53 protein-coding genes and 1 pseudogene (1 of these 54 running past the window's edge) are annotated in these 57,488 nt (G+C 66.4%); 40 read left to right on the top strand and 14 right to left on the bottom strand.

All coding sequences use genetic code 11. From position 1 onward, the window contains the following. From P7F68_RS12850 to P7F68_RS12875, 6 genes and pseudogenes are all read left to right on the top strand, one after another. Nucleotides 1-121, top strand: a pseudogene (locus tag P7F68_RS12850) (IS5/IS1182 family transposase); the annotation flags it as partial. Nucleotides 122-403: 282 nt separating this feature from the next. Beyond that, entirely contained in the window at nt 404-736 is a 333-nt protein-coding gene (locus P7F68_RS12855) for an H-NS histone family protein (protein ID WP_277833656.1), read from the top strand. 64 nt (nt 737-800) lie between these two features. Further along, nucleotides 801-2,192 carry an undecaprenyl-phosphate glucose phosphotransferase gene (locus P7F68_RS12860; protein WP_277833658.1) on the top strand — a complete coding sequence of 464 codons (1,392 nt, stop codon included), beginning with the start codon at nt 801-803 and terminating at the stop codon, nt 2,190-2,192. Nucleotides 2,193-2,413: 221 nt separating this feature from the next. Continuing rightward, entirely contained in the window at nt 2,414-2,668 is a 255-nt protein-coding gene (locus P7F68_RS12865; protein ID WP_277833660.1) for a type II toxin-antitoxin system CcdA family antitoxin, read from the top strand. After that, nucleotides 2,656-2,946 carry a CcdB family protein gene (locus P7F68_RS12870; RefSeq protein ID WP_277833662.1) on the top strand — a complete coding sequence of 97 codons (291 nt, stop codon included), beginning with the start codon at nt 2,656-2,658 and terminating at the stop codon, nt 2,944-2,946. The genes P7F68_RS12865 and P7F68_RS12870 overlap by 13 nt, the downstream gene beginning before the upstream one ends. Nucleotides 2,947-3,051: 105 nt before the next feature. Then, nucleotides 3,052-4,521: an IS4 family transposase gene (locus P7F68_RS12875; protein WP_277833664.1), complete on the top strand. Its 1,470-nt coding sequence runs from the start codon at nt 3,052-3,054 to the stop codon at nt 4,519-4,521. Between the two features lie 101 nt (nt 4,522-4,622). Here P7F68_RS12875 and P7F68_RS12880 read toward each other — a convergent pair whose 3' ends face one another. From P7F68_RS12880 to polA, 4 genes are all read right to left on the bottom strand, one after another. After that, a complete protein-coding gene (locus P7F68_RS12880) occupies nt 4,623-5,192 on the bottom strand; it encodes a Uma2 family endonuclease (protein WP_277833666.1) in 570 nt (189 codons plus the stop codon). A gap of 110 nt (nt 5,193-5,302) precedes the next feature. Further along, nucleotides 5,303-7,135 carry a lipid A export permease/ATP-binding protein MsbA gene (gene msbA / locus P7F68_RS12885; protein WP_277833669.1) on the bottom strand — a complete coding sequence of 611 codons (1,833 nt, stop codon included), beginning with the start codon at nt 7,133-7,135 and terminating at the stop codon, nt 5,303-5,305. 41 nt (nt 7,136-7,176) lie between these two features. Next, nucleotides 7,177-7,977 (bottom strand): BUD32 family EKC/KEOPS complex subunit, encoded by an 801-nt coding sequence (locus P7F68_RS12890; protein ID WP_277833671.1) that lies wholly within the window; start codon nt 7,975-7,977, stop codon nt 7,177-7,179. After that, nucleotides 7,977-10,874 carry a DNA polymerase I gene (gene polA / locus P7F68_RS12895; protein ID WP_277833673.1) on the bottom strand — a complete coding sequence of 966 codons (2,898 nt, stop codon included), beginning with the start codon at nt 10,872-10,874 and terminating at the stop codon, nt 7,977-7,979. The genes P7F68_RS12890 and polA overlap by 1 nt, the downstream gene beginning before the upstream one ends. A 115-nt stretch (nt 10,875-10,989) precedes the next feature. Here polA and P7F68_RS12900 point away from each other — a divergent pair, with 115 nt between their 5' ends. The 19 genes from P7F68_RS12900 to P7F68_RS12990 all read left to right on the top strand — a co-directional run bounded on the left by P7F68_RS12900 (nt 10,990) and on the right by P7F68_RS12990 (nt 26,063). After that, a complete protein-coding gene (locus P7F68_RS12900) occupies nt 10,990-11,715 on the top strand; it encodes an LOG family protein (RefSeq protein WP_002933163.1) in 726 nt (241 codons plus the stop codon). Between the two features lie 76 nt (nt 11,716-11,791). Beyond that, nucleotides 11,792-12,115 carry a DUF2782 domain-containing protein gene (locus P7F68_RS12905; protein ID WP_002933162.1) on the top strand — a complete coding sequence of 108 codons (324 nt, stop codon included), beginning with the start codon at nt 11,792-11,794 and terminating at the stop codon, nt 12,113-12,115. Nucleotides 12,116-12,243: 128 nt separating this feature from the next. Further along, nucleotides 12,244-12,762 carry a DNA-deoxyinosine glycosylase gene (locus P7F68_RS12910; RefSeq protein ID WP_277833678.1) on the top strand — a complete coding sequence of 173 codons (519 nt, stop codon included), beginning with the start codon at nt 12,244-12,246 and terminating at the stop codon, nt 12,760-12,762. A gap of 38 nt (nt 12,763-12,800) precedes the next feature. After that, complete coding sequence (locus P7F68_RS12915; RefSeq protein ID WP_277833680.1) at nt 12,801-13,757, top strand: homoserine kinase; 957 nt, start codon at nt 12,801-12,803, stop codon at nt 13,755-13,757. Beyond that, nucleotides 13,754-14,563, top strand: coding sequence for a BPSS1780 family membrane protein (locus tag P7F68_RS12920; RefSeq protein WP_002942571.1), 810 nt, complete (start codon nt 13,754-13,756; stop codon nt 14,561-14,563). Before P7F68_RS12915 ends, P7F68_RS12920 begins: the two co-directional genes overlap by 4 nt. A 19-nt stretch (nt 14,564-14,582) precedes the next feature. After that, nucleotides 14,583-15,371, top strand: a complete 789-nt coding sequence (locus tag P7F68_RS12925) for a BPSS1780 family membrane protein (RefSeq protein WP_277833683.1) — start codon at nt 14,583-14,585, stop codon at nt 15,369-15,371. Then, nucleotides 15,361-16,059, top strand: coding sequence for a nicotinate-nucleotide adenylyltransferase (gene nadD / locus P7F68_RS12930; protein WP_277833685.1), 699 nt, complete (start codon nt 15,361-15,363; stop codon nt 16,057-16,059). The genes P7F68_RS12925 and nadD overlap by 11 nt, the downstream gene beginning before the upstream one ends. A 73-nt stretch (nt 16,060-16,132) precedes the next feature. Continuing rightward, nucleotides 16,133-16,486 (top strand): ribosome silencing factor, encoded by a 354-nt coding sequence (gene rsfS / locus P7F68_RS12935; RefSeq protein WP_002933138.1) that lies wholly within the window; start codon nt 16,133-16,135, stop codon nt 16,484-16,486. Nucleotides 16,487-16,504: 18 nt separating this feature from the next. Next, nucleotides 16,505-16,975: a 23S rRNA (pseudouridine(1915)-N(3))-methyltransferase RlmH gene (rlmH, locus tag P7F68_RS12940; RefSeq protein WP_002944983.1), complete on the top strand. Its 471-nt coding sequence runs from the start codon at nt 16,505-16,507 to the stop codon at nt 16,973-16,975. 7 nt (nt 16,976-16,982) lie between these two features. Then, the gene (locus tag P7F68_RS12945; protein ID WP_002933133.1) at nt 16,983-17,609 is read left to right on the top strand and encodes a Maf family protein; all 627 of its coding nucleotides are present in this window, start codon (nt 16,983-16,985) and stop codon (nt 17,607-17,609) included. Beyond that, on the top strand, nt 17,606-19,060 hold the full coding sequence (gene rng / locus P7F68_RS12950; RefSeq protein WP_002944981.1) for a ribonuclease G: 1,455 nt from the start codon (nt 17,606-17,608) through the stop codon (nt 19,058-19,060). Before P7F68_RS12945 ends, rng begins: the two co-directional genes overlap by 4 nt. After that, complete coding sequence (locus P7F68_RS12955) at nt 19,057-20,007, top strand: prenyltransferase (RefSeq protein WP_277833690.1); 951 nt, start codon at nt 19,057-19,059, stop codon at nt 20,005-20,007. The genes rng and P7F68_RS12955 overlap by 4 nt, the downstream gene beginning before the upstream one ends. 104 nt (nt 20,008-20,111) lie before the next feature. After that, nucleotides 20,112-20,522, top strand: a complete 411-nt coding sequence (locus P7F68_RS12960) for an XRE family transcriptional regulator (RefSeq protein WP_277833692.1) — start codon at nt 20,112-20,114, stop codon at nt 20,520-20,522. Between the two features lie 142 nt (nt 20,523-20,664). Further along, on the top strand, nt 20,665-22,890 hold the full coding sequence (locus P7F68_RS12965; protein WP_277833694.1) for a TonB-dependent receptor plug domain-containing protein: 2,226 nt from the start codon (nt 20,665-20,667) through the stop codon (nt 22,888-22,890). Nucleotides 22,891-22,915: 25 nt separating this feature from the next. Next, entirely contained in the window at nt 22,916-23,698 is a 783-nt protein-coding gene (locus tag P7F68_RS12970; RefSeq protein WP_277833697.1) for a PepSY domain-containing protein, read from the top strand. Continuing rightward, nucleotides 23,695-23,952 carry a hypothetical protein gene (locus tag P7F68_RS12975; RefSeq protein ID WP_277833699.1) on the top strand — a complete coding sequence of 86 codons (258 nt, stop codon included), beginning with the start codon at nt 23,695-23,697 and terminating at the stop codon, nt 23,950-23,952. Before P7F68_RS12970 ends, P7F68_RS12975 begins: the two co-directional genes overlap by 4 nt. A gap of 63 nt (nt 23,953-24,015) precedes the next feature. Continuing rightward, on the top strand, nt 24,016-24,615 hold the full coding sequence (ruvA, locus tag P7F68_RS12980) for a Holliday junction branch migration protein RuvA (protein WP_002944968.1): 600 nt from the start codon (nt 24,016-24,018) through the stop codon (nt 24,613-24,615). Between the two features lie 20 nt (nt 24,616-24,635). After that, entirely contained in the window at nt 24,636-25,694 is a 1,059-nt protein-coding gene (gene ruvB / locus P7F68_RS12985; RefSeq protein WP_002944964.1) for a Holliday junction branch migration DNA helicase RuvB, read from the top strand. A 12-nt stretch (nt 25,695-25,706) separates the two neighbouring features. Beyond that, entirely contained in the window at nt 25,707-26,063 is a 357-nt protein-coding gene (locus P7F68_RS12990) for a hypothetical protein (RefSeq protein WP_277833704.1), read from the top strand. On the opposite strand, the gene P7F68_RS12995 is transcribed toward P7F68_RS12990, so the two are convergent. The 6 genes from P7F68_RS12995 to P7F68_RS13020 form a co-directional block, all read right to left on the bottom strand. Beyond that, nucleotides 26,064-26,627: a helix-turn-helix domain-containing protein gene (locus tag P7F68_RS12995; protein ID WP_277833706.1), complete on the bottom strand. Its 564-nt coding sequence runs from the start codon at nt 26,625-26,627 to the stop codon at nt 26,064-26,066. A 159-nt stretch (nt 26,628-26,786) separates the two neighbouring features. Then, nucleotides 26,787-27,689, bottom strand: a complete 903-nt coding sequence (locus P7F68_RS13000; RefSeq protein WP_277833857.1) for a tyrosine-type recombinase/integrase — start codon at nt 27,687-27,689, stop codon at nt 26,787-26,789. Nucleotides 27,690-27,759: 70 nt separating this feature from the next. Next, the gene (locus P7F68_RS13005) at nt 27,760-28,404 is read right to left on the bottom strand and encodes a DUF484 family protein (protein WP_002933105.1); all 645 of its coding nucleotides are present in this window, start codon (nt 28,402-28,404) and stop codon (nt 27,760-27,762) included. A 93-nt stretch (nt 28,405-28,497) separates the two neighbouring features. After that, entirely contained in the window at nt 28,498-29,331 is an 834-nt protein-coding gene (gene dapF / locus P7F68_RS13010; protein WP_002933102.1) for a diaminopimelate epimerase, read from the bottom strand. A 352-nt stretch (nt 29,332-29,683) separates the two neighbouring features. After that, entirely contained in the window at nt 29,684-30,556 is an 873-nt protein-coding gene (locus P7F68_RS13015; protein ID WP_002944953.1) for a lysophospholipid acyltransferase family protein, read from the bottom strand. Further along, the gene (locus P7F68_RS13020; RefSeq protein WP_277833713.1) at nt 30,553-31,485 is read right to left on the bottom strand and encodes a lysophospholipid acyltransferase family protein; all 933 of its coding nucleotides are present in this window, start codon (nt 31,483-31,485) and stop codon (nt 30,553-30,555) included. The genes P7F68_RS13015 and P7F68_RS13020 overlap by 4 nt, the downstream gene beginning before the upstream one ends. 263 nt (nt 31,486-31,748) lie before the next feature. Here P7F68_RS13020 and metK point away from each other — a divergent pair, with 263 nt between their 5' ends. The 8 genes from metK (at nt 31,749) to P7F68_RS13060 (ending at nt 43,117) form a co-directional block, all read left to right on the top strand. After that, nucleotides 31,749-32,912 carry a methionine adenosyltransferase gene (gene metK / locus P7F68_RS13025; protein ID WP_002944946.1) on the top strand — a complete coding sequence of 388 codons (1,164 nt, stop codon included), beginning with the start codon at nt 31,749-31,751 and terminating at the stop codon, nt 32,910-32,912. Between the two features lie 169 nt (nt 32,913-33,081). After that, nucleotides 33,082-34,158: a calcium/sodium antiporter gene (locus P7F68_RS13030; RefSeq protein ID WP_002932620.1), complete on the top strand. Its 1,077-nt coding sequence runs from the start codon at nt 33,082-33,084 to the stop codon at nt 34,156-34,158. Between the two features lie 223 nt (nt 34,159-34,381). Next, the gene (gene ahcY / locus P7F68_RS13035) at nt 34,382-35,797 is read left to right on the top strand and encodes an adenosylhomocysteinase (RefSeq protein ID WP_277833716.1); all 1,416 of its coding nucleotides are present in this window, start codon (nt 34,382-34,384) and stop codon (nt 35,795-35,797) included. A 79-nt stretch (nt 35,798-35,876) separates the two neighbouring features. Further along, nucleotides 35,877-36,722 carry a TlyA family RNA methyltransferase gene (locus P7F68_RS13040; RefSeq protein WP_277833718.1) on the top strand — a complete coding sequence of 282 codons (846 nt, stop codon included), beginning with the start codon at nt 35,877-35,879 and terminating at the stop codon, nt 36,720-36,722. 6 nt (nt 36,723-36,728) lie between these two features. Then, nucleotides 36,729-37,571 carry a methylenetetrahydrofolate reductase [NAD(P)H] gene (gene metF, locus P7F68_RS13045; RefSeq protein ID WP_002932617.1) on the top strand — a complete coding sequence of 281 codons (843 nt, stop codon included), beginning with the start codon at nt 36,729-36,731 and terminating at the stop codon, nt 37,569-37,571. Nucleotides 37,572-37,691: 120 nt separating this feature from the next. Further along, nucleotides 37,692-39,767 carry a TonB-dependent receptor plug domain-containing protein gene (locus P7F68_RS13050; RefSeq protein WP_277833720.1) on the top strand — a complete coding sequence of 692 codons (2,076 nt, stop codon included), beginning with the start codon at nt 37,692-37,694 and terminating at the stop codon, nt 39,765-39,767. 9 nt (nt 39,768-39,776) lie between these two features. Next, a complete protein-coding gene (locus P7F68_RS13055) occupies nt 39,777-40,352 on the top strand; it encodes a YfiR family protein (RefSeq protein ID WP_002932615.1) in 576 nt (191 codons plus the stop codon). After that, nucleotides 40,349-43,117: a hybrid sensor histidine kinase/response regulator gene (locus tag P7F68_RS13060; protein ID WP_277833724.1), complete on the top strand. Its 2,769-nt coding sequence runs from the start codon at nt 40,349-40,351 to the stop codon at nt 43,115-43,117. Before P7F68_RS13055 ends, P7F68_RS13060 begins: the two co-directional genes overlap by 4 nt. 18 nt (nt 43,118-43,135) lie before the next feature. Here P7F68_RS13060 and P7F68_RS13065 read toward each other — a convergent pair whose 3' ends face one another. Continuing rightward, nucleotides 43,136-43,654 carry a YfiR family protein gene (locus P7F68_RS13065; RefSeq protein ID WP_002932611.1) on the bottom strand — a complete coding sequence of 173 codons (519 nt, stop codon included), beginning with the start codon at nt 43,652-43,654 and terminating at the stop codon, nt 43,136-43,138. Continuing rightward, a complete protein-coding gene (locus tag P7F68_RS13070) occupies nt 43,651-45,699 on the bottom strand; it encodes a TonB-dependent receptor plug domain-containing protein (protein WP_277833726.1) in 2,049 nt (682 codons plus the stop codon). Before P7F68_RS13070 ends, P7F68_RS13065 begins: the two co-directional genes overlap by 4 nt. A 93-nt stretch (nt 45,700-45,792) precedes the next feature. Between P7F68_RS13070 and P7F68_RS13075 the strand changes: the two genes are divergently transcribed. Beyond that, nucleotides 45,793-47,694 carry a GGDEF domain-containing response regulator gene (locus P7F68_RS13075; RefSeq protein WP_277833728.1) on the top strand — a complete coding sequence of 634 codons (1,902 nt, stop codon included), beginning with the start codon at nt 45,793-45,795 and terminating at the stop codon, nt 47,692-47,694. Here the strand turns inward: P7F68_RS13075 and P7F68_RS13080 are convergent. Then, the gene (locus P7F68_RS13080) at nt 47,660-49,969 is read right to left on the bottom strand and encodes a putative bifunctional diguanylate cyclase/phosphodiesterase (RefSeq protein WP_277833730.1); all 2,310 of its coding nucleotides are present in this window, start codon (nt 49,967-49,969) and stop codon (nt 47,660-47,662) included. The two genes, P7F68_RS13075 and P7F68_RS13080, sit on opposite strands and share 35 nt — an antisense overlap. 160 nt (nt 49,970-50,129) lie before the next feature. Here P7F68_RS13080 and P7F68_RS13085 point away from each other — a divergent pair, with 160 nt between their 5' ends. Beyond that, entirely contained in the window at nt 50,130-52,022 is a 1,893-nt protein-coding gene (locus P7F68_RS13085) for a diguanylate cyclase (protein ID WP_277833732.1), read from the top strand. 21 nt (nt 52,023-52,043) lie between these two features. Here P7F68_RS13085 and P7F68_RS13090 read toward each other — a convergent pair whose 3' ends face one another. Next, nucleotides 52,044-53,564: a helicase HerA-like C-terminal domain-containing protein gene (locus tag P7F68_RS13090; RefSeq protein ID WP_002945238.1), complete on the bottom strand. Its 1,521-nt coding sequence runs from the start codon at nt 53,562-53,564 to the stop codon at nt 52,044-52,046. A 130-nt stretch (nt 53,565-53,694) separates the two neighbouring features. Here P7F68_RS13090 and P7F68_RS13095 point away from each other — a divergent pair, with 130 nt between their 5' ends. The 5 genes from P7F68_RS13095 to P7F68_RS13115 all read left to right on the top strand — a co-directional run. Beyond that, a complete protein-coding gene (locus tag P7F68_RS13095) occupies nt 53,695-54,420 on the top strand; it encodes a YebC/PmpR family DNA-binding transcriptional regulator (RefSeq protein WP_277833736.1) in 726 nt (241 codons plus the stop codon). Between the two features lie 166 nt (nt 54,421-54,586). Next, the gene (locus P7F68_RS13100; RefSeq protein WP_277833738.1) at nt 54,587-55,468 is read left to right on the top strand and encodes a DMT family transporter; all 882 of its coding nucleotides are present in this window, start codon (nt 54,587-54,589) and stop codon (nt 55,466-55,468) included. A gap of 31 nt (nt 55,469-55,499) precedes the next feature. Further along, complete coding sequence (ruvC, locus tag P7F68_RS13105; RefSeq protein ID WP_004248801.1) at nt 55,500-56,048, top strand: crossover junction endodeoxyribonuclease RuvC; 549 nt, start codon at nt 55,500-55,502, stop codon at nt 56,046-56,048. 87 nt (nt 56,049-56,135) lie between these two features. After that, nucleotides 56,136-57,242 (top strand): FIST signal transduction protein, encoded by a 1,107-nt coding sequence (locus tag P7F68_RS13110; RefSeq protein ID WP_277833740.1) that lies wholly within the window; start codon nt 56,136-56,138, stop codon nt 57,240-57,242. 22 nt (nt 57,243-57,264) lie between these two features. Further along, nucleotides 57,265-57,488, top strand: partial view of an ATP-binding protein gene (locus tag P7F68_RS13115; RefSeq protein WP_277833742.1) — the 5' portion only. Its footprint extends 1,420 nt past the window's final position; 224 of the gene's 1,644 nt are visible here — the first part of the coding sequence; the start codon lies at nt 57,265-57,267; its stop codon lies beyond the right edge, outside the window.

The following is a 57,488-nucleotide window of genomic DNA, read 5'->3' on the forward strand; positions in this document are numbered from 1 at the left end:
CGGATTGCGAAAGACCCGTTTCATCGGCCAGGCGAAGACCCAGATGGCGGCCTTCATTTCCGGTGCTGCATACAACCTGCTCCGAATCGCGAAATTGAGCGTTTCGGAGGTGAAGGCATGAGCACAGCAGCGCAAATGAACCTTCGTGGTCGCCTTTGCGGCCACGAAGACAACTCGAACGCGGTGCGAAGGCGATTCCGGAAAACGATGTCACGATGAAATTCGACCTGAACCTCAGTGCTGGCGCGGTACCGCCGGCTTTTGCATCACGCTGCTAGGGTGACAGACAACATCCGATAGGCCATACCTGACCTGTGAGTTCCTTAATGTACGGGGGCTTCACTCGAGGAATGGGCAACCACGTTGCTGCAATAAACTAAGCTGACTCTTGAAAGGTAAAAACATGCCGACCTATGTCGAGTTGATGGCGCAGATCGAAGCGCTGCAGAAACAGGCCGAGGAAGTACGCCAGGCGGAGCTAGCGGGCGTAATTGCCGAGATCCGGCAGAAGATTCAGGACTACGACCTGACAGCGGCCGACCTGGGTTTTGCGAGCGTCCCACCGGTGAAAACCGGGTCCGTTGGCACCAGCGACAAGCGTGCGGCGGTCAAGCCGAAGTACCGCGATCCGTCATCGGGCAAGACTTGGACCGGGCGCGGGGTGATGCCCAAGTGGATGAAGACGGCCGTGGAGGTCGGGCGCAGCCGTGAAGAATTTCTGATCCAAAGCGAATGAGAGCTCAAGAGTTACGAGACGCATCGACACGCACCCTCATCGGGAACACAAGGATTTTAGAAAAGTGCTGAGAGCTGCACGACCGCTTCACGGATTCCAGGCCTACACAAGCACCCTGACTCGACTCGCTGATGTCCTCTGCATGGTCGGAGCGGGTTGGATCGCATATTGGCTGCGCTTTGGAAGGGCAGAGATCGAGTCTCCTGGTTACACGAGCGCACTGATCGTCGGCGGCCTGCTTGTCCTCGTCATTCACCCGGTTTTCGGCATCTATAAGTCTTGGCGTGGGCGACTACGCCTTGGGCTTGTCGCAAAGCTGGTTGCGGCGTACATGATGGTGGGTGCAGCAATCACGGCATTGCTGTTCTTCACGAAGTTGGGGGCCAGCTTTTCACGCCTCTGGCTGATGTACTGGATTGGCGGCGCAGCGGTGGCATCGATCACCATTCGCTTGCTCGCCTATCCGCTGCTCAACCGTATTCGCAGACAAGGCCGAAATCGGCGGCACGTGTTGCTGGTGGGGGATGCCCACTCCTGCGCAACGGCAATTAGCCACCTTAGAAAAGAGCAGACGGCCGGCTTCGACCCCGGTCGGGTGATCATTGTTGGAGACGATCCTGGGCAGGAACTGGAAGGGATCGCCTATGAGCCGTATGCACACGAAGAACCGATCGATCATGACGAAGATGAGGTCTGGATCTGCCTGCCGCTGTCCCAGGGTGAGACGGTAAAGGAGATCCAGGCGACGCTAAGCCTGTCGACCGCGAACGTGCGCTACATGCCGGACATGCGGGACTTCCGCCTGATCAACCATGCGGTTTCGGATGTGGCGGGTCTGTATCTGCTCGACTTGAGCTGCACGCCGATGACGGGAATCAATGCCTTCATCAAGGCCGTAGAAGACCGCGTGATCGCCGCACTGATCCTGGTCTTGATCAGTCCGATCATGATTTTCGTCGCCGTCGGTGTGCGACTGAGCTCGCCTGGGCCCATCTTCTACCGGCAAGAGCGAGTGAGCTGGAACGGCAGGCCGTTCATGATGCTGAAGTTCCGCTCGATGCCGGTGGATGTCGAGAAGAACGGAGTGCAATGGGGCGGCGCCGGCGGTGCCAAGAAGGCAACGCCCTTCGGCGCCTTCATCCGGCGGACAAGCCTGGACGAGCTGCCGCAGTTCATCAACGTGCTCAAGGGCGACATGTCCATCGTCGGCCCGCGTCCGGAGCGTACGGTGTTCGTGGATCAGTTCAAACACGAGATTCCGGGCTACATGCAGAAGCACATGGTCAAGGCCGGCATCACTGGCTGGGCCCAGATCAACGGCTGGCGCGGCGACACAGACCTTCAGCAGCGTATCGAGTGCGACCTCTGGTACATCGAGAACTGGTCGCTGTGGCTGGACCTGAAAATCATCTTCCTGACGGTGTTCAAGGGGTTCGTGAATCCGAACGCCTACTGAGGATGTAAGCCTTGCGTGAGCGTTTGGAGCTGATCGAAGTGGCCAACGCCTGGCAGGCGGTGCGCAAAAGACTTGCTCGGCAGCACCGGTAGCGTAATCCCCAAGTTCGCCGAGCAGATCGCCCGCCGGGGTTCGACACTTCACCCCGATTTCTCTACCACATCTCGTTGGCTCTCGATCTTGCGGTATATTGATCCGGCACTTCGAGTAGGAGCCCAGCCATGGTATCCGCCATCAAACGCAAAACCTCCCTGACGCTTGACGCCGAGGTCCTTGACTCCGCCAGGGCACTGGAGATTAACGTATCGGCCGTGGCCGAAGCGGCGCTCAAGAGGGCGGTGGCCGAAGCCCGCCGCAAGCAGTGGCTGAATGACAATGCAGACAACTTTGCTGCACAAGCTGCCTGGCACGAACGCAACGGGCACACTCTGGCCGAGATCATGTGTGCTCCAGGGAGCGCTTCGTGGAACGCCTGAACCGCTACAGCGTGGCGGAATACAAGGGCGTGGCGATGGTCGTGGTCGAAAGCGACCTTTTGCCGCCCGACCCCGCGGTGGTGGTCATTCCGTTGCTGCCCGACTACCCGGCCGTCAATGGCTTGAACCCCGAAATTCTTTTTGACGGCAAGCGGTTGATTCTTGCCACCCGCCTCATCGCGGCAGTGCGACGAGCCAATGTGCGTTACGTCGGGAGCGTGGCAGATCAGGGTGACAGCATCAATCGAGCGGTCGACATTCTGATGTCAGGTGTTTAGTGGCGGATGCGCACGAAATCGGAGTCAGACCCGAATGGCACTAAGTTAAGCCATCGTAGCACGTTTGGCGTAACATGCCATTGGCGTATCGTGAGATAATCTGGCATGACAAATGCCACGCTCTTTCTGCCCGGTTTCCACCTTGCCACCCTGCGTCGGAGACCGCGTTCGGCGGCCCGGCGACTGGCCGAAGAGAAGGCCCGGATTCGTCAGCACTCGATCAGCGAGCTCGGTGATTGTTTCGGGCATTTCATACCGACAAAGACGCTGGAGAACGGGCCGGATGGCGCCTTCAGCCGGCGCCGACTGTTCAGCAAGGAGAACACGTTCTGGGCTTTTTTCTCGCAAGTTCTCGACGCTGACGGCGGTTGCCAGGAAGTGGTTCGCAAGGTTCAAGCCCTTGCCGCGACGCGATCAATGCCGGTGCCGTCGGCATCGACGTCGGCGTATTGCCAGGCACGCAGAAAACTTGATCCGGTTGAACTGGAAAAGATCCTGGCGCACACCGCCGACGAGTTGCAGCAGCAAGGCCGAAGCCGTTGGTGGAAAGATCGTCGTGTAGTCGTGGTCGACGGCACGGGTGTCAGCATGCCTGATACACACGCCAACCAACAAGACTGGCCTCAACCAAACAGCCAGAAACCCGGCTGCGGCTTCCCACAGGCACGAATTTGCGCCTGCTTCTGCCTGCAAACGGGCGCCTTGCTGAGTTACCGCATGGGCCACCATAAGAGCGCCGAATTGCCCTTGTTGCGACAGCAATGGGACAGTTTCAGCAGCGGCGACATCTTTCTCGGCGACAAGGGATTTTGCAGCTATTACGACGTCTGGCAGTTCAACAAGCGCGGCGTTGATTCGGTGATCACGTTGGCGCGACGCACCCCTGTTGTCGCCGCGTCGGCCGTTGCGGTGCTGGGGCCGGATGACTTGCTGATTCAATGGCCGAAACCGGTGTGGAACAAGGCCCTGAGCTACAGCAAGGAGGAATGGCAGGCGTTGCCCGAACACCTGGATCTTCGTCAAATCAAGGTCACCATCGACGTTCCCGGGATGCGGTCAAAAAGCTACTACCTTATTACCACCCTGACGGATTCGACCCGTTATGGTGCGGCTGAACTGGCCGATCTCTACCGCCAGCGCTGGGATGTGGAACTGTTCTTCCGCGACATCAAGACGACCATGGGCATGGATGTGCTGCGATGCCGAACCCCCGCCTTGGTAAAGAAAGAAGTCCTGATGTACTTCATTGCCTATAACGCTGTGCGTCGGCTGATCGTCGACGCAGCCAACGCCGTCGAAAGCCCGCCGTGCCGAATCAGTTTCAAAGCCAGCATCCAAGCCTTGCGGCAGTGGGAGCCGCAACTCCATCAACGTGCTACCGACGCCAGCGAACGGCGGCGGTTGCTCGAGTCGCTCCGCACGGCCATCGGCGCTCGTCAGGTCACCGCCCGACCTGGGCGGCGGGAGCCTCGATGTTTGAAACGACGTCCGAAACCCTTCGCACTCTTGACAGCCCCTCGCCATCAAATGATTGAAGTACCCCATCGCGGCCGATACCGTGCAAATGTGGCTTAACTTAGTGCCATTCGAGTCAGACCCCGGTTTCGCACCGCAGGTGGGCGACCGACTGAATGCGGCGAATCCTGGGAGGGGCTGAGTTCAGGTGCTGAACCTGCTCACAGCTCAACGTCCTCATACAAGCCATCAAGCCCCAGCTCAACCCCCACGCTTTCCAGCCGGATGACATCACCCTCGCCCGCCGGGTGCAGGACCCACAGCCCTTCGCTGTTCTTGCGGAAAAGGTCGGCGTGCTTGCGGTCCTGCTCGATGAGCAGGTATTCCTCCAGGCTGTCGATCTGCTGGTAGAGCTCGAACTTGCGGCCGCGGTCGAAGGCGGCGGTGGAGTCGGAGAGGACCTCGATGATCAGGGACGGATGCTGCTTGGCAAGGCTGGCCTCGGGCTGGCGGTCGCGCGCATCACAGGTGACGAAGACGTCGGGGTAGAAGACCGCGTCGGCGCGGTCGATACGCAGCTTCATTCCGGACACGAAGGCGCGACAGGGCGTGCCAGACAGGGCCACGCGCAACCCAGCGTAGGCATTGCCCAGGATCGTGTAATGCGCATCCGTACCACCGGACATGGCGAACACCTCTCCGGCGAGGTATTCGTGGCGTTCGGGCTGATCCTCTTCCCACGCCATATAGGCGTTGACGTCGAATTCTGGTGCTGTCCTGGGCAGGGCCATGGCGCGTACTCCTTGTGTCGGCTGAGGATAGCCGGTCGATGCCAGGGGCTCAAGCTGCGGGGCGGCTGCGCGGAGACTATTCCGACCAAACCCGCACCCCCTTTCACAGCTCAGGCCGGCCCTTGCTCCTCCCCGATCGCCTGCAGCCGCGCATACACCCCACCCCGCGCCACCAGTTCCGCGTGCGTCCCCCGCTCCACGATGCGCCCGGCCTCCATCACCAGGATCTGGTCCGCCTTCTCGATCGTCGATAGGCGGTGGGCGATGACGATGGTCGTGCGCCCTTCCATCAGGCGCTCGATCGCTGCCTGGATCAGGCGCTCGGACTCGGTGTCGAGCGCGGAGGTCGCCTCGTCGAGGATCAGGATCGGCGCGTTCTTCAACAAGGCGCGCGCAATCGCCAGGCGCTGGCGCTGGCCGCCCGAGAGCAGCACGCCGTTCTCGCCGATCTCGGTGTCGAAGCCCTGGGGCAGGCGGTCGATGAACTCGCGCGCGTTGGCAGCCTCGGCGGCGGCGACGATCTCTTCGCGGCTGGCACCGGCGAGCTCGCCGTAGGCGATGTTCTCGGCCACGGTACCGTTGAACAGCGTGACCTGCTGGGTGACGAGCGCGATGTGGTGGCGCAGGTTGGCGAGCGTGTAGTCCTCCACTGCCACGCCGTCGACCAGCAGCCGGCCTTCGTCGTGCTGGTAGAAGCGCGGGATGAGGTTGGCGAGGGTGGACTTGCCACTGCCCGACTTGCCCACCAGGGCGATCATCTGCCCCGGCTCGGCCTTGAAGTCGATGCCTTGCAATGCACGCCCTTCCGCACCGGGATAGGTGAAGCCCAGGCCCTGGGCCTCGACGCGACCGCTGATGTGTTCGCGCTCGACGCTGCCGCCATCGGGCTCCGGCGCTTCGTCGAGTTGCTCGAAGATGCTGTCGGCTGCGGCCACGCCGCGCTGGATCTTGGAGCTGACCTCGCCCAGTTGGCGGATGGCGCGCGGCAACAGGCCGGCGGCTGTCATGAAGGCGACGACGTCGCCCGCGGTGGCGTCGCCCCGCACCTTCAGCACCATGAACAGCAGAACGCCCATGGCGGTATAGATGATGAGGTTCATCAGCGCCGAGAAAACCTCCTCGGTGCGCACCATCTTGAGCTGGCGCTTGGTGTTGTCCAGGCTGGCATGCACGAAGCGACCGCGCTCGTAATCCGCGCCGCCGAAGCTGCGTACCACGCGGTAGCCCTGGATGGTTTCGGAGGCCACATGGGTGACCTCGCCCATGGCGGTCTGGATGTTCTTGGACAGGCGGCGGAACTTGCGGCTGGCGTTCGATACCAGCCAGCCGATGATAGGCAGCACCACGAGCAAGGTCAGGGTGAGCTGCCAGTTCATCCACAGCAGGTAGCCCAGCAGCGCGATGACGGTGAGGCCCTCGCGGAACAGCGTCTTCACCGCGTCGGTCGCGGCACCGGTGACCATCGTGACGTTGTAGGTGAGCTTGGAGACCAGGTGGCCGGAGTTCTGCGCGTCGTAGAAGCGGTTGGGCAGCACCAGGAAGCTCTCGAAGAGCTGGGTGCGCAGGTCGTGCACCAGCCCGAGCGACACCTTGGAGATGGCGTAGTTGCCCAGGAAGGTACCCACCCCTTGCCAGAGCGCGATCAGCATCACCATGACCGGGATCGCGTACACGATGTCGAGCGCATCAAGCCAGCCGATGCCGGTGGTGGCCGGGGCATCGGGCGTGGCCAGCCCATCGACGAAGAACTTGAACACCGCTGCCAGGCCCGCCTTGCCGCCGCCGGCGATGGCGAAGCCAAGGATGCTGAGCAGGAAGTAGCCGAGGTAGGGCTTGGTATAGCCAAGCAGGCGAGTGTAGATCGTGAGGCTGCTCGCAGGCGCGGATGCGGGCAACGCCTCGGGCGCGGGCGTGGGCTCGGTACTGGAAGGGGCTGGGCTCATGGCGGCCAATGATATGCCAAGCCGACGCGGTGCTCGTGGCGTCAGCGCGACAGGCCCTGCAACAGCCAGGCCACCGCACGCAGGCGCTGACCGTCGCGGCCGAAGCGGCGCCCACGCGGCAGATGGCGCAGCCAGGCCAGACGGCCCGCCGTGCGCAGTACCTGGGCGCGGATATCGGCATCTACCGCGGCGAGGGCAGCGCGCACTCTGGGGGCGGCGGCCTCGAGCAGTTCGCGCTGGTCGAGGATGAGCGCGGTCGAGTGCAGGTAGCACAGCCAGTCACGCGCCTGGCACTGGGCGAGCCCGAGCGCACGGCCGGGGTCGTCCTCGAAATCGATGAAGGCGATGCGGCCGTTAGCGGCGCGCACCATGTTGCGGGCAAAGCCCTGGCTCAGGTAGCCGCCGCGGCGATGGAGGTCGGCCAGCGCGGCGAGGCCCTCGTCGAACAGGGCGAGGCAGGCGGATACGTCCTTGGCGGTGGCCATTTCCTGTTGCAGGCTCAGACCCGGCTCGCCCGTGCTGCCCAGGTCCTTGAGCATCAGGCCGGTATCACTCCAGGCCAGCACCTCAGGCACGAACACGCCCTGCGCAGCCAGGGTCTGCAGGCGGCGCACCTCGGTATTGATGGCGTCGGCACCGCCAAAGTTGGGTACCGGGCTGAGCACCCCGAGACCGAGCGCGCGCGACAGGAAGCCCATCAGCATGTAGCGCCAGCGCGGGTTGCGAGGGCCCGCCTTTTTCACCCACACGCGCTCGCCGCCAAAGTCGTGGGCGCCAACGTTATGCATCTGGCGCGCCAGCGCCTCGGCCAGGAAGCGCTCGGCAGCGGTGTCCGCCGCCATCAGTGCGCTTCGTCCCAGTTGTCGCCCGCCCCCACCTCGACCAGCAACGGTACCTTGAGCTCGGCGACACCGCCCATCAGCTTCGGCAGTTCGGCGCGAATCGTGTCGAGCTCGGGTTTCGGCACTTCCAGCACCAGTTCGTCGTGCACCTGCAGCACCAGCCTGGACTTCAGCCCCGACGCGGCCAGCCAGGCGTCGGTGGCGATCATCGCCTTCTTGATCAGGTCGGCGGCCGTGCCCTGCATCGGCGCGTTGATCGCCGCACGCTCCGCGCCGGCGCGGCGGCCGGCCTGGCTGGCGCGGATGTCGGGCAGGTACAGCCGGCGGCCGAACACGGTCTCGACATAGCCTTGCTCGCGCGCCTCGGCGCGGGTGCGGTCCATGTAGGCCGCGACGCCGGGGTAGCGCGCGAAGTAGCGGTCGATCCAGCTCTGCGCAGCGGCGCGCTCGATGCCCAGGTTCTTGGCCAGGCCGTGCGCGCTCATGCCGTAGATGAGGCCGAAGTTGATCACCTTGGCGTAGCGGCGCTGCTCGCTGGTCACCTCGGCCGGCGCCACGCCGAAAACCTCGCCAGCGGTGGCGCGGTGCACGTCTTCGCCTTGGGCGAACGCTTCGAGCAGGCGGGCGTCGTCCGACAGGTGGGCCATGATGCGCAGTTCGATCTGCGAGTAGTCGGCCGACACGATGAGGTGCTCACGCGGCGCGATGAAGGCAGCGCGGATGCGGCGGCCCTCCGGCGTGCGGATCGGGATGTTCTGCAGGTTGGGCTCGGAGCTCGACAGCCGGCCGGTGACGGCGGTGGCCTGCGAGAAGCTGGTGTGCACCCGACCGGTCTTGGGGTTGACCATGCGCGGCAGCTTGTCGGCGTAGGTGCTCTTCAGCTTGGCCAGGCTACGGTGCTCGAGCAGCAGCTTGGGCAGGGGATAGTCCTCGGCGAGCTTCTCCAGCACCTCCTCGTCGGTGGAGGGCTGGCCGGTGGCGGTCTTCTTGACCACCGGCAGGCCGAGCTTGCCGAACAGGATCTCGCCCAGCTGCTTCGGCGAGCCGAGGTTGAAGGGCTGGCCGGCGAGGTCGTGGGCTTCGCGCTCCAGATCGTGCAGGCGGCGGCCGAGTTCCTCGGAATGCTGGCTGAGCAGGAAGGGGTCGATCAGCACCCCGGTGCGCTCCATGCGCTGCAGCACGCCGAGCACCGGCATCTCGATGTCGCGGTAGAGGGCGTCGAGCGCCGCCGTCCCTTGCAGCTGCGGGTGCAGGTGCCGGTGCAGGCGCAGGGTGACGTCGGCATCTTCGGCGGCGTATTCGGTGGCGCGGTCGATGGCGACCTCGTCGAAGCCGATCTGCTTGGCGCCCTTACCGCAGACCTCGGTGTAGGGAATGGTGGCCAGGCCGAGGTGGCGCTTGGCGAGCGAATCCATGTCGTGCGGCTTGTCGCTCTCCAGCACGTAGGATTCGAGCAGGGTGTCGTGGGCGATGCCGCGCAGCGCGATGCCGTGGTTGGCGAGCACGTGGGCGTCATACTTGAGGTTCTGGCCGAGCTTGGCGTGCTGGTCGGACTCCAGCCAGGGACGAAGCTTGTCCAGCACCTCGTTCAAGGGCAGCTGCGCTGGCGCGTCCGATGCACGGTGCGCCAGCGGCAGGTAGGCCGCCTCGCCCGGCTCGACCGCGAAGGACATGCCGACCAACTGCGCCGCCATCGGGTTGAGGCAGGTGGTTTCGGTGTCGAATGCGGTGAGCGCGGCGGCGGAGATCTTCGCCAGCCAGGCATCAAAGCCCGGCCAGTCGAGGATGGTCACATAGCCGCTGCGGTGGGCGCCTGCAACGCCCCCCGTAGGAGCGGCGCCAGCCGCGAGCTGTTCTTCACCCTCTCCATCGCCGAAAAGGCTCGCGGCTGGCGCCGCTCCTACGGAAAACCCTTGCGGGTGCGAGGAGCGTGGGAGCGGCGCGAGCCGCGAGGGGTCGAAGGCGACATCGCCTGGGGCCTGCCCCCTGCTTCCCTGACCATCGAAGCGACGCGCCTCGGTCGCGGCCTTGGAGGCGGCGACGCTCGCTGCGCCGGCGTCCAGATCCTTGAGCCAGCCGCGGAACTCGAAGCGCTCGTACAGCGCGCGCAGCGCCACCTTGTCGTCCGCGCGCGCGGGCAGTTCATCGAGCGTCACCGGCAGCTCGACGTCGGTCGCCACCGTCACCAGCTTCTTGCCCAGCGGCAGGAAGTCCAGGTGTCGGCGCAGGTTCTCGCCCACCTTGCCGCCCACCTTGTCGGCGTTGGCGACCAGGTTGTCGAGGGTGCCGTACTCGGTCAGCCATTTCACCGCCGTCTTGGGGCCGCACTTCTCCACGCCCGGCACGTTGTCCACCGTGTCGCCGACCAGCGCGAGATAGTCGACGATGCGCTCGGGCGGCACGCCGAACTTGGCCTCCACGCCCGCGGAGTCAAGCACCTCCTCGCTCATCGTGTTGACCCACTGCACCCCGGGGCGCACGAGCTGGGTGAGGTCCTTGTCGCCGGTCGAGATCACCACCTCCCAACCGCGCTCGAGCGCCTGGCGGGTAAGCGTGCCAATGACGTCGTCGGCCTCCACGCCTTCCACCGCCAGCAGCGGCCAGCCTTCGGCCTGCACCGCCTCGTGCAGCGGCACGATCTGCGCGCGCAGGTCGTCGGGCATGGGCGGGCGGTGCGACTTGTACTCGGGATACCAGTCGTCGCGGAAGGTCTTGCCCTTGGCATCGAACACGCAGGCGCGAAATTCTGCCTTGTAGTCGCTCTCCAGCCGCCTTAGCATCGACAGCACACCCCGGATCGCCCCCGTAGGCTCGCCCTGCGAATTGCGCAGGTCAGGCAAGGCATGGAAAGCGCGGTAGAGATAGCTGGAGCCATCGACGAGCAGCAGGGTGGGCATCTTCTGGAAAATCCTTGTCCTTGTTGGGGTCAGGTCTTGCATTTGCTCATCCGCGCTTCACCGGAACGAGCAAATGCAAGACCTGACCCCAGAGAGACACAACGAGAACAACAACATGACCGCGAAAGAAAAACTCCCCCGCAGCGCGCCCGACAGCACCGCGCCACGCTACAACGCGCGCGAGTCCTGGCGAATCTTCGGAATTATGGCAGAGTTCGTCGAGGCGACCGAACGCCTGGCCTCGATCCGGCCGGCGGTGTCGATCTTCGGCAGCGCGCGTACGCCGCCTGACCACCTGTACTACATGCTCACCGAAAAAATCGCCCGCCTGCTGTCGGATTCAGGCTTCGCGGTGATCTCGGGCGGCGGCCCGGGCATCATGGAGGCTGCCAACAAGGGCGCCTACTTCGGCAAGAGCCCCTCGGTGGGCCTCAACATCCAGCTACCGCTGGAGCAGAGCGCCAACCCCTACCAGGACATCTCGCAGACCTTCCAGCACTTCTTCGCGCGCAAGTTCATGTTCGTGAAGTTCGCCACTGCCTATGTCGTCATGCCGGGCGGTTTCGGCACGCTGGACGAACTCCTCGAGGCGATGACGCTGATCCAGACCAGGAAGAGCCGCAAGATCCCGATCATCCTGGTGCACGGTCCCTTCTGGCAGGGGCTGCTCGACTGGTTGCGCGACCGGCTCGTCAGCGAAGGCATGATCAACCGCGAAGACCTCGACCTGATCCAGGTCATCGACAAGCCCGAGGACGTCGTCGAGGCCATCTTCAAGCACTACGAGCGCCGCGGCTTCCAGCCCCTGCCCACCGAGCGCGAGATGATGCTCAACCTGTAATGGCGTCTGGGGCGGGCGAGCGTCTGGGGCTCCTGAGCATTTCTGGCTAGAATTGAGGCATCTTCAGGAGAACACCATGCGCCGCACCCTTTTGGCACTGCTGCTGGCCGTCAGCCTACCCGCCTTCGCCCAGCAACCCGCGGGCCTCGAGCCCATCCCCGAACCGCCGCCCATGCCCGCCGGCATGAGCGAGCTCGACGAACCCGAAGTCACCATCGTCCAGCGCGGCGAGGACACCGTGGCCGAGTACCGCATCCGTGGCAAGCTCTACATGGTCAAGGTAACCCCGCCGCACGGCGTGCCCTACTACCTGATCGACAAGGAAGGCAACGGGCAGATGGTGCGCGACGACGCTGCGCCCGGCCTTGCCGTGCCGATGTGGGTGATCAAGTCTTGGTGAGCGCCGCGATCGTGCCGCCGGCGAGTCGGCAGCAAACGCCGATTCGCCATGGAACACCGGGGGCCACCCCGGACGTCCCGGCCGATCTCCCCGAGCGCCCTACCCGGGAAACCGGACAGGGGCAGCGCGTGCGAAGCTTTCCTGCGGTGCACACTGGCGCTGCGCGCGTACTCATTCTGGGCAGCATGCCGGGCGAAGCCTCGTTGGCCGCCGTGCAGTACTATGCGCACCCCCGCAACGCGTTCTGGCCGATCATGGGCGCATTGTTCGGTGCCGGCCCCGAGCTGCCGTATGTGCAACGCCTCGAACGCCTGTGCGCCGCCGGGGTAGCCCTGTGGGACGTCATCGGCGCGTGCCAGCGCGAGGGCAGCCTCGACAGCGCGATCGCGCGCGACAGCATCCTGGCCAACGACTTCACCGCGCTATTCTCGGCCTGCCCAGGCATCGGCCACGTTTTCTTCAATGGCAGTGCTGCAGAGGCCGCCTTCCGTCGTCATGTAAAACTGCCGCCAACGGGCCAGCCCCTGCGCTTCACCCGCCTGCCATCGACCAGCCCGGCGCATGCCGCACGCGGCTTCGAGGCCAAGCTTGCCGCCTGGCAGGCCGTGCGCTCCGCCGCCTGTGTGGCCGACGCACTCGCCGGCTGAGCCCCGGCGCCCTCTGACCCCCTCGCACCGGAGCCCGCATGTCCGTCTTCACCCCCGTTCCCGAATCCGCGCTCGCCCACTGGCTCAAGGACTACGCCATCGGCCGCCTGGTGGAACTCAAGGGCATCTCGGCCGGCGTGCAGAACAGCAACTTCTTCGTCACCACCACGCTCGGCCGCTACGTCCTCACCCTGTTCGAAGGCATGTCGCGCGCCGAGCTGCCCTACTACCTGCATCTGATGGCCCATCTTGCGCGCCACGGCCTGCCGGTGCCGGGCCCGATCGCCAACCTGCACAACGAATACCTCGGCACCCTGCAGGAGCGCCCGGCCGCGCTGGTGGTGCGCCTGTCCGGCGCTTCGGAGATGGCGCCCGGCGTCGAGCACTGCGCCCGTGTCGGCGCCATGCTTGCCGGACTCCACCTCGCCGGCCAGTCCTACGGCCGCCGCCAGCCCAATCCACGCGGCCCCGAGTGGCGTCTGGCCACGGCGCAGGCGGTGCGCGACTTCCTGCCCACTGACGAGCGCACCCTGCTCGACGCCGAGATCGCCTTCCAGTCCGCACAGGCGCTCGCCAACCTGCCCGCCGGCGCCATCCACGCCGACCTCTTCCGCGACAACGTGCTATGGGACACGGATGCCGACGGCAGCGTGCACATCGGCGGTGTCATCGATTTCTACTTCGCCGGTCACGACGCGCTGCTGTTCGACGTCGCGGTCACGGTCAACGACTGGTGCTCCCTGCCCGACGGCGGCCTCGACGGCACCCGCTGCACGGCCCTGCTCGCGGCCTACCATGCCGAGCGTCCGTTCACCGCGGCCGAGCGCGCTGCCTGGCCCGGCCAGTTGCGCGCAGCCGCACTGCGCTTCTGGCTGTCGCGCGCAGCCGACTTCCACCTGCCACGCGCAGGCGAGATGGTGCTGGTGAAGGACCCCAACGAATACCGCGACATCCTGCGCCTGCGCATCGCGGATACCCCGCCACTGCCGCTATGACCGAAGCTCGCCGCCCCCACCCTGCACCGCCCGCACCTGGCGACGTCGCCCCCGGCCACGCCCTCAACTGGCTCAGCGAGGGCTGGCGCCTGTTCATGAAGGCGCCCGGCGTGTGGGCCATCCAGGCGCTGATCTTCTTCGTCATCCTCACCGCGCTCGGCCTGATGCCCTTCCTCGGCTGGGCTGCGGCGCCGATCGCACTGCCGGTGCTGGTAGGCGGCATGATCGCCGGGGCCCAGGCCCTGGACCGCGGCGAGTCGCTGCGCGTCGACCACCTGTTCGACGGCGTTCGCCACCATGCGGGCAACCTGCTACTGGTCGGCGTCTTCCATCTGCTCGGCCTGCTGCTGGCCGCCTTGATCGCCGCCGCCATCGGCGGCAGTGCGGCGCTGACCGGCGCCGCAGTCGGTGCCCTGGCAGGCATGGGCATGGCCGGCAGCGGCATGATGCTCGGCGTGGTGGTGTTTACCGTGCTGTGGGCGCTGCTCATGATGGCGCTGTGGTTCGCCCCCGCCCTGGTGATGCTGCACGAGATGGCCCCACTCGACGCCATGCGCCTGTCTGCACGCGCCTGCATCCACAACCTGCTCGCCTTCCTCATCCTCGCCGCGCTGCTCTATGTCCTGCTTTGGGTGGCGATGCTCCCCGCCGGGCTCGGCATGCTGGTGCTGATCCCGGTGATTGCATGTGCGCTCTATGCCGCCTGGAAGGAAACCTTCGCACCACAGCTCCCGGCGTCCCTGCCGATCGCTGCCGATGGCCCCGAGTCTGCGGACCGAACGCCGGACGCCCCTCCTCCCCCCTGAACGCCCACGAAGAACATCAATGCAAGCAAACAGACTCCCCATGCAGCGCGGCTGGTTCTGGCTGCGCGAGGGCCTCGTCCTCTGGCGCCGCAATCCGGCGCTCATCACCTTCGCCACGTTCGGCTACCTGCTCTCGATCGTCGTGCTCAGCCTGGTCCCGCTGCTGGGCCAGCTCGCCGCCTCGCTGCTCATGCCGGCCCTGTCGGTCGGGGTGCTCAACGCCTGCCGCGCCATCGACAGCGGTCGCAAGGTTGGCCCGGACGTGCTGTTCTCCGGCTTCAAGACCAACCTGCAGTCCCTCATCGCGATCGGCGGCATCTACCTGATCGCCACCCTGCTCGTACTCGTGCTGGTATCGCTGGTCGACGACGGCAGCCTGTTCGCACTCATGCGCGGCGAGGAGCCGGCCGAAGATGCCGGTGTCGGCTTCACGCTGCTCATCGCCCTCACCCTGTCCACACCGGTCGTCATGGCCTACTGGTTCGCGCCGGTACTGGCCGCCTGGTGGAAGGTGTCCCCAGCCAAGGCCTTGTTCTTCAGCTTTTACGCCTGCCTGCAGAACTGGCGCCCCTTCCTGGCCTACGCCATTGGCGTGGCGATTTTCGGCGCCATCCTTCCCGGCATCGTCATCGGTGTGCTCGGGCTGCTCTCGCCCGCGCTTGGCACGCTGGCCTCGCTGCCGATCCCGCTCATCGTCATCCCGGTGATCTTCGCCACCTTCTACACCGCCACCCGCGACGTTTTCGGCCTGCCCGACGCGCCCCCCGTGATCGACCGCAGCCCGCAGGACGCCGACGATGCCGGCTGAGCCGCGTCCGCCGGCAACCGCCGGGCCGCTCGGCCTGCTCGGCGGCACCTTCGACCCGATCCACCTCGGCCACCTGCGCCTGGCCGAAGAGGCGCGCGAGGCCCTCGGGCTGGCCGCCGTGCGCCTGATCCCGGCCGGTCAGCCGCCCCACCGCGGCGAGCCACGCAGCAGTGCGGATCAGCGCCTGGCCATGGCCAGGCTGGCGAGCACCGGCAACCCGGCATTCGAAGTCGATGACAGCGAGGTACGCGCCGCAAGCAAGAGCTACACCGTGCTCACCCTCGAGCGCCTGCGCGCCGAACTCGGTCCCGCCCGCCCGCTGGTGCTCATTCTCGGCGCCGACGCCTTCGAAGGTTTGCCCGGCTGGCACCGCTGGCAGGCGCTCTTCGACTTCGCCCACATCGCCGTCGCCAATCGCCCCGGCTACGCGCCGCACGGCCGGCGCTGGCCTGCCACACTGTCGCCCGAGCTCGCCGCCGCGTGCGCGGGCCGCCACAGCAGCGACCCGGCCGACCTCGCCACAGCGCCCGCCGGCCGCATCGTGCCCTTCGACATGACCCCGCTCGCCATCTCGGCCTCGCTCATCCGCGATCTGGTTCGCACCGGCCACAGCGTGCGCTATTTGCTGCCTGATTCCGTTGTCGACTATATTGCCGCGCACCATCTTTACGAGGGCAACGGGAACTAGAGCCTTCCCATTTGCCGGGAAAGCCCCCCACTTCCTGCCCTTCTCGCCCCCACTCTTCATTCCTGCCGAGCCCATGGACCTTCCCACCCTGCAAAACATCGTCGTCAGCGCCCTCGAGGACATCAAGGGCCGCGACATCGAGGTCATCGACACTTCGAAGCACACGCCGCTGTTCGATCGCATCGTCATCGCCAGCGCCGAATCGGGCCGCCAGACCCGCGCCCTGGCGCAGAACGTTCAGGACAAGGTCAAGGAGGCCGGCGGCGAGGTACTCAGCATGGAAGGCCAGGACACCGGCGAGTGGGTGCTGGTCGACCTTGGCAGCATCGTGGTGCACGTGATGCAGCCCGCCGTGCGCAGCTACTACAAGCTCGAAGAGCTGTGGAACACCAAGCCCGCCGGCCGCCAGGCCGCCGCCGGACGCTGACCAGGCGCCCGCGCGGCCGTGAAGCTCTGCATCGTCGCCGTCGGCCACCGCATGCCGGCCTGGGTACAGGCCGGCTTCGACGAGTTCGCCCGCCGCATGCCGCGCGAGCTGCCGCTGCAGCTTGTCGAGGTGAAAGCCGAGCCGCGCACCAGCGGCAAGACCGTCGACGCCATGATGGCTGCCGAAGCCGCCCGCATCGAAGCCGTGCTGCCGCCACGATGCCGGCGCGTGATCCTCGACGAGCGCGGCGCCGACCTCTCCACCCTGGCGCTGGCGCAGCGCCTGGAGAGCTGGCAGGGCGAAGGCCAGGACGTGGCGCTCATCATCGGCGGCCCCGACGGTCTGTCCCCCGCCCTCAAGGCGAGCGCACACGAAGCCATTCGCCTGTCCAGCCTCACCCTGCCCCACGCCCTGGTGCGCCCGCTGCTGGCCGAGGCGCTGTATCGCGCATGGACGGTGCTGCGCAACCACCCCTATCATCGCGAATGAGTACTGCATGACGCCCATGTACCCGCGCATCTACCTCGCCTCCAAGAGCCCCCGCCGCCGCGACCTGCTGCGCCAGATCGGCGTGCAGTTCGACGTGCTCACCTTCCGTGACGGCGAGCGCGGCGAGGACGCCGACGTGGACGAAACGCCCCTGCCTGCGGAGCCGGTCGAGCGTTACGTCGAACGTATCGCGCTGGCCAAGGCCGAGGCCGGCATGCGCCGTGTGCTGTGGCGCAAGCTGTTGCGACGCCCGGTACTCGCCGCCGACACCACGCTCGAGCTCGACGGCGAGATCATCGGCAAGCCGAGGGACGCGGCCGATGCCCAGGCCATCCTCACCCGCCTGTCCGGGCGCCGCCACCGCGTCCTCACCGCACTGGCCGTCAGCGACGGCGAACGCACGCGCAGCCGGGTGTCGGTGAGCGAGGTCAGCTTCACCACGCTCTCCGAGAACGACATCCGCCAGTATGTCGCCAGCGGCGAGCCCATGGACAAGGCCGGCGCCTACGGCATCCAGGGCCGCGCCGCGGTGTTCATTGACGAGATCCATGGCAGCTACTCCGGCATCATGGGCCTGCCGCTGTTCGAAACCGCCAGGCTGCTCGACATCTTCGCCACCGAGGAGCGGCAGTGAGCATCGAATTCCTCATCAACTTCACCCCGCAGGAAACCCGCGTCGCGCTCGTCGAGCAGGGCGTCGTCCAGGAACTGCATATCGAGCGCACCGCCAGCCGCGGCATCGTCGGCAACCTCTACCTGGGCAAGGTGGTGCGCGTGCTGCCCGGCATGCAGTCGGCCTTCATCGACATCGGCCTCGAACGCACCGCCTTCCTGCATGTGGCGGACATCTGGAGCGAACGCCAGAACGGCGAAGCCGCCCGCCCGATCGAGAAGATCCTCGCCGAAGGCCAGAACCTGCTCGTGCAGGTGCTCAAGGACCCCATCGGCACCAAGGGGGCGCGCCTGTCAACGCAGGTCAGCCTCGCCGGACGGTTGCTGGTCTACCTGCCCCAGGAAAAGCACATTGGCATCTCCCAGCGGATCGAGGACGAGGCCGAACGCGAAGCCCTGCGCGTGCGTCTGACGGCACTGGTGCCCGAGGATGAACGCGGCGGCTTCATCGTGCGCACGATGGCCGAATCCGCGTCGGACGCCGAGCTCGCCGCCGACATCGCCTACCTGCGCAAGCTGTGGAGCGAGATCTCGGCCAGCACGGCCGGCATCTTCCCGCCCAAGCTGCTGCACGAGGACCTCGGCCTGGGGCAGCGCACGCTGCGTGACCTCGTTACCGACGAAACCACCCGCATCCGCGTCGATTCCCGGGAAAACTACCAGAAGCTCGCCACCTTCGCCGCCGAATACACACCCCAGGTGCTGCCGCTGCTCGAGCACTACAGCGGCGAACGCCCGCTGTTCGAGCTCTACAACGTCGAGGAAGAGATCCAGAAGGCGCTCGCCCGCCGGGTGGATCTCAAATCCGGCGGCTACCTGATCATCGACCAGACCGAGGCGATGACCACCGTCGACGTCAACACCGGCGGTTTCGTCGGTGCGCGCAATTTCGACGACACCATCTTCAAGACCAACCTCGAAGCCAGCCAGGCGATCGCCCGCCAGCTCCGCCTGCGCAACCTGGGCGGCATCATCATCATCGACTTCATCGACATGGAGAACACCGAACACCGCGAGATGGTGCTCGAGGAGTTCCGCAAGGCCTTGTCGCGCGACCACACGAAGATGACGATCAACGGCTTCACGGCGCTCGGCCTGGTCGAAATGACGCGCAAGCGTACCCGCGAGTCCCTCGCCCACCTGCTGTGCGAGCCCTGCCCCACCTGCAGCGGTCGCGGCGAGGTGAAGACCGCGCGCACCGTGGCCTACGAGATCCTGCGCGAGCTGCTGCGCGAGGCGCGCCAGTTCAACGCCAAGGAGTTCCGCGTGCTCGCCGCCCCCAATGTCATCGACCTCTTCCTCGACGAGGAGAGCCAGTCGCTGGCGATGCTGTCCGACTTCATCGGCAAGAAGGTGTCGCTCCACGCCGAGGCCAGCTACACGCAGGAACAATACGACATCGTGCTGCTGTGAGCACTGCCATCGAGCACCCCGCCGAACCCCGCCCCGAACGGCTGCGCAATCCGCTCCTGCGCCTGGTCGCCGCCACTCGCCCGGCCTTCCTCGCCGTCACCCTGGTCGGCTGCCTCATCGGCATCGCCAGCGCGCACGCCAGCGGCCTTGTCATCGACCCGCTCAGCGCCGCGCTCACGCTGCTGTTCGCCCTGCTCGCACATGCCGGCGGCAACGTCATCAACGACTACCACGACGCCCTGAGCGGAGCCGACGACATCAACAGCGGCCGGCTCTTCCCGTTCACCGGCGGCAGCCGCTTCATCCAGAACGGCGTGCATACGCCAAGGCAGACGGCGCTGCTCGGCTATGGCCTGCTTGCAGCAGTGGTGCCGGGCGGGCTATGGCTGACCTGGCAGGCCGGGCCGGGCCTGCTGCTGATCGGGATGGCCGGCCTGGCGCTGGGCTGGGCCTACTCCGCGCCTCCGCTCAAGCTGGTGTGCCGCGGCTTCGGCGAAGTCGTCATCGTGGCCTGCTGGCTGCTGGTCGTGGTCGGTGCCGACTTCGTGCAACGCGGCGCCTTCGACCTGCTGCCCGTCTTCGCCGGCCTGTCCTACGCCCTGCTGGTGGCCAACCTGCTGTTCATCAACCAGTTCCCGGACCATGACGGCGACGCCGCCAGCGCCAAGCGCACCCTGGTCGTGCGCCTGGGCCCGCAAACCGCCAAGTGGGGCTACCTGCTGATCGCCATCGCCGCTTACGCCTGGCTGATCGCCATGGTGGCCAACGAACTGCTGCCGCAGAAGACCGCCGCCGCAGCGCTCACCGTCGCCCTGTCCTTCCCCGCCGGGCGCGACCTGCTCGAGCACGCCGCCAACCCGTCGGAGCTGACGCCTGCGATCAAGCGCACCATCGTCGCCGCGCTCGCGCATGGTGTCGTGCTGGCCGGCGTGCTGGCCTTCTCCTGAGACCGCCTCAGGGCGACACCCTCAGCCTGCCTCCGGGCTCAGTGCGCCGACCCGATCACTTACATATGCCTGTTCTCGAGTCGCCCTGAAGAGAACTATATGTGATGTCGAAGTCCTCACTTGCACTCGATACCCTGCCTCCCGAGGTGAGCCGCTCGCTGCAGACCCTCGGCGAGCACTGCGCCTTGGCGCGCCTGCGGCGCAAGGAGTCGCAGAAGCAATGGGCCAGCCGCCTGGGCGTTTCGGTACCAACCTTGATCCGCCTCGAAAAGGGCGACCCGACGGTGAGCATGGGCGTGTTCGCCACCGCACTGTGGCTGATCGGGCTGTCGGCAGGGCTTTCCGAGCTGGCCGACCCGGCCAAGGACCTGCGCGCGCTCGAGTCCGACGTCCGCGAGGCAAGCCGCCTGCGCGTCAGGCGGACGCGCGCGTCGCGCACCACACCGCCCCCCCCGCGACAAGGACAGCGCCAGGCGCTGCAGTCAGCGGCGACGCGGGCTCAGACGCCGAGGTAACGGTTCCACAAGTGGCGCAGCCGTATGAAACAGGGCAGCCAGGGCGCATTTGCGATCATTAATAAGAATTGTTACCATTCCCCAATCAGCCAGCCATGCCGCCGTCGGACAGCCAGCCAGCAACCCGTCGCCCGGTGGTTTCATGCCTGCCTGCCGTTTCAATACAGCTCCATCCCCTCGCCTTGCCGCCTTGACCCTCGCGATTGGCCTGGCCCTGCAACCCACTGTCTCACTTGCCACAAAGCCAGACCCGGTGCTGGCAGAGATCGTGGTTCACCCCGAGAAGGACGACTTCGACGCTCGGCAGCAATCTGCGAGCACTCGCCTGGTCTACGGCCGGGAAGAGCTGGATCGAATGAACGAGCTGACGGTGGGCGATTACCTTCGGCGGCTGCCGAGCGTGACCTTCACAGGCCCTCCCGGCAATCCGAAAGACGTGCGGATGCGCGGCATGGACAAGGGCTACACGCAGATCCTGATCGACGGCGAAGCGGTCGCATCGGGCACCAAGGAGCGGCAGATCCAGGTCGACCGCATCCCGCTCGACATGGTCGAGCGCATAGAGGTGATCCGCGCGCCCTCGGCCGACATGCCTTCGGAAGGCATGATGGGCACCATCAACATCGTTCTGCGCGAACCACCAGACAAGCGCGTCGCGAACGCCCGCATCGCGACCGGCCGCCTCTTTGGCGAGAAGACCGATACCAACACCTGGAACCTGTCCGGACAGTACGGCGATGCCTCTGACTCGGTGCGCTGGCTGCTCAGCGCCTCGGTAGGCGACCGTGGCGACCTGAAGAGCAAGAGCAAGGACGAAACCTCCTATCACAACAACCCCACGAATGCCCCCAAGGACCGCAAGCTCGAATTCGAAGACGAGCGAGCTCGCACGCGAACCGTCGACTTCGCGCCGCGCATCAACATCAGGCTCTCTGCCGTTGATGAACTCGTGCTGACACCCTGGTTCACACGCTCGGACGAGTCCAAGGAAAAATCCCGAGACAAGTTCAAGTACGCCGGCACAAGCATCATCGGTGATGGACAGACCCAAGAGGACGAAGACAAGTTGCGCGAAACCTGGCGGCTTCGCGGCGAATGGAAGCGCAAGATCGAGGACGGCAAGCTATCGATCTACGCGGCAGCCCAGCAAGGCACGGAGAAAAAGGACAAGTCGACGCTCGATTACCGGAGCGACGGCACGCTCTCCAAGGTCGCCGTCGAGCGTGATGACAAGGACGAGTCCGACTGGTACCTGGGCGCGCGCGGCGAACGCAAGCTCGGCCGTCACACCGTCTCCGCAGGCCTCGAATACCGCGATGCACGTCGCAAGGACGGCAAGACCAAGGAAGAAGGAGCAAGCTGGGCGGCGCTGAGCGCCAAGGACCCTGGGCGAGGCGACCGGTTCGATATCTCCGAACAGCGCTGGACCGCCTTCGTCCAGGACGAGATCCGCCTCGATTCCAAGCACATTCTGACCCCTGGCCTGCGCGCGATACATGTTCGCCAAGGTGCCATCGATGCGTTCGGCGCCAAGAGCACGGCCGCGACCGATAGTCTGAATCCATCGCTGCACTACCTCTGGAAGTTCGACCCCCGTAACAACCTGCGAGCCAGTGCGACCCAGACCCTCAAGCCCCCCAAGTTCGACGACCTCTCGACCGTTACCGAATCGAAGAGCGGCACATCCGCAGACCCTGACAAATCAGGCAACCCTGAACTCAAGCCAGAGCGTGCCGTTGGCCTCGAACTGGGCTGGGAGCACTTTCTTCCGGATGGCGGTGGCGTTCTTGGCGCAAACGTCTTTCACCGTGACATCAAGGACAAGGTCGAGAAGATCAGCGGACTCGAGGGATCGCGCTGGGTCGAACGCCCCCAGAACGTCGGAGATGCCAAGGTCTGGGGCTGGGAACTCGACGCACGCCCGCAGATGGACATCATTGGCCTGCCCGAACTGATGCTCCGCTTCAACTACACCCGCCTGTATTCGCGCATCACCGACAGCGCCACCGGCATGACCACCCGCATCAAGGACCAGCCGCCCTACGTCTACAACATCGGGTTCGACTGGCAACTGCCGCGCCTCCGCGCCAGTTGGGGACTCAACTACAACTACACGCCCAAGTACCTCAAGAATCCGACCGAGCCGCTCAAGGCGGACTACGAGGCCGGTCAGGAATTGCTCGACGCCTATGTCAGCACACGGATCACACCCGATCTCTCGCTGCGTCTGACCGCCTCCAACCTGCTCGACATGCGGAAAGTGAAGGACAAGACGACCTATCACTCGAACGGCAGGCTCGACAAGACCTCCACCGAGACGGAGCGCGGTGGCCGTTCGATCATGCTGGCGCTCGAAGGGCGCTGGTGAGCCTCAACGTAAAAGGAGTCTCCCCGTGCAACTCAACCTGAAGGCGCGCGACTGGCACAACTGGCTCTCAGTCCTGCTTGTGGTGCCCATGCTGCTGGTGGGCTTCACATCGATCTTCCTCGCCCACAAGAAGGAGCTCGGCCTCAACGACATCGACCTCACACCCTACGTTGCCTGGCTGCCCGGTTACGGTGAGAGCGGACGGCGGGCGCAGGCGCCCGAGGTACGCTCCACGGCGACGCTGACCGACGGTCGTGTCCTGATCGGAACCCAGAACGGGCTGTTCGAAGTCGTCGGCACAAGCGCCCATGCCATCCCCGAACTGGGCGGAGACCAGATCCGCGACATCGCGGAGCTGCCCTGGGGCATCGTCGTCGCTGCAAAGGCCGGGATCTGGCTGAGCCAGGACGGCCGTTGGCAGCGTGTCGTCGCAGGCGACGCCTGGAACGCTCATCGGCACCCCGACGGCAGCGTTTCGGTCACGCTGAAGGATCGCGGCATCGTCTCCAGCAACGACGGCCGGGAGTGGTCCCCCCCCGCCTCGCTGCGTGCGGTGCTAGCAGGGCTGCCAAGCACGGACATGCCTGACGAGCGCGTCACACTGGGCAAGCTGATGATCGACATGCACACGGGCAAGGCTTTCCTCGGCAAGAACGCCGAATGGGTCTGGATCGACCTGCTCGGGTTCGTCTGGGTCTTCCTCGGTTTCACCGGGCTGTGGCTTTGGTGGCGAACCCAGACGAAGAAGCGCGACTCCGCGCTCAAGCGCGCTCAGCAAGCTGCTTCAGTAGCCCGCATCACGCAATGACGACCTTCATCCTGGGGCTGCTGCTTGGGCTATCGGCAATCGGGCTGGTGATCAGCTGTGTCGCGCTCATCCACGGCTTCAGGGTACGTGCCGAGATCCGGCGCCTGTCCCTGAGTGCCCCTGCGGACAAGGCGCAGGCGCCTGGAGGACGCGCACGACCGCCGGGTGCCGCCAAGAGCAAGCTGACGGCCTCAAGCGACAAGCAGACCCGTCAGGAGACCGAGGCGCCACCCGCTGTACGAAAACCCACCTGAGGCGCCGAGGCCGGGCCGGACACTGTTAGACTTGCGGCTTCGCAAGCTCCCGACCCGGCCACCATGATCGGACGCATCACCGGCACCCTGCTGGAAAAAAACCCGCCGCAGATCCTCGTCGACGTGCACGGCGTCGGCTACGAGATCGACGTGCCGATGAGCACCTTCTACAACCTGCCCGCCACCGGCACCACGGTGAGCCTGCACATCCACCATGTGGTGCGCGAGGACGGCCACTTCCTGTTCGGCTTCGCCACCGACGAGGAACGCGCGACCTTCCGCCAGCTGCTCAAGGTCTCGGGCATCGGTGCGCGCATGGCGCTGGCGGTGCTGTCAGGCCTATCGGTGAATGACCTCGCGCAAGCGGTGGCGCTGCAGGAGGCCGGACGGCTGGTGAAGATCCCCGGCATCGGCAAGAAAACGGCCGAGCGCCTGCTGCTCGAACTGCGCGACAAGCTCGGCAAGGCCTTGCCCAACATGGCGGGCGTACGCCTGGCAGCGCCGCCCGGAACCGCCCCGGACGCGAGGAGCGACATCCTCAACGCCCTCCTGGCGCTCGGCTACAACGAGCGCGAGGCGCTATCGGCGATGAAGGGCCTGGCCGAAGAAGTCGGCGTGTCGGACGGCATCCGCCAGGCACTGAAGGCGCTGTCGAAGGGCTGAATGGAGGCTGAGCCGAAGACATGATCGAAACCGACAAGCTCAAGGCAGTCGCGCCCGCCGAACGGCTCATCTCCGCCACCCCTGCCGACCGCCAGGAAGACGCCATCGAGCGCGCACTGCGCCCGAAGCGTCTCGCCGAATACGTAGGCCAGGCCAAGATCCGCGAGCAGCTGGAGATCTTCATCCAGGCCGCGCGCAAGCGCAGCGAGGCGCTCGACCACGTACTGCTGTTCGGACCACCCGGCCTGGGCAAGACCACGCTGGCGCACATCGTCGCCGCCGAGATGGGGGTGAACCTGCGCCAGACCTCGGGCCCGGTGCTGGAGCGCGCCGGCGACCTCGCCGCACTGCTCACCAACCTCGAGCCGCACGACGTGCTCTTCATCGACGAGATCCACCGCCTCTCGCCGGTGGTCGAGGAAATCCTCTACCCTGCGCTGGAAGACTTCCAGATCGACATCATGATCGGCGAAGGGCCGGCCGCGCGCTCGGTCAAGCTCGACCTGCCGCCCTTCACGCTGGTCGGCGCCACGACTCGCGCAGGCATGCTCACCAACCCGCTGCGCGACCGCTTCGGGATCGTGTCGCGGCTGGAGTTCTACACGCCGGAGGAGCTCGGCTTCATCGTCAGCCGCTCGGCGCGCCTGCTCAACGTCGAGATCGACGACAACGGCGCACTCGAGATCGCCCGCCGCGCCCGCGGCACGCCGCGCATCGCCAACCGGCTGCTGCGCCGGGTGCGCGACTATGCCGAAGTGAAGGCAAACGGCCACATCACTGCCGCGGTAGCCGATGCTGCCCTGCGCATGCTGGATGTGGACAACCTTGGCCTCGATCTGATGGACCGCAAGCTGCTGTCGGCAATGCTGGAGAAATTCGGCGGCGGTCCGGTCGGCCTCGACAACATCGCCGCTGCGATCGGTGAATCCACCGACACCATCGAAGACGTCATCGAGCCTTACCTGATCCAGCAGGGCTACCTGCAACGCACGCCGCGCGGGCGCATGGCCACGCACTCGATCTGGCAGCATTTCGGGCTTGCGCCGCCACGCCCCGGCGGCGACCTGTTCGCCCAATAGCTGGCTCGCACCATGCGCTCGCTGCAGGTGGTGATGATGACGCTGTGCGTGGTCGGCGGGCTCTTCCTGCTCATGCACGCGCCGGACTTCTTCATGCCCGACCGCTGGGACCCATCGCGTGGCCGCCAGTTCGACGCCACCGCCTCGCGCCTGCTGGGCGCAGGCCTGCTGGTGCTGGCCGTGCTTGGCGGCCACTACATGCGCAACATGTACTACGGCACGCGCCGCCGGCTCCCCGGGCCAGCCGCGCAGCTGCGTTACTTCCTGCTGCTGGTGCTGACCCTGGTGCTGATCAGTGCCGCCATGCATCGCGCCGAACCCGGCCCCAACCCCGAATACCGCGCCCCGGCCTCGGCAACCGCGCGCTGATCAGCGCTCGTCGGCGTCAAGCAGGGCGCGCACGCGCTCGGCCGTCTCCAGCAACTCGCCCAGCTGGCGCGAACTGAGCAGCGCACCAAAGTGATCGACCGCGGCCCGGGAGATGAAAAGATGGCCGTTGTCCCTGCGCACGATCCAGCCGAGTTCGATCAGGCGCACGATCTTGCGGCGTACGGTCTCGCGCGGCAACCCGGTCGCTGCAGCGATCGAATACGCATTGCAGGGTTTGAGTTCGCAGTACGCGTCGTCGACGTCGCTATGGAACTCGATCACTGCGGCGCCTGCAGCCTCGGCACCGAGGTTCCCGTTGCCACGTTCGCCGCCGGTTTCGAGTGCACCAATGTTGTGGAGTGCGATCTCGCCGAGCAGGATGGGCAGCAGGATGTCACGATCGAAATCCTCGAACCAGCGCCTGATGTTGCGAATCTCGTGGCGCGCGAGCATCAGCGCCACCGACTTGAGGATGCGCTGGGCCGAACCAGGCTCGATGACTTCGAGCGTGTCCTTGTCGGACGCTGCCGCCGGCGCGTCCTGTGCTTTGGCTTTGAGGACCATTGATATTGGGGAGACTGGCTGCGATCCGTGTCGACCTATGCAGTATCGACAAAAAACCGATTTTTATTAAATGATTGTAATCAACGCGCGCAGCATAGCGGAGCAGCACGCCGTGCTCAGCCCGGAAGTACCCAACATGGGCAACCCGCCCCTCGGACCTTACTTGCGCGCGCGCGGGTGGGCCGCGTCATAAACGCGGGCAAGGTGCTGAAAGTCGAGGTGAGTGTAGATCTGCGTACTGCGGATGCTGGCATGGCCAAGCAGTTCCTGAACGGCACGCAGGTCGCCGCTCGACTGCAGCAGATGGCTTGCAAAGCTGTGGCGCAGCATGTGGGGGTGCACGTGCACACCCAGGCCCAGCACCCGCGCACGCTGCTCGAGCCGGCTGGCGATGCCGCCCGTGCTGAGCCGGCCACCGCTGCGGGTAACGAACAACGCAGGTTCGTCCGCGCGTGCAAGCTGCGGTCGCAGCGCCGACCAGCGCACCAGCGCGGCCAGCGCCTTGCCGCCGACAGGCACGCTGCGGCTGCGCTGGCGCTTGCCGGTGACGGTCACCATACCCTGCGCCAGGTCGATTCCAGTGTCGACATCGAGCGCAGCAAGCTCGGCCGCACGCAGGCCGGACGAGTAGAAAAGCTCGAACATCGCAATATCGCGAGTTTCGAGCAAATTTAACGGCTCTGGATCGAGCAAGGCCTGTGCCTGCTCGGGAGACAGCACACGCGGCAGAGGCGACGGCGAGCGCGGCGGACGCACGCCAAGCGCGGGGTTGACACGCACGTCGCGGTGACGCGCCAGCCAACGATAGAAACTGCGCCAGGCTGACAGATGACGCGAGATAGAACGCCCGCTCAGGCCCTCGCCATGAAGGCGGGCGACGAAGCGCCGGATGTCCTGCATGTCGAGCTCGGCGGGCTGGCGCTCGGCAGCCAGGCGCAGCAACGCATGCAGACCTTCGCGGTAAGCCTTGAGCGTGAGTTCGGCGGCCCTGCGCTGGCTCGCCAGCCAGTCGAGCCAGGCTTCGCCATCCGCCGGCAACGGCCCCGCTGCCGGGGACACCATTGCCCGGGCGGCCTGATCGCCTCGCCCCGCCTGCGACCGCCTGCTCATTGCATGCTCCCGCGCGCTGCGATCAGCCGCCGCGACTGACGAGCGCCGCCGCTGCGAGATCGGCGATGCGGCTCAGGTAAAGCGTGCCCATCTCGGGATAGAAGCGCTCCGGCTCGGCGCTGCCCAGCGCCAGCAAACCGAAACACACACCGCTGGCACGCAGCGGCATCAGCGCAAGCGAACGCACATGGGGCGCAGCCTCGCCAAACCAGCCCGTTGCCTCGATACTCTCGGGTGGCCCGCAATAGGGGTGGCGCAGGGCTTCCACATGCCTGCGCGCAGCCGCGCTGACCTCGTCTGCGTCCGCCTCGGCGACGCTGCCCCACAGCCTGAGACTGACGTGCGGCACCGCAAAGTCGTCCTGCAGGCTGGACACCAGCGCCTGGCGCACCGACACCGCGCTACCGGCTGCAAGCAGCATCACCGACAGCCGATGCACCTTGGTGCTGATGTCGTCGTTCTCGGCGCCAAAGCGAATGAGCTCGGAGAGCTTGACCTCGAGCTGGCGGATCTTGTCACGCAGGGCATGCAGCTGGCGCTCGGCCAGCGAGATCGCCTGCCCGCCGTGCTGTGGGTGCGGCACGGTGAGCTGGGTGAACAGCTCATGGTGCTGGTTCAGGAAATCGGGGTGCTCGCGCAGGTAGCGCGCCACATCGTCGGCATTCATCGCTCGTGTACTCCCTGTCGGGCCGCTCGGCGACCCGCTTTGTTCATGCGCGCACGCGGTGCGCGCTACGTGGTCCAGCCCGCAGCCCAGCGTTCAGTCCAGCACCATCTCTGCTTCGAAAACGCTCACCGCCGGCCCGGTCATCAGCACCGGCGAGCCCGGGCCAGCCCAGGCGATCTCGAGTTCGCCGCCACGGGTCTCGACCTTCACCGGCGAGACCAGCAGGCCGCGCCCGATGCCCGCAACCACGGCCGCGCAAGCGCCCGTGCCGCAGGCCAGCGTCTCGCCCGCACCACGCTCGAACACTCGCAAGCGCGCGTGGCCGGGGTCGACAACCTCCAGGAAACCGGCATTGACGCGGGCCGGGAAGCGCTCATGGCGTTCGATGAGCGCCCCCAGCTCGGCGACCGGGGCGGTATCGACGTCAGCCACCACCTGCACTGCATGCGGATTGCCCATCGACACCGCGGTGATCGCCACCGTTCTGTCGCCGACCTCGAGCGGCTGCACGAAGGCATCCGACTCGGACACGAAGGGAATCTTGTCGGGCGCGAATTGCGGCACGCCCATATCGACCGTCACCAGGCCGTCGTCACGCAGGCGTGGCGCAATGACGCCCGATCGCGTCTCGACGCGGATCTCGCGCTTGCTGGTGAGCCCCTTGTCATGGACGAAGCGCACGAAGCAGCGCGCGCCGTTACCGCACTGCTCGACCTCGCCGCCGTCGGCGTTGAAGATGCGGTAGCGGAAATCGACATCGGGCCGGGTAGCGGGCTCGACCACCAGCAACTGGTCGCAGCCGACGCCAAAATGGCGGTCGGCGATCGCGCGCACGCGTGCCGGCGTAAGCTCGACCGGCTCACGGGTGGCGTCGATGACGACGAAGTCGTTGCCGAGGCCATGCATCTTGGTGAAGCGCAGTTTCATCGGAAGCCTGACGGATACTATTGGAAAGATGCGCTCATGCGTACGCAGCGCAAGCCGCGATTGTCCTCCACCGCGACGACCAGCGTCCACCTCCAGCGCAGCGTAAGCGGCAAGCTCTTAGTCGGCCCACCCAAGCCGCATCGCCTTCAACCCCTCGCGGCTCGCGCCGCTCCCACGGGGGTCGATCGGCCGCGGCGGCCTGCTGTAGGAGCGGCGCCAGCCGCGAGCTTTTCATCGCCCCCCAAGCCGCATCGCCTTCAACCCCTCGCAGCTCGCGCCGCTCCCACGGGGGTCGATCGGCCGCGGCGGCCTGCTGTAGGAGCGGCGCCAGCCGCGAGCTTTTCGCACGACATCAGTAGATGCGCGGCTCGCCTTCGGGGCGCGTCTTGAAGCGGCGATGCACCCAGTAGTACTGCTCGGGCATGGTCCGAACCACGCCTTCGAGCCAGGCGTTCATGCGCCGGGTATCGGCCTCGACGTCGTCCGATGGATAGTCCGCCCACGGCTCGCCGAGCTCGAGCACGTAGCCCCCGCCACCGGGCAGCATGCGCACCACGCAGGGCACCACCGCCGCCCCCGCCAGGCGCGCCAGCCGAGGCAGGCCGGTGATGGTGGCCGCCGGCACGCCGAAGAAGGGTACGAAGATCGACTCCTTGCGGCCGTAATCCAGGTCGGGCAGGTAGTAGAAGGGGCGGCCGGACTTCATCGCCTTGACGGTAGCGCGCACGCCGTCATGGCGCGACAGCAACAGCTGATCGTTGAAGCGGCTGCGGCCGTGGTAGAGCCAGCGGTCGATCACCTTGTCCTTCTGCGGCGAGTAAACACTGACGAAGTCACCCTCCAGCGACAGCCTCGTGCCCGCCATGTCGAGGCCGACGAAGTGCGGCGCCAGCAGCAGCACCGGCCGGCCGGCGGCGCGCAGCGCCTGCAGGCGCTCGAGGCCGTCGATGCGCACGGTGGCGCGCAGGCGCTCTGCGCTCGCCCACCAGGCCAGGCCGCGCTCGAGCATGCTGCGCCCGGTGACCGCGAAATGGCGGCGGGCGAGCGCGCGTCGCTCGGACTCGGACAGATCGGGGAAGCACAAGCGCAGATTGATCAGCACCACCTTGCGCCGCGGCACCACCAGCCAGTACAGCAGCCACCCGAAACCGCTTCCGATACGGGACAACAACGACAGCGGCAGCCAGTGCAGCAGCCAGATGAGGGCAATGACCACGCGGCTCACGACCTGCCCTCCGCATCGCCGCGGGGCGGCGTTGGTGAATCGGGTGCCGCCGCATCAGCAGGCGCGCCGGCAACAGGGACGATGTCCTCGCGTTCGCGACGCGGCCCCTTGTAGCGGTTATAGCCCCACAGGTACTGCTGCGGGCACTGCAGGATCATGCGCTCGACCTCGCGGTTGATGATCGCAACATCGGCCTCCAGCTCCCCGGTGAGCGCCTCGGTGGGCGCCTGCAGGCGGAACACGTAGCCCTCGCCGCGCGGCAGGCGCTCGGCCCAGGTGTAGATCACACGCACGCCCTTGACCGCAGCCAGGCGCGCGGCCAGCGTCATCGTCCACGCCGGCTTGCCGAAGAAGGGCGCCCACACGCCCTCGCCCGCGCCCGGCACCTGGTCGGGCAGCATGCCCACCGCCTCGTGGCTGCGCAGGGTCTTGACCAGCTTGCGCACGCCCGACAGGTCCGCCGGCGCGGTGCGCATCTGGCCGCGCGCGCGGCCTGCCTCCATCAGCGGCTGCAGCACGTCCTTGCGCGGCGGACGGTAGAGCACCGTGATCGGGATCTGTGCCGCAATGCACTGCGCGGTGATCTCGAAGCAGCCCAGGTGCGGGGTGATGAAGAGGATACCGGCGCCCTCGGCGCGCGCCGCCTCGACCAGATCCCAGCCCTCGGTGCGCACTGCGCTCGCCACCACCTCGGCCGCCGGCCGCCCCCAGATGAAGGGCAGCTCGAGCGCCTGGCGACCGGCCTCGACGATGGCTGCGCGCAGCACCGTCTCGTCCTCGCGACCGAGGGCGTTGAACAGGTTCTCGCGCAGACGGCGGGCATAGGACGGCGAGGCCTTGTAGGTCAGCCAGCCCGCCCAGCCGCCCAGGCGGTGGAGGCAGGCCAGCGGCAGGCGCGAGAGCAGACGAAAGAGGGATTGAAACAGCACGGGCAGGGTCCAAGCGGGGGCCGGCAGGGGCGCATTGAGAATGCCGGCACGGTTCACCAGCCCCGAATGCTTACACACCCCGCCGTCCCGGTCTATAATCCGTGCCCTACCGCCGAGTTAACTCGACAACTTGCAGGGCGGCATGGCAGCGCGGCTGCCGTACAAATACTGCTAAAGCGTCGGCTGCTCGACGAAATCCCCGGAGCTGGCCGCAGACGCAAGGCCAGAAAAACGGGGATTTTTGCTTTTCAAGGAGTAGCAGCATGGCAGAGTTCCTCTTCACCTCCGAGTCGGTCTCCGAAGGCCACCCGGACAAGGTCGCCGACCAGGTCTCCGACGGCGTGCTCGACGCCATCCTGGCCGAGGACCCCAAGGCGCGCGTCGCCTGCGAGACGCTGGTGTCCACCGGCCTCGTCGTGATCTCGGGCGAGATCACCACCACCGCACACCCCAACTATCGCGAGATCGCGCAGGACGTCATCCGCCGCATCGGCTACGACAACTCCGACATCGGCTTCGACTACAAGAGCTGCGCGGTGCTGGCGGCGATCAACCGCCAGTCGCCCGACATCGCCCAGGGCGTGAATAACGCCAACGACGACCCGCTCGACCAGGGCGCCGGCGACCAGGGCCTGATGTTCGGCTACGCCACCAACGAGACTGCCAGCCTGATGCCGCTGCCGATCCATTACGCGCACCGCGTGATGCAGCGCCAGGCCGAGGTGCGCAAGGACGGCCGCCTGCCCTGGCTGCGCCCGGACGCCAAGAGCCAGATCACGGTGAAGTACGTCGACGGCAAGCCGACTGCGATCGACACCGTGGTGGTGTCGACCCAGCACGACCCGGACGTCACGCAGGAGCAGATCCGTGAGGCGGTGATCGAGCTGATCATCAAGCCGGTGCTGCCGCCCGAACTGATGCAGGGCAACGTACGCTACCTGGTCAACCCCACCGGCCGCTTCGTGGTCGGCGGCCCGCACGGCGACTGCGGCCTGACCGGGCGCAAGATCATCGTCGACACCTACGGCGGCGCAGCCCACCACGGCGGTGGCGCGTTCTCGGGCAAGGACCCCTCCAAGGTCGACCGCTCGGCCGCATACGCCGGGCGCTACGTGGCCAAGAACATCGTCGCCGCTGGGCTGGCCGACAAGTGCGAGGTGCAGGTCGCCTACGCGATCGGCGTGGCACGTCCGGTGTCGCTGATGGTCAATACCTTCGGTACGGGCAGGATTGCCGACGAGCAGATCGTGGCACTGGTAGGCAAGCACTTCGACCTGCGCCCGAAGGCAATCATCCAGACGCTCGACCTGCTGCGCCCGATCTACTCGCGGACCGCCGCCTATGGCCACTTCGGCCGCGACGAACCCGGGTTCTCCTGGGAGCAGACCGACAAGGCCGCTGCACTGCGCGCCGACGCCGGGCTCTAAAATAGCGCCACGAACCGCACGCCTCTCTCCGGCGACGGAGGGAGGCGTCTTTTTTGATCACCGACCCACGACCATCGAAACACCGCCACACTCGACCGCGAACGTCCTTCCACGGTAACGGTCTTCCCCGCTCCCCTGCACCTCACATCACAACGCAAGATCCTTCCCCATGCTCGAACAAACCCTGATGTTCGTCCTCGGTCTCACCGTCCTCGTCATCGGCGCCGACGTGATGGTGCGCGGCGCCTCGCGGCTGGCAGTGTCCTTCGGCGTGTCGCCACTGGTGGTCGGCCTCACCGTGGTCGCCTTCGGCACCAGTGCGCCGGAGATGGCGGTATCGGTGGGTTCAGCCCTGTCGGGCAGCCCCGACCTCGCGATCGGCAACGTGGTGGGCAGCAACATCGCCAACATCCTGCTGATCCTGGGCATTTCGGCCCTGATCACGCCGCTGCTGGTCGATGAGCAGATCATCCGCCAGGAGATCCCGATCATGATCGGCGCCTCGGTGCTGCTGGTGGTGGTGGCGCTCGACGGCCGTATCGGGCTGCTGGAGTCGATCGTGATGTTCGGCCTGGTGATCGCTTACACCCTCTTCCTGGTCGTTCAGTCCCGGCGCGCCTCCAAAGCGGTGGAAGACGAATTCGCCTCCGAGATTCCGACCTCGAACTGGGACCGCCACTGGGCCGTACAGATCGCGCTGGTGGGGGTCGGCCTGGCGATGCTGGTGGTGGGCGCAGACTGGCTGGTGGATTCCGCCGTCGCCTTTGCGCGCGCCTTCGGTGTCAGCGACCTGGTGATCGGACTGACCGTGGTCGCGGTGGGCACCTCGATGCCCGAGATCGCCACCTCGATCGTCGCCGCCATGCGCGGCCAGCGCGACATCGCGGTCGGCAACGTGGTGGGCAGCAACGTGTTCAACATCCTCGCCGTGCTCGGCGTCACCGGCATCGTCTCGGGCGCTGGGCTCCCGGTGTCGGAAGCCGCGCGCAACTTCGACCTGTGGGTCATGCTGGCGGTGGCCTTCGCCTGCCTGCCCATCATGATCACCGGGCGCGAGATCGCGCGCTGGGAGGGCGGCGTGTTCCTCGCCTACTATGCCGCCTACACTGCCTGGCTGGTCCTGCAAGCGCAGCAGCACGCCAGCCTGCCGGCGTTCTCGAACGTGATGCTGGGCTATGTGTTGCCGCTGACCGTGGTCACGCTCATCGTCAGCATCGTGCGCGACAACGGCCGCACAAGCCGTTGACGCGTATATAATCTGTGCTTTCCGAGGAGCGCTGCGAGGCGCCCGCCGGCACTGCCGGCCGCGGCCCCCAGGCTCGGACCCCGCCGCCCGGCGGGTTGCAGTACAACGGCGCTCACCCTGCTAATCGTCTTCAACCCTGCCGGGTTCGGGATGCCGGGTGAGCCCTCGCAGCCAGTGTCGCTGCCCGCCCGCATCGCAGCCCGGCCATAGCATGGAGCTTCACATGAACGCTGTGGCTGACACCAACTTCACCGACTACGTCGTTGCCGACCTCTCGCTCGCCGACTGGGGGCGCAAGGAAATCCGCATCGCCGAGACCGAAATGCCCGGTCTGATGGCAATCCGCGAGGAATACGCCGCCAGCCAGCCGCTCAAGGGCGCACGCATCACCGGCTCGCTGCACATGACCATCCAGACCGCGGTGCTGATCGAGACGCTGACCGCGCTCGGCGCCCAGGTGCGCTGGGCCTCGTGCAACATCTTCTCGACTCAGGACCACGCCGCCGCCGCCATCGCCGCCGACGGCATCCCGGTGTTCGCGGTCAAGGGCGAGTCGCTGACCGACTACTGGGACTACACCCACCGCATCTTCGAGTGGTCGGACGGCGGTTACTCCAACATGATCCTCGACGACGGCGGCGACGCCACGCTGCTGCTGCACCTGGGCGCGCGTGCCGAGCAGGACATCTCCGTGCTGGCCAATCCGGGCTCGGAAGAGGAAACCATCCTCTTCGCCGCGATCAAGGCCAAGCTTGCCACCGCCCCCAACTGGTATTCGACCCGCCTGGCGCAGATCAAGGGCGTGACCGAGGAGACCACCACCGGCGTGCATCGCCTGTACCAGATGCACGCGCGCGGCGAGCTCAAGTTCCCGGCGATCAACGTCAATGATTCGGTGACCAAGTCCAAGTTCGACAACCTTTACGGCTGCCGTGAATCGCTGGTGGACGGCATCAAGCGCGCCACCGACGTGATGATCGCCGGCAAGATCGCCGTGGTGGCCGGCTACGGCGACGTGGGCAAGGGCTCGGCCCAGGCCCTGCGCGCGCTGTCCGCGCAGGTGTGGGTGACCGAGATCGACCCGATCTGCGCGCTGCAGGCGGCGATGGAAGGCTACCGCGTGGTGACCATGGAGTACGCTGCCGACAAGGCCGACATCTTCGTCACCGCCACCGGCAACTACCACGTGATCACCCACGGTCACATGGCGAAGATGAAGGACCAGGCCATCGTCTGCAACATCGGCCACTTCGACAACGAAATCGACGTCGCCAGCGTCGAGCAGTACCCGTGGGAAGAGATCAAGCCGCAGGTCGATCACATCATCTTTCCCGACGGCAAGCGCATCATCCTGCTCGCCAAGGGTCGCCTGGTTAACCTCGGCTGCGCCACCGGCCACCCGAGCTATGTCATGTCGAGTTCCTTCGCCAACCAGACCATCGCGCAGATCGAGCTGTTCACCCGCACGGCCGACTACCCGGTGGGCGTGTATACCTTGCCCAAGCACCTCGACGAAAAGGTCGCCCGCCTGCAGCTGAAGAAGCTCAACGTTCAACTGACCGAGCTCACCGACGCACAGGCGGCCTATATCGGCGTGCCCAAGGAAGGCCCGTACAAGACCGACCAGTACCGCTACTGAGCGCCCTCGACGCAACGGCTGTGGGGCGGCGCACGCGGGTTTCCCGCGGCGCCCCACAGCCCATGACGAGCCCTCCGCGATGAGCATGAACTCCTTCCACGCCCGCCAGGGCAAGCCGAAACCGGCCGCGCAGGGCAAACACCCTGCCGACCGGCACGGCCTGCTGCGCGTCGACCAGCTGCTGGTGGCGCAAGGGCTGGCGGCCTCACGCACGGCAGCGCGTGCGCTGATCGACGCCGGACGCGTCAGCCATGACGGCAAGCCGGTCACCAAGCCGGCGCTGGAGCTGCCGCCCGACGCCCGGCTCAAGGTGGTTGCGGACGACAGCGACCGCTTCGTTTCCCGTGGCGCACTCAAACTCGAGGGCGCGCTCGCGCGCAGCGGGCTGGACGTGCGCGGTGCACACTGCCTGGACATCGGCCAGTCCACCGGCGGCTTCACCGATTGCCTGCTGCAGGCCGGTGCCGCAAGCGTGGTCGGCGTCGAGGTCGGCCACGACCAACTCCACCCCCGCCTGCGCAAGGACAAGCGCTGCGTCACGCTGGAAGGCCTGAACGCGCGCCAGCTCGGCGTGGCCGAGCTCGGCGATCATCGCCCGGCACACGGCTTCGACCTACTGGTGTGCGACGCCAGCTTCATCTCGCTCGCGCTGCTGCTACCGCAGTGGCCCGCGCTGCTGTCTCCTGCCGGCCATGTACTCGCCCTGGTCAAGCCGCAGTTCGAGGTCGGCCCTCAGGGGCTGGGCAAGGGCGGCATCGTGCGCGACACGACACTCTATGCCGGCGTCGAGCAGCGCCTGCGTAAGGCCGCACACGAGGCCGGACTGATCATCCTCGACTGGTTCGATTCACCCATCACGGGTGGCGATGGCAACCGCGAGTTCTTCTTCCATGCCATCCGCACACCGGATGTCCACGACACCTGACACGCCATGAACACCGAACTCTCGATCGAATTCTTCCCCCCGCAAACCGCCGAGGGCGCCCACAAGCTGCGTGCCACCTGCGCACAGCTCGCCGCCCTCGAACCCGCCTTCTTCTCCGTCACCTACGGCGCCGGCGGCTCCACGCGCGAGCGTACCTTCTCCGCGGTCAAGGAGATCGCCGCCGCTGGCCATGAGGCAGCCCCACACCTGTCGTGCATCGGCTCCACCCGCGACAGCATCCGCGACATCCTGCAGGAGTACGCAGACGCCGGTATCCGCCGCATCGTGGCGCTGCGCGGCGACCTGCCCTCGGGCGCAGGCGCTGCGGGCGAGTTCCGCTACGCCAATGAACTGGTCGAGTTCATCCGCGCCGAAACCGGCGACCGCTTCAGCATCGAGGTTGCCGCCTATCCCGAGTGGCACCCCCAGGCCAAGAGCCCGAAAGACGATCTTGCCGCTTTCAAGCGCAAGGTCGACGCCGGCGCCAACTCGGCAATCACGCAGTTCTTCTACAACCCGGACGCCTACCTCAACTTTGTAGAGGCGGCGCGCAAGATGGGCATCACCATCCCGATCGTGCCGGGCATCATGCCGATCGTCAGCTTCAGCAAGCTCGCCCGCTTCGCCGATGCCTGCGGTGCCGAGATCCCGCGCTGGATGCGCAAGAGCTTCGAGAGCTACGGCGACGACAGCGAATCGATCCGCGCCCTCGGCCTCGATGTGGTCACACGCCTGTGCGAACGGCTGATCGCCGAAGGGGTGCCCGGGCTGCACTTCTACAGCATGAACATGGCCGGGCCGACCATCGAGATCTGCACCCGGCTGGGGCGCAGCCTGCGGCAGGACTGACCCGGCGCCGGCGCGAAATGATGTGCTGCGTGAGTTTCTTGCTTAAGGAACCCGGCACGGATGGCGTAAATTGATGTCCAGGGGCGCCGACTGCCGCGACCGCCCCGAGACAGCCTGGCAATGAACGACACCACACCGCCATCGACCGCCCCGCCCCAGCGCGCCAGCGCGACAACCCAGCGCGGGTGCGCTGGGGTGCCCGCGCCGGGCGGCCGGCTGCGCCGCGCGCTGCTGCTTGCGGTATTGGCGTCGGCCGCAGCCCGTCTCGATGCGCGTGATCTCGAGGAACTGCTCACGACGCCGGTGCCACGCCCGAGCCCGTTCGAGGTGATCAAGGCCGAACCTGTGGTCGGCGCAGCGAAGTACGAGCAGCGCCAGAGCGAGGTTGCCGCAGCGGCAACGGTGATCAGCCGCGAAGAGATCCGCAGCTTCGGCTGGCGCACCCTGGACGAGGCGCTCGCGACCCTGCCTGGTGTATTCAAGACCTACGACCGCCAGTACAGCTACCTCGGCGTGCGCGGCTTCGGCCTGCCCGGCGACTACATGACGCGGGTGCTGCTCACCATCGACGGTGTGCGCGCCAACGAGCCGCTGTATGACAGCGCCCCCCTGGGCAGGACCTTTCCGCTCGACCTCGACCTGGTCGAGCGCATCGAATTCATCCCCGGGCCCGGTGGCGCCCTCTACGGACAGAATGCGATGTTCGGCGTCATCAACGTCGTCACCCGCAAGGGGGCGGGGCTCGACGGCGGCGAACTGGCGCTCTCGCTGCAGTCTCCTCGAGCCACTCGCGAGGGCCGCGTGAGTTGGGGCAAGCGCCTGGACAACGGCGTCGACCTGCTGATCTCGGCCTCGGCCCTGCGCTCGGACGGCGAAGACCTGACCCTCGCCTTCGGCGACGGCGAACGGGGCATCGCGCGCGGACTGGACGGCGAGCGCGACGACGAGTTCCTGTTCAAGGCCAGCCGCGGCCCGTGGTCGTTCACCCTCATGCATGGCGACCGCCTCAAGGACGACGCGGTCGCCACCTACGGCACCGACCGCTTCTCACCCGGCAGCTTCCAGCGCGACCGGACAACGTTTGCCAATCTCGACTATCGCGACACCTTGTCGGCCACCCTGTCGATCTCGGCGCGCCTGTTCGCCGGCAGCCACCGCTACGACAGCACCCTGATCTATTCCGGTCAGCCCTATGGCTATCCGGGCCTGGCCGACTGGCAAGGCACCGAAGTCCAGCTGCTGTCGACCGCGTTCGCCGCACACACGCTGATGCTGGGGCTGGACTACCAGCGCAACAGCCGTATCGAACAGCACGTCGTCGATTTCTCCGACACATCCTCCACAAGCAACTGGCGTGACCGTCGCAACAGCTACAGGCTTGGGCTCTACGCCCAGGACGACTGGCAGATCGGCGAGGACGTGACGCTGACCCTCGGTCTGCGCATGGATCGCAACGACCACATCGGCACTCGCCTGAGCCCGCGCGCCGGCCTGATCTGGCACACTGCGCCGCGGACCACGCTGAAGCTGCTCTACGGCCGTGCCCACCGCGCACCGAACGCCTACCAGAGCTACTACGCTGACGGCGACTACATGGAAGCAAATCCGGACCTCGGCGGCGAAACGGTCGACACCGTCGAGTTGTCGATCGACCACCGCATCGGTCGCGCACTGCATCTGCGCGCCTCGCTCTACCAATGGCAGGTCGATGACCTCATCGCACTGAGCGAGGGCCAGGACGGCATCGTCCAGTACCGGAGTGCAGGCAAGCTCAGCAGCCGCGGCCTCGAGCTCTCCGCCGAGCAGGCGTGGCACAACGGCGCCCGCCTGCGCGGCAGCGTCTCGGCGCAGAACACCGTCGACACCGACGGCGCCTGGGTGCAGAACTCGCCACGCGTTCTCGGCCGCGTCAACCTCTCCAGCCCCTTGCCCCGCACCCGCCTGCGCACTGGCGTGGAACTCGCCTATGACGGCATGCGCCGCACCGCCAACGGCGAAACGGTCCCGGCACACTGGCTGGCCAACCTGCATGTCGTCGCCGAGCGCTGGATTCCTGGTGCCGAGTTGTCGCTGAGCGTGCTCAACCTCTTCGACAAGGACTATGCCCACCCCGGTGCAGGTGAGCGCACTCATCAGATGCATGCCATCGGCCAGGACGGCCGCAGCATCAGGCTGCGTCTCGACTACCGCTTCTGACCCGCGCACATGGGCTCACGACACCACGCCTTCAAGACCCTCCGTGCCGGTGCGAGTCGCGCACTCGCGGGCCTGCTGTGCGGGATCTCGCTGGCGGTGCTGCCCGCAGCCGCAGGCTTCGCCCAGGCGCCGGAAGGAGACGACGAGTACAGCCTCAAAGCCGCCTTCCTGATCAACTTCGCCAGCTTCGCTACCTGGCCGGACAGCCATCGTCCGGCACTCCATCTTTGCATCTACGGCGAGGACCCGTTCGGCGCACACCTCGATGCGCTCGAACAGCGCACCGTCGGCACCCGCCCACTGCAGATCCGGCGCACCTTGCGGGTCGACGGCCTGGGCGGCTGCGACATGGTGTTCATCACCCGCTCGATGATCGGCAACCTGAATCGCGTGCAGGACCGGATCGATGGCCTTCCCGTGCTCACGATCGCCGACAGCCCGGGCGCGATGCAGAAGGGCGTCATGCTCAACATCGAAACCCTGGGCAACCGCATTGGTTTTTCCGTCAACCTTGCCGCAGCGCGCAACCACGGCGTGGGGCTGAGCGCCCGACTGCTCAAGCTCGCATCCGAGATCCAGCAATGAACCTGCAGTCTCCCTCCCCTGACCATGAGCAGCGCATGACGCTCGGCGAGAAACTGCGCCGCGTCAGCCAGCGCGCGCTGGGCGCTGCCGTGGCCCTGCTGGCCGTGCTGATCACGCTCGGCGGCCTGGTGATCAGCGCACTCGCACTCGAGAGCAACACCCGCGTGATGGCACGCGTGCTCGCCGACAACGCCGCCGCAAGCCTGATGTTCCTCGACAACGCCTCGGCTGGCCGCATTCTTACCGCGCTGGAGCACCTGCCCGACGTGCGCGGCGCGGCCATCTTCGACGTCGACGGCGCAGAGTTCGCCCGCTTCGGCGAGTTCACCGCCCAGGGCCGCAAGGCGTACAGCCTGGCCGCCGAGCAGGCGCGTTTCGATCTCGGCACGCTGCGCATGACCCAGCCGATCATCGAGAACGGCAACGTCCTGGGCGTGCTCGACCTCGACCTCGACCTGCGCCCGCTCTACATCCAGGTCTTCGCCCATGGGTCGATCGCCGCGCTGGCCGCCGCGCTTGCGCTGCTGCTCGCCACCCGCACCCTCAGGCGGCTGAACCATGCGGTGCTGCAACCGCTGTCGTCACTGTCGTCACTGATGGACAAGGTCGCACACGACGAGGACTACAGCGCACGCGCAGCCCCAAGCAGCGTCATCGAACTCGACTCGCTGGCCGCCGGCTTCAATCGCATGCTCGGCCAGATCGCCGAGCGCGATGCGCGCCTGGCCGCCCACCGGGAGCAACTCGAGGACGAGGTCGCCAGCCGCACCGAAGAACTGCGCCGGGCCAAGGAGGCGGCAGAAGCGGCCAGCCAGGCCAAGAGCGACTTCCTGGCGACGATGAGCCACGAAATCCGTACGCCGATGAACGGTGTGCTGGGCATGACCGAACTGCTGCTCGACAGCGGACTGAACCAGGAGCAGCGTCATTTCGCGGAGGCGGTGGAGCACTCCGGCCGCCACCTCCTTGGCATCATCAACGACATCCTCGATTTCTCCAAGATCGAAGCTGGCCATCTCGAGCTCGAGGCGGTGGAGTTCGAGCTCGGAGATCTGCTCGAGGGCACGCTGGCGATGTTTGCCCAGCCCGCCGAGAAGAAGGGCCTGGAGCTGGTCGCCGACCTGCCAGCCGAGGTCCGCCGCAGCCTGCGCGGCGACCCCTTCCGCTTGCGCCAGGTCATCGGCAATCTGATCAGCAACGCGGTCAAGTTCACCGCCCGCGGCGAGGTCGTCGTGCGTGCCCGCCTGCTCGACGAGAGCGAGCATGACTGCCACTTGCGCATCAGCGTCGAGGACACGGGGATCGGCATCCCGGTCGATGCCCAGCAGCGCATCTTCGACCAGTTCTCACAGCTCGACGGCTCCACCACGCGCCAGTTTGGCGGCACCGGGCTGGGCCTGGCGATCTGCCGCCGCCTGCTCGGATTGATGCACGGCGAGATCAGTCTCGACAGCGCGCCGCACGAGGGCGCACGCTTCCACGTCGACCTTGTCCTGCCCAAGGGCCTCAGCAGCCCGGCGTCACTGCGCAGCAACGTCGAGCTCGCCGGAATCCGCGCACTGGTGGTGGACGACAACGCCACCAACCGCGAGATCCTGCTGCGCCAGCTGCGGGCCTGGGGCATGCAGGTCGACTGCGCGGCGGATGGCGATGCTGCGCTCGAGTTGCTCGCACGCACGGCGGCGGCGGGCGAACAGGTCGACATCGCGGTACTGGACATGCACATGCCACGCATGGATGGCCTGAGGCTTGCGACCGAGATCCGCAACACGCCGGCGCTTGCCGCCATCCGCCTGGTGGTGCTGACCTCGAGCTACTCCAGCGCAAGCGTGCGCGAACGTGAGCGCGCGGGCATCCTGCGCTGCGTGCACAAGCCGATCCGCCAGGCCGAGCTGCACGAGGTACTGTCGAGCGCACTGCGCGCACCCGGCCAGCAGGCCGCCACCAGGGCACAGGCCGACGCCGCGGCGGCGTCACTTACCGGGCGCGTGCTGCTGGCGGAGGACAACCCGGTCAACCGCCATGTCGGGCAGGCCATGCTCGAACGCCTCGGCCTGTCGGTGTGCTTCGCCGAGAACGGCGAGGAGGCCTTGCGCCTTGCATCGAGGGAAGACTTCGATCTCATCCTGATGGATTGCCACATGCCGGTGATGGATGGCTACGAGGCCAGCGCGGCGATTCGCGCGCAACACCGCCAGCCGCGCGTACCGATCGTGGCCCTGACGGCGAACGTGATGGAAGGTAACCGCGAGCGCTGCATTGCCGCCGGCATGGACGACTTCCTGGCCAAGCCCTACGCGCAGGAGCAACTGCGGGCCATGCTCAAGCGCTGGCTGGCCGCGCCATCGGCCGGCACGCTCCCCACAGCCCCGCCCGTTGCAGCTCCGAGCGCTCCTGAAAGCGCGCAGGCGGTGATCGATCCTGCCTTCATCGAGCAGTTCCGCGCCCTCGATCCGAACGGTGGCATGACGCTGGTCCAGCGCATCCTCGGTGTCTTCCTCGAAAGCAGCGACCCGCTGCTCGCGGCGCTCGAGCAAGCCGTTGAAGCAGGCGATGGCGCGGGGCTGCGCCAAGCCGCACACAGCCTCAAGTCGAGTTCGGGGAATATCGGAGCAAGATCCCTTGCCGCGCTGTTCAAGGAGTTCGAGATGATGGGCAAGAACGGGCGCGCGGAGGAGGCGCACGCAAGGCTCGACGAACTACGCCACGAGTACGCCCGCACGCTCGACGGAATCCGCAGGCTGCAGCAGACGCTTGGCCATTGAGCCTGACGCCTGCCCTGTTCAATCGGTAGGAAGGCGCACCTTACGAGCCAGATCGAGCAAGGCGGCACCCGGTTTGAGACCGGCGCGCCGGCAGCGCTCGACATCGACCTCGAAGGCCAGCCGGCTGCCTTCGGGAACGATGCGGATCGCGACGTCCTGCAGCGACGGCGCATCGCTGACCGTCAGCACCGGCGCGTCGCCCAGCGCGTCGACGATGCGAGACAGGTTGGCCTGTTCGCCGGCGCCAACGAAGAGCACATCGCAATCGCGGATCGCCGACAGCGCCGCGAGAGGCACCGCCGATACCACGCGTCCATGCAGGACCTTGCCCTCGAGTCGCCGCATCGCAAGCGCAAGCTCATCGTCGCCAAGAACACAGAGATTGAAGCTTGTCCGCGCCGACGCGGGCCACTGCGTAAGCGCAGCAAAATTGTAGGCGTAGGTCGCCTTGAGCTCATGCTCGGGAACGGCCTGGCCCCGCGCCCCCGACACGGCGGAGACGACCAGCAGCAGGCAGGCGAGCGCGCGCAACCTCATAGCGCGTAGCCGAGTTCCAGCCACAGGCTGCGGCCATCCATGCGCAGACTGTCCTGCGCCACGCCGCTGTCGGGCCGCCAGCCGAGGCCGGAAACCGTCTCATAGCGGCGGTCAAACAGGTTGCGTACGGTCAGGGACGCGAATACGCCATGCCAGGCCTGTTCGGTGGAAAGCGTCAGGTTCGCGAGCGTGACGCCACCGAGCATGCGCCGCTCGCGCGTCAGGCGTGGACCGAGATACTGCATCTCGAAACCGGTGCGCAGCGCTTCGCCCGGCAGCAGAAAGGTGAAATTGAGCTTGCCGAGCAGGTCGGGCGAATTGACCGCATCGCGCCCATCGACGTCGCGCACATGCTGTCGGGCAAGGCTGGCGCGCAGGCGGGCCGCTCGCGCCCACAGGTGCTCGATCTCGACTTCGGCGCCGCGCGCCCAGCTGCTGCCTTCAGCAACGTAGTCCTCGACCGCTGCGCTATACACCGGCAGATCGCTCCGCCGATAGTGGTACAGGGAGCCGGTCACGCGGGTTTGCGGCGACAGCTGGTGCTGCAGCACCCACTCGGTGGCGGCGACATACTCGGGCACGGCGGTGTCACCGGATGTCCAGCGATCGTTCGCATTGGGCATCTTGAAGGCCTCGCTGTAGGAAACCTTCACCGACGTGCGCGCGTCGGGGGACCAGATCAGCGCCACACGCGGACTGAGATTGCCGTCGAGATCGTCGGCGTCGTCATAGCGTGCGCCGATGTTCAAGGTCCAGTGCTCACTCCAGCGATAGTCGTCCGCGAAGTAGACACTCGCCGTCCGGCGCGACAGCGCGCCCTCGTTCTGGCTCAGCACCTCGCGGCCCGGTGACAGGTAGCGCACGCTGAAGGCCTGACGGTGGTCCTTGCGCAGTTCCGCCCCGAAAACCAGGGTGTGCCCGGCGAACCAGCGCCCGACGAACTTCTGGTCGAAGCGCCACCAAGCGCCCTTGTAGTCGCGGACACCGAATTTCTCGCCGTCGAAGTAGCCATAGGGCACACCGGCAGCATCGTTCTCGCACGACACGATCCGCGGCTCGTCCTCTGCACACTCTTCCCTCGCATACTCGCGTTCGTTCCAGTACGCGTAGCGGCCCAGCATCAGACTGGACGACGAATGCAGCCGCAGGCCCAGATCCGTCTCGTGGCGCACGCCTATGAACGCGCTCTCGTCCCGGATCGGGAAGGGGGTGTTGAACGCGGTGTACTGCGAGGGGTTCGTCGGCACGCCCTTGCTGCGCTCGACCCATGCCCCGTGCACCGTCCACCCGGACCACGACAGCTTGCCGAACACCCTTTGGTTGCGCTCGCCGTCGCGGCCCTCGGCGACGCCGCGGTTGGTGGCGGGGGTATCGTAGGCGGGGAAGTAGAGATTGCGGCCGTCGATGTCGAGCATCGACGCCGAGAGCAGGACCTCCGCACCGCTCTCGAGCCGCTTGCCCCAGGTGGCGCGCTGACCGCTGGCGCCCTGGCTGGAGAACTGGGCGGACACCCGCGCGCCGTCAAAGTCACGCCCCTTGCGCGTCACCACATTGATGATGCCAAGCAGTGCGTTGTTGCCGTAGGTGACCGATCCGGTCCCCGGCACATACTCCACGCGCTCGACCAGTTCGAGGTCGATCAGGCCTGACTCATCGATGAAGGCCTGGTCGAAGAGATTGTCCTGGACCGCATAGCCATCGACGAGCAGCATCACGCGCCCCGCGTAGTCCTCGGCATCGCCGAAGCCCCGGCCACCCATGTACTGATAGCGACGCTCATCGGTAACATAAAGGCCGCGCATGCTGGCAATGACCTCGGCCAGCGTACGATAGCCGTAGGCGCGGATGTCATCTGCGGTGACGATCGCCACCGCGGACGGCGCATCGCTCACCTGGCGTGCAAGCCGCGAGGCGGAGATGAAGTCGCGCTGCAACAGCGCCTCGAGCGGCAGCGCGGTCAGGTCTTGCGCTGCCGCAGCCCCCCCGGATGCCGCGAACAGGATGCCGAATCCGGCCAAACAGACCTTCAGACGGCGGAAGATCACGGTCGCAGCGGCTCCTCTCTTCGAATTTGCATAATGCACACCCTTTGAATCAGGTATTTTATCAGCCTCTGCAAGGGCCCAAGCTCGCTGACGATGAAGAAGCTCGAACAAATTCCGCTGGATGGTGATCTGCCCAGCCCGAAAGGCGTAGCGCTGGCCATTCTCGACCTGTGCCGCCGGGAAGACGCGACCTTCACCGACCTGGCGCAGCTTGCCCAGACCGACCCCGCGCTCGCAGGCAGGCTGCTGCGCCAGGCCAACTCCGCGGCAATGGGCGGCGGGCGCCCGGTGGCGTCGGTACTCGAGGCGATCCGCCGCCTCGGCCTGGGCACCGTACGCAACCTGGCACTGGGCTTTTCACTCGTCGACCAGCATCAGAATGGCCCCTGCCAGGGTTTCGACTACCAGTCGTTCTGGTCACACTCCTTGTTGATGGCAATCGCCGTCCAGCAATTCGGAACGACGATGAACCTCGGGTCGGGCGAAGAACTGTTCGCCTGCGGGCTGCTTGCACAGGTCGGCCGCCTGGGGCTGGCCACGGTATACCCGGCCGCCTATGGCCGCCTGCTGCAGGATACCGACGCACACAGCCCGCTCGTCGAGCGTGAACGCGAGCACCTGCACACCGACCACAACGAACTGACCGCAGCCCTGCTGACCGCATGGGGCATCCCCAGCGCACTGGTGGAACCGATCTACCACCACGAAGCCCCCGAGGCCTCCGGCTTCCTGGCCGGCTCGAGACCGCAGCAACTGGCCAGCGTCTTCCACTTCGCCCGCTGCATCGCCGACCTCGGCCTCGCGCCGGAAAGCGAATACGGCAACCGCAGCGCCGCACTGCTGCTGCTCGGCGGCAAGCTGGGCCTGGATGCCGATGCGCTGGACCACGCGATCAACGAGCTGATGCCGCGCTGGCGCGAGTGGGGCAACCTGCTCAAGGTCCCGGCGGCAGCGCTGCCCACCTTCGCCCAGATGTCCGCCGCAGACGCGCGCCGCCCCGAACTGTCCGGCACCCCCACTGCCCTGCGCGTGCTGCTGGTGGATGACGATGCCACCTCGCGCTGCATCGTCGAGAGCGTGCTCCGCGACGTGCTTGGGCATACGGTCATCAGTGCCGGAACAGGTGCGGAGGCACTCGCAGTCGCGGTAGACGCGCAGCCCCACATCGTCATCACCGACTGGATGATGCCAGGCATGAGCGGCCTCGAGCTCACGCACGCGCTGCGCGCCACCGAGTGGGGGCAGACGATGTACCTCATCATGCTCACCGGACTGGACGCCGAAGACGAGATCGCCGAGGCCTTCGAAGCCGGCGTGGACGACTTCCTGACCAAGCCGGTCAATGTGCGCACCCTGCGCGCCCGGCTGCGGGCCGCGGGCCACTACGTGCAGCTGCTCGAGGCCTGGGAGCGCGACCGCGCACAGCTCAAGCAGTTTGCCGCCGAGCTCGCGATCAGCAATCGTCGTCTCGAGCACACGGCCATGACCGACCTGCTCACCGGCCTGCCCAACCGGCGTGCCGGCACGGACGCGCTCGCCAAGGCCTGGCCGGCGGCCAGCCGCTCCCAACAGCCGCTCTCGGTGCTGGTGCTCGACATCGACTATTTCAAGCGCATCAACGACACCCACGGCCATGCAGTCGGCGACAAGGTTCTGGTCGCGGTCGCCCAGGAGCTCCAGCGCGCGGCACGCAAGAACGATGCCGTATGCCGCTGGGGCGGAGAGGAGTTCCTGATGATCTGCGAGAACACCGACCTCAAGGCCGCACTGCTCGCAGCGGACCGGCTGCGGCGCACGGTCGAGTCGATGAAGATCGACGCGGGAGGGAGCCCAATTCGCACCTCGATCAGCATCGGCGTGGCCAGCCGCGAAGCGTCGATGATCGATGCCGACAGCCTGGTCAACGCCGCCGATCGCGCGCTCTACCGCGCCAAGGAGTCGGGGCGAAACCGCTCGTGCATCATCGTGCAGGGGCAGTTGCGCTGCCTGCCGTGAGTTGTGCAGCCTCAGACGGCAGCGACACCGCCGACGGCAGCATGGCCGGCGCGAACAGCCAGCCCTGGAAGCGTTGGCACCCCATGCCAACGAGCAGTTCGAACTGATCCTCGGTTTCCACACCCTCGGCGACGACCTCCAGCCCAAGCGTGATCGCCAGGGCATGGATGGTCGCGCAGATCTCACGGTCTCCGGCGTCGGTCGCAATGTCCCTGACGAAGGCCTTGTCGATCTTCAGTTCCGTGATCGGCAACAACTTGAGTTTGACCAGGGATGACTGCCCCGTACCGAAATCGTCCATCGACAACTTGAAGCCGGCGCGGGACAAGGCCTCGACGGACGGCAGCATGCGATCCTCCAGGAGCTGGGTCTCGGTCACCTCGAGGACGAGATCCGCGGCAGCGACGCCGGCTGCATGCACAATCTGGGCGTAACGCTGCGCAATCTCCGCTTCGATGAGCTGGCGTGCCGATACGTTCACCGATACCGGCGGTACCCAGCGCCCCTGCGCACGCCAGGCAAGGATCTGCCTGCAGGTCGTCTCCAGCACCCACTCCCCGATCGCGACGATCAGGCCACTTTCCTCGGCGATGGGAATGAACTCGTCCGGCGGCACCGGCGCTCCGTCCACCGTCCAGCGCAGCAGCGCCTCCAACCCAACCAGATTGCGCAAGGCGTCGTACTGCGGTTGATAGACAACATGAAACTCGAGGTCCGGTCGCGCAAGGCGCAGCCTGTTGCGCAGCTCGAGCTTGCGCCGGGTGACCTCGGTATAGGCCTCGATATAGAAGCGATAGGTGCCACGCCCGGCGGACTTGGCTTCGTTGAGTGCCGAGTCGGCGTTACGGATGAGCTCGACCGCATTGGCGGCATCGTCGGGATACAGGCTGATGCCGATGCTCGCGCCGACGATCTGTTGCGCCATGGCTGCATCTGCCCACGGACAGTCGACCCTATCGAGCAAGGCTTGAGCAAGGGCCGCGACATCGGTGCGCGAGTGCATCCGCTCGACCATCACCATGAATTCGTCGCCGCCCATGCGCGCCAGCGTTGCATCGCTGCGCAGGCAGGACTGCAGGCGCATCGCGGTCTCACGCAGCAGGCGGTCGCCGAAACGATGGCCGAAGGTGTCGTTGACCTGCTTGAAGTGGTCGAGATCGATGAGCAGCACCGCCACCTGCCCCCCACTCAGCGCCGCCTCGCGCAGGCTGTGTTCGAGACGATCCTCGAACAGGCGGCGATTGGGCAGTTCGGTCAGAGTGTCGAAATTGGCGAGTCGGTACATCTGCGCCTCGTTGCGCAGGATGGCGTTCTCAGCATTGCGCAGGCGTTCGAGAACACCGACCACCAGGGTCTGGCGCACGGTCGTCAGCGTGAGCGCCAACAGACAGCAGGCAAAGATGACGCGCTGGGCCACGCCGGCATCGTCCCCGCTGCGCAAGAACAGCAGCACCAGGCTCAACAGCGCAAGTGCCATGGCCGCCAAGGGCAGGTAGGCCATCGTACGCTCGCGCCAGCATTCGTCGCCGCGTAAGTCGGCCTCGATCCGGAAGCGACAAGCACCCAAACCGAAAAGCACCGCGGACAGGGTGAATGCGGCATTGAAAAGGCTGCCAGGCACCAACGCGTCCTCCAGTGCCAGAAGGTTCCAGTGCATCCAGCTCAGACCGTAGGTTGTCGTTCCCACAAGCACGAGCAGATGGAAGCGATCAGGCCTCAACTGCAAGGCGGGCACCACCAGCACCGCGAGTCCTGCAGCCAGCAGGAACAGGACAGGATAGAGCGCCAGCACGATCAGGCTGCCGAAGGCCAGGTCGGCCCCGGAAGGGAAGTAAAGGGTGAGTACGGCCGCCATGAGGGCACTCATGGCCCCCCCGATGTCGAGCAGCGACGGCAACAAGCGCTCGCGTGGCAAGCCCCTGACGAGCGCGGCCAACCAGCCTGCCGCCCACGCCACCGGCGCAAGCAGAAACACTGCATCCGCCGGCGCCGGGAATGGATTCCACCCCGACGCCACCTGCACCATCCAGACCAACTGCCCCGCGAAGATCATCAAGGCACCGGCAAACAGACCTATCCGCAAGGGTCGGTCGATGACCCTTGCGCCCGCCAGCCCCCGCCAGGCGAGCCATGCAGATCCACCAAAGGCAAACGTCCACTGCAGGTTGTCGAAGATGCTCGCCCACATGGCCGACGGTGCCAGCCGTGCGGCAACGACGAGCGCAGCCATCACGGCGACCCATCCAACGAAGACGCTGCCTCCCCGAACCGTCATCAGCCCCTCCAGCCCCACAACCCGCGGCCGTCAGGCCTGTGCTGCAATCCTACTCCAAGTCCTGCCCATCGCTGCTGCTGCCGGATCCGCGCTGCGCGCCTATCGGCGGATCGGTTATGCTGCGCGGTCTCCACGAACATCGCATCGCGTCAACCTCAAGATGAGAAAGCTCGAGCGCATTCCGCTGAACGGCAAACTCCCCAGCCCGAAGGGCGTAGCGCTCGCAATTCTCGACCTGTGCCGCAGCAGTGATGCCGACTTCAAGGACATCGCCCGCGTCGCCCAGACCGACCCCGCCCTGAGCGGCCGTCTCCTGCGCCAGGCAAACTCGGCGGCCAGTGGCGGACGTTCCGTTGCTTCGGTTACCGATGCGATCGCCCGCCTGGGCCTGGGCACCGTGCGCAACCTTGCGCTGGGCTTCTCACTCGTCGATCAACATCAGGACGGCCCCTGCCCCGGATTCGACTACGCAGGCTTCTGGTCCCACTCCCTGCTGATGGGCGTTGCGATGCAGGCCTTCGCGAGCGTGTCCAGCGGCGGCGCCGCAGACGAACTGTTCGCCTGCGGCCTGCTGGCACAAATCGGCAGGCTCGCCCTGGCGACGGCCCACCCACAGGAATACGGTGCACTGCTTGCCCACCCGGACGCTGCAAGCCGGCTCGTGGAACTGGAGCGCGAGCACCTGCACACCGACCACACCGAGCTCTCCGCTGCAATGCTCGCCGACTGGGGCCTGCCGATGGCCCTGGTCGAGCCGATCTACTACCACGAATCACCCGACGACTCGGGCTTCGCCCCCGGCTCCAGGCCGCATCAACTGGTGCACCTGTTCCATCTCGCACGCTGTGTCGCCAACCTTGGAACCGCCTCGGAACACGAGCGGGGCGAGCAGATCCCCGGTTTGCTGCTGCTGGGCAGCAAGTTCGGCCTCGATGCCGACGAGATGGGGCGCACCATCGACAGCCTGATGCAACGCTGGCGCGAATGGGGCGAGCTGCTCAAGGTATCGACCGCTGCGCCGCCCGCCTTCGCGCTGATGACGGACGCCCAGGCAAAGCGCGGAACCAACGAATATGCAATGCGCGTGCTGCTGGTCGAGGATGACGCCACCACACGGACAGCCCTGCACGCAGCACTGGAGAAGAACCTGGGGCATCAGGTCACCTGCGCGTCGAATGGTCGCGAAGCGCTCGCGCTCGCACTCGAGACCATGCCTCAGGTTGTCCTGACCGACTGGCAGATGCCGGGGCTGAACGGGCTGGAGCTGTGCCGGGCACTTCGCGCATCGGAGTGGGGGCGGACGATGTACATCGTGATGCTCACGGCCAGCAACAACGAGCAGGAGGTCATGGAGGCCTTCGAGGGCGGCGTCGACGACTTCCTCGCCAAGCCGGTAGACATGCTCATGCTGCGCGCGCGCCTGTTCGCCGCCCGCCACCACAACCAGCTACTGGAAGACTGGGACCGGGACCGCGCCAAGCTGAAGCAGTTCGCCGCCGAACTCGCGATCAGCAACCGCAGGCTCGCCCATGCGGCAATGACCGACCTGCTGACCGGCCTGCCGAACCGACGCGCGGGCATGAACAGCCTGTCCAAGGCATGGGCGGCAACCGACCGCTCGGGTGAAGCACTGGCCGTGCTGGTGCTGGACATCGACCACTTCAAGACGATCAACGACACCTATGGCCACGCCATCGGTGACACGACCCTGCGTCAGGTAGCCCAGGCGATCGAGCGCTCGGCGCGCAAGAACGACAGCGTCTGCCGCATGGGCGGCGAAGAATTCCTGGTCATCTGCCCCAACACCGACATCAAGGCAGGCCTGCTCGCTGCCGAGCGCCTTCGCCGCGTCATCGAGAACCTGCGCGTCGACACGGGAAAGAGCATGATCAGTGTCACCGTCAGCATCGGCGTGGCCGCGCGCGAGCCGAAGATGACCGACACCGACAGCCTGGTCAACGCAGCGGACCGCGCCCTCTACACGGCCAAGCACTCGGGGCGCAACCTGAGCTGCGTCTGGGTCAACGGCAAGCAGCGCTGCGGCCCCTGGTAGGACCCGGCCACTTGGGCCAGTTCAGCGCTTGCCGCCGCCCAGCAGCGAACCCAGCAGCCCGCGCACGATCTGGCGGCCAATCGAACTGCCGATGGTGCGGGTGACCGTCTTCGCGGCGATCTGCACCAGGCCGTCGCGCTGCCCACCGCGCGGTCCGGTAGAGCCGAACAGGATCTCATTCATGCCTCCCCCCGACCCGGACGCCGCCTGCTGGCGCGCTGCAGCCTGCTGCTCGGCCGCTGCTGCCGACGCCGCCGCCTGCGCGCGCAGCATCTCGTAGGCGGACTCGCGGTCCACCACCTGCTCGTAGTGGCCATGAACCACCGAGCCGGTGATCGCCGCGCGCCGCTCGGCCTCGGTCAGCGGCCCCAGGCGCGAGTCGGGCGCGATCACGAAGCAGCGCTCGGTGACCTCGGGGCGACCCTTGTCGTCGAGGAAAGACACCAGTGCCTCGCCCACGCCGAGCTCGGTGATCGCCTGCGCCGCGTTGAAGGCAGGGTTCGGCCGCATGGTGTCGGCAGCGGTCCTGACCGCCTTCTGGTCGCGCGGAGTGAACGCGCGCAGGGCGTGCTGCACGCGGTTGCCGAGTTGGCCGAGCACGGTCTCCGGCACGTCGAGCGGGTTCTGGGTGACGAAATACACGCCCACGCCCTTCGAGCGGATCAGGCGCACCACCTGCTCGATCTTCTCGACCAGCGCCTTGGGCGCATCGTTGAACAGCAGATGGGCCTCGTCGAAGAAAAACACCAGCTTGGGCTTGTCGGGGTCGCCGATCTCCGGCAACTGCTCGAAGAGCTCGGAGAGCATCCACAGCAGGAAGGTCGAGTAGAGCTTGGGCGAGTTGTAGAGCCGGTCGGCGGCCAGCACGTTGATCACGCCACGGCCCTCGGCATCTGTCTGCATCAGGTCGTGGATGTCGAGCATCGGCTCACCGAAGAATACGTCGCCGCCCTGCTGCTCGAGCGCGAGCAGATTGCGCTGGATGGCGCCGATCGAGGCCGGGGAGATGTTGCCGTATTCGGTGGTGAAGCTCTTCGCATTCTCGCCCACGAACTGCACCATCGCGCGCAGGTCCTTGAGGTCGAGCAGCAGCATGCCGTTGTCGTCGGCGATCTTGAACACCAGCGTCAGGACGCCGGTCTGGATATCGTTGAGATTGAGCAGGCGGGCGATGAGCAGCGGGCCCATGTCGGAGATGGTGGCGCGCACCGGGTGGCCCTGCTCGCCGAACACGTCCCAGAACACCGCGGTGTTCGCACGTGGCGCATATTCGGTGATGCCGATCGCCTCCAGGCGTTGCAGCAGCTTGGGCGCCGCAGTGCCGGCCGCGCCGATACCCGAAAGGTCGCCCTTCACGTCGGCCATGAATACCGGCACGCCGATGCCGGCGAAGGCTTCGGCGAGCTTCTGCAGCGTCACTGTCTTGCCGGTGCCGGTGGCGCCGGTGATCAGGCCATGGCGGTTGGCCAGCCGCGGCAGCAGCAGGATGTCCTTGAATGCGGCGTCCTGGGGCGATCGGGCAATCAGCATTGGTTCGGCCATGGCATGCTCCTCGGGTCGGAATCGGTCGATCGCAAAAGTGTAGCAGCGCCAGCGTGGCCACGGCCCGCCCGCGTGGCCCGGCGGTATAATGCGCCCCTCTTCAATCGCAGATGCAGCACAGAGGTTTTCTATGGCGGGTCATTCCAAGTGGGCCAACATCCAGCACCGCAAGGGTCGTCAGGACGAGAAGCGCGGTGCGGCGTTCTCCAAGCTGGCCAAGGAGATCACCGTTGCCGCCAAGATGGGCGGGGGTGACCCAGGCTTCAACCCGCGCCTGCGCCTGGCGGTGGACAAGGCCAAGGGCGTGAACATGCCCAAGGACAAGATCGACAACGCGATCAAGAAGGGCACCGGCGAACTCGAGGGCGTGAGCTACGAGGAGATCCGCTACGAGGGCTACGGCATCGGTGGCTCGGCGGTGATGGTCGATTGCCTTACCGACAACAAGACCCGCACCGTCGCCGACGTGCGCCACGCCTTCTCCAAGTACGGTGGCAACATGGGTACCGACGGCTGCGTGGCCTTCCAGTTCAAACATTGCGGCCAGCTGCTGTTCGCCCCCGGCACCAGCGAGGACGCGCTGATGGAAGCCGCGCTCGAGGCCGGTGCAGAGGACGTGCAGACCAACGACGACGGCTCGATCGAGGTGATCACCGGCCCCTGGGAGTTCACCAGCGTCAAGGAGGCTCTGGAGAAGGCCGGCTTTACCGCCGAGTTCGGCGAGGTGACGATGAAGCCCGAAAACGTGATCGAACTCGCCGGCGACGAGGCTGCGCGCATGCAGAAGCTCCTCGACGCACTCGAAGGCCTGGACGACGTGCAGGAGGTGTATACCTCCGCCGAGTTCGCCGAGTAAGCGCGGGGGCTGCGCCCTGCCCTGAAGGCTCGCGGCTTGCGCCGCTCCCACGGAGTGACCGGCATCACAGTGGGAGCGGCGCAAGCCGCGAGCTTTTTTCATTCGACACCCTGCCACCCCAGCCTCACTCCCCCATGGGAGGCGCAGGCCTCACGCGAGGCACGCGATGCCAGTTCCCACCCAGCTCACCCGCCTGATGCCCCTGTTGTTCGTCGTGCTGTGGAGCACCGGCTTCATCGGCGCGAAGTACGGCCTGCCCTACGCCGAACCGCTCACCTTCCTGGCCGTGCGCTACGTGCTCGTCATCGGCCTGATGACCCTGCTGGCGCTGGCCATGCGTGCCCCCTGGCCGGCAAGCCCGCGCGATGCGATGCACATCGCCGTCACCGGGCTGCTGGTGCATGCGGTGTATCTGGGCGGGGTGTTCATGTCCATCCACCATGGCCTGCCGGCGGGCATCTCCGCACTGGTGGTGGGCATGCAACCGCTGCTCACCGGCGCACTGGCAGGCGCGCTGCTGGGCGAGCGCGTGTCGTCGCGGCAGTGGGCGGGGCTGGCGTTGGGCTTCGCCGGCGTGGCCCTGGTGGTGGGAAGCAAGGTCTCGGTGGATGGCGTCGCCACCGACGCGCTCGGCCGCATGCTGCTGCCGGCGCTGGCCGCGCTGGTCGGCATCACCGCGGGCACCTTGTACCAGAAGCGCTTCTGCCCGCGCTTCGACCTGCGCACCGGCTCGGTTCTGCAGTTCCTGCCCAGCCTCGCGCTGACCGCCCTGGTGGCGAGCCAGGTCGAGACCATGCAGATCGACTGGAGTGGCGAGTTCGTCTTCGCCTTGCTGTGGCTGGTGCTGGTGCTGTCGCTGGGTGCGATCAGCCTGCTCAACCTGCTGATCCGCAGCGGCAGCGCGGTCAATGTGGCCAGCCTGTTCTACCTCACGCCGCCGACCACCGCGCTCATCGCCTGGGCGATGTTCGGCGAGACCCTCAGCCCGCTCGCGCTCGCCGGCATGGCGATTGCGGTATCGGGTGTATGGCTGGCGCGCAAGGGCTAGAATCGACCGGCCCGCGCCCTGGAGGCCGTCCATGAGCAACGCCACCCGCGCCGTCGTCACCCGCATCCTGGGCCTCGACCCCGGGCTGCGCATCACCGGCTTCGGTCTCATCGACCAGCTCGGCAGCCAGCTGCGCTATGTCGCCAGTGGCTGCATCAAGACCCGGGACGGCGAACTGCCCGGACGCCTCAAGACCCTGCTCGACGGCGTGCGTGAGGTGATTGCCACTTACCAGCCCGATGTGGTCGTGGTCGAAAAGGTCTTCGTCAACGTCAACCCGCAATCGACCCTGCTGCTCGGCCAGGCGCGCGGCGCGGTGATCTGCGGCGCGGTTTCCTGCGACCTGCCGGTGGCCGAATACACGGCACTTCAGGTCAAGCAGTCGGTCGTAGGGTACGGCAAGGCGCACAAGGAACAAGTCCAGCACATGGTGCAACGGCTGCTGACGCTGGACGCCAGCCCAAGCTCCGATGCCGCCGACGCGCTCGCCTGCGCCATCTGCCACGCACACGGCACCCAGGGCCTGGGCAGCATGGACGGCATCGGAACGCGCCGTCGCGCAGGTCGCATTCTCGGGTAATTCTTCACAAAGGCGGCTAACCGCAGGCTTCCCTTAATCGCAACTTTATGCCATAAACGCCATAAACGATTCAATCAAGGCGCCATCATGGATGAAACCCTGCTTTTCTCACCGGAGCCCACCAGCAAAGCCTTGTTCCGACTTGCCGAGCAGGCGCTGGCGGACGGTGCGCAAGCCTTGATGATTCTCGCGGCCGATGGCAACCGCTATGACCCAGTCGAGCTTTCATCCTGGCTGCAGGCACTGCCAGTGCCCGTGTGCGGTGGCATCTTCCCGCAGATCGTGTTCGGTCGCATGCATCACGAGACCGGCTGCATCGTCCACGGCCTCAAGGGACAGGTGCGCATTATCGAAACCAGCGGTTTGTCGTCCTCCCAAGCAGACTACTCCGCCGAACTCGAATCCGCACTGCAGGACCTGCCATCGCCGCAAACCGTGTTCATCGTCGTAGACGGACTTGCACAGCGCATCGCAGCCTTCCTGGACGGCGTCTACGACATGCTGGGCAGCGACCCGGTGTATTTTGGCGGTGGCGCTGGCAGTCTGGACTTTCAGCAGCGCCCCTGCATCTTCAGCAACAAGGGCCTGCTCGTCGACCACGCCCAGATGGTGCTGATCGATCGACCCACGCGTGTCGGCGTCAGGCATGGCTGGCAGAAGCACGCCGGCCCATTCGTCGTTACCCAGGCTGAGCGCAACCGCATCATCAGCCTCGACTACCAACCCGCCTTCGAGCTCTATCGGACACTGGTCGATGCAGACTGCGGGGACAGTATCAACAGCGAGAACTTTTTCGAAATCGCCAAGGGCTATCCGTTCGGAATGGAAAGAGCCGGCGGCGAAGTGGTGGTTCGCGATCCGATCACGGTTATTGACGGAACCTTGGTGTGCGTCGGCGAGGTCGGCCCGAACAGCATCGTGTTCCTGCTCAAGGGCCAGCCAGAGGCGCTCATCGCCGCTGCCGAATCGGCCGCACTCGCCGTCAAGGACGCAGGAGACGCTCCAGTCATCATGATCGACTGCATCAGTCGAGTCCTGTTCCTGGAGGCTCGCTTCGAGGAGGAGCTTGCGGCGGTCGCTGCCCAGCTGGACGGTAGGGCGCTGTTCGGCGCCCTGACCCTGGGCGAGATTGCCAACCGCGGAGACGGTTGCCTGGAGTTCTTCAACAAGACCATGGTGCTGGCAGGCAGCTAGCCCCCATTCAGGCCCAACGCCCATGAACCCGCTCGACCCCAGCCGCCTCAGCCTGCTTTCCCTGCAGTATGAGCTGGCATTGCTGATCGGCCAGTCTCCGCGCCTGAGCGCGATGCTGCGCAGCTTCATGCCCAGCGCACTGAAGCTGCTCGACTGCCGGGCCGGCCATGTCTGGCTCGACACCGGGACGGGCACGGCGGCGCATTGCTTTTCGTTTCCGGCGAGAGAGAAGGCGATCCTGTCGGA

The organism is Thauera mechernichensis, from assembly GCF_029588855.1.
Classification (GTDB): Bacteria; Pseudomonadota; Gammaproteobacteria; order Burkholderiales; family Rhodocyclaceae; genus Thauera; species Thauera mechernichensis.

Bases quoted from the DNA above. Each gene is read 5' to 3' on its own strand.
- P7F68_RS12855 (WP_277833656.1), top strand. From the start codon at position 404: ATGCCGACCTATGTCGAGTTGATGGCGCAGATCGAAGCGCTGCAGAAA.
- rsfS (WP_002933138.1), top strand. From the start codon at position 16,133: ATGGACCTTCCCACCCTGCAAAACATCGTCGTCAGCGCCCTCGAGGAC.
- P7F68_RS13085 (WP_277833732.1), top strand. From the start codon at position 50,130: ATGAGAAAGCTCGAGCGCATTCCGCTGAACGGCAAACTCCCCAGCCCG.
- P7F68_RS12900 (WP_002933163.1), top strand. From the start codon at position 10,990: ATGACCGCGAAAGAAAAACTCCCCCGCAGCGCGCCCGACAGCACCGCG.
- P7F68_RS13095 (WP_277833736.1), top strand. From the start codon at position 53,695: ATGGCGGGTCATTCCAAGTGGGCCAACATCCAGCACCGCAAGGGTCGT.
- P7F68_RS12975 (WP_277833699.1), top strand. From the start codon at position 23,695: ATGACGACCTTCATCCTGGGGCTGCTGCTTGGGCTATCGGCAATCGGG.
- P7F68_RS12880 (WP_277833666.1), bottom strand. From the start codon at position 5,192: ATGGCCCTGCCCAGGACAGCACCAGAATTCGACGTCAACGCCTATATG.
- P7F68_RS12960 (WP_277833692.1), top strand. From the start codon at position 20,112: ATGTCGAAGTCCTCACTTGCACTCGATACCCTGCCTCCCGAGGTGAGC.
- ahcY (WP_277833716.1), top strand. From the start codon at position 34,382: ATGAACGCTGTGGCTGACACCAACTTCACCGACTACGTCGTTGCCGAC.
- P7F68_RS13065 (WP_002932611.1), bottom strand. From the start codon at position 43,654: ATGAGGTTGCGCGCGCTCGCCTGCCTGCTGCTGGTCGTCTCCGCCGTG.
- P7F68_RS13050 (WP_277833720.1), top strand. From the start codon at position 37,692: ATGAACGACACCACACCGCCATCGACCGCCCCGCCCCAGCGCGCCAGC.
- P7F68_RS13040 (WP_277833718.1), top strand. From the start codon at position 35,877: ATGAGCATGAACTCCTTCCACGCCCGCCAGGGCAAGCCGAAACCGGCC.
- P7F68_RS12915 (WP_277833680.1), top strand. From the start codon at position 12,801: ATGTCCGTCTTCACCCCCGTTCCCGAATCCGCGCTCGCCCACTGGCTC.
- P7F68_RS12905 (WP_002933162.1), top strand. From the start codon at position 11,792: ATGCGCCGCACCCTTTTGGCACTGCTGCTGGCCGTCAGCCTACCCGCC.
- P7F68_RS13055 (WP_002932615.1), top strand. From the start codon at position 39,777: ATGGGCTCACGACACCACGCCTTCAAGACCCTCCGTGCCGGTGCGAGT.
- polA (WP_277833673.1), bottom strand. From the start codon at position 10,874: ATGCCCACCCTGCTGCTCGTCGATGGCTCCAGCTATCTCTACCGCGCT.
- dapF (WP_002933102.1), bottom strand. From the start codon at position 29,331: ATGAAACTGCGCTTCACCAAGATGCATGGCCTCGGCAACGACTTCGTC.
- P7F68_RS12995 (WP_277833706.1), bottom strand. From the start codon at position 26,627: ATGGTCCTCAAAGCCAAAGCACAGGACGCGCCGGCGGCAGCGTCCGAC.
- ruvA (WP_002944968.1), top strand. From the start codon at position 24,016: ATGATCGGACGCATCACCGGCACCCTGCTGGAAAAAAACCCGCCGCAG.
- ruvC (WP_004248801.1), top strand. From the start codon at position 55,500: ATGAGCAACGCCACCCGCGCCGTCGTCACCCGCATCCTGGGCCTCGAC.
- P7F68_RS13075 (WP_277833728.1), top strand. From the start codon at position 45,793: ATGAAGAAGCTCGAACAAATTCCGCTGGATGGTGATCTGCCCAGCCCG.
- P7F68_RS12965 (WP_277833694.1), top strand. From the start codon at position 20,665: ATGCCTGCCTGCCGTTTCAATACAGCTCCATCCCCTCGCCTTGCCGCC.
- P7F68_RS12865 (WP_277833660.1), top strand. From the start codon at position 2,414: ATGGTATCCGCCATCAAACGCAAAACCTCCCTGACGCTTGACGCCGAG.
- P7F68_RS13005 (WP_002933105.1), bottom strand. From the start codon at position 28,404: ATGAATGCCGACGATGTGGCGCGCTACCTGCGCGAGCACCCCGATTTC.
- msbA (WP_277833669.1), bottom strand. From the start codon at position 7,135: ATGAGCCCAGCCCCTTCCAGTACCGAGCCCACGCCCGCGCCCGAGGCG.
- P7F68_RS12945 (WP_002933133.1), top strand. From the start codon at position 16,983: ATGACGCCCATGTACCCGCGCATCTACCTCGCCTCCAAGAGCCCCCGC.
- P7F68_RS12920 (WP_002942571.1), top strand. From the start codon at position 13,754: ATGACCGAAGCTCGCCGCCCCCACCCTGCACCGCCCGCACCTGGCGAC.
- P7F68_RS12990 (WP_277833704.1), top strand. From the start codon at position 25,707: ATGCGCTCGCTGCAGGTGGTGATGATGACGCTGTGCGTGGTCGGCGGG.
- metF (WP_002932617.1), top strand. From the start codon at position 36,729: ATGAACACCGAACTCTCGATCGAATTCTTCCCCCCGCAAACCGCCGAG.
- P7F68_RS13090 (WP_002945238.1), bottom strand. From the start codon at position 53,564: ATGGCCGAACCAATGCTGATTGCCCGATCGCCCCAGGACGCCGCATTC.
- P7F68_RS12875 (WP_277833664.1), top strand. From the start codon at position 3,052: ATGACAAATGCCACGCTCTTTCTGCCCGGTTTCCACCTTGCCACCCTG.
- ruvB (WP_002944964.1), top strand. From the start codon at position 24,636: ATGATCGAAACCGACAAGCTCAAGGCAGTCGCGCCCGCCGAACGGCTC.
- P7F68_RS12925 (WP_277833683.1), top strand. From the start codon at position 14,583: ATGCAAGCAAACAGACTCCCCATGCAGCGCGGCTGGTTCTGGCTGCGC.
- P7F68_RS13030 (WP_002932620.1), top strand. From the start codon at position 33,082: ATGCTCGAACAAACCCTGATGTTCGTCCTCGGTCTCACCGTCCTCGTC.
- P7F68_RS13000 (WP_277833857.1), bottom strand. From the start codon at position 27,689: ATGGTGTCCCCGGCAGCGGGGCCGTTGCCGGCGGATGGCGAAGCCTGG.
- metK (WP_002944946.1), top strand. From the start codon at position 31,749: ATGGCAGAGTTCCTCTTCACCTCCGAGTCGGTCTCCGAAGGCCACCCG.
- P7F68_RS13060 (WP_277833724.1), top strand. From the start codon at position 40,349: ATGAACCTGCAGTCTCCCTCCCCTGACCATGAGCAGCGCATGACGCTC.
- nadD (WP_277833685.1), top strand. From the start codon at position 15,361: ATGCCGGCTGAGCCGCGTCCGCCGGCAACCGCCGGGCCGCTCGGCCTG.
- P7F68_RS12890 (WP_277833671.1), bottom strand. From the start codon at position 7,977: ATGGCGGCGGACACCGCTGCCGAGCGCTTCCTGGCCGAGGCGCTGGCG.
- P7F68_RS13100 (WP_277833738.1), top strand. From the start codon at position 54,587: ATGCCAGTTCCCACCCAGCTCACCCGCCTGATGCCCCTGTTGTTCGTC.
- P7F68_RS13080 (WP_277833730.1), bottom strand. From the start codon at position 49,969: ATGACGGTTCGGGGAGGCAGCGTCTTCGTTGGATGGGTCGCCGTGATG.
- P7F68_RS13110 (WP_277833740.1), top strand. From the start codon at position 56,136: ATGGATGAAACCCTGCTTTTCTCACCGGAGCCCACCAGCAAAGCCTTG.